This is a genomic window from Arthrobacter sp. 05T444 (genome assembly GCF_056395905.1).
The window spans coordinates 167438-217449 of record NZ_JBFTKK010000005.1; the positions used below are offsets into that span (position 1 = coordinate 167438).

The following is a 50012-nucleotide window of genomic DNA, read 5'->3' on the forward strand; positions in this document are numbered from 1 at the left end:
GGCGACGCTCTCGCAGTTCCTGTCGCTTTTTCCGGGACGCTCTCGCAGGTCCTGTCGGGACGGTTGGGGATCGGCCCGGCACCAACGTGGGCCGACGACATGTCCTGTTCACCGCGGCGACAACATCAGGTGGCCGGACGTTACCTGACGGGCGGCAGGGTGGTGGGGCACGCCGTCGGACCTTCCCTATCCGGAAGGCGGCCGGCGGACCCATCCCGCACTGAAGGAGAACCCTGTGCTGCTCAAAAGCACCCTCGCCGCTCTTGTTGCCCTTACGGCCGTGGCAGGCATCGCCGCCCCATCGTCGGCTGCGCCGCCGCCCGGCGTCGTTTTAGGGCAGCCGCACGCCGCAGCCCACGCGCACAACGACTACGAGCACAGCCGCCCGCTGTTCGACGCGCTCGAACACGGCTTCACCAGCGTGGAAGCCGACGTCTGGCTTGTGGACGGCGAACTGCGGGTTGCCCACGACCTTGCGGACGCCCGCGCCGGCGTGACGCTCGAGAGCCTGTACCTGGATCCGCTGGACGAAGTTGTTCGGCAGGAAGGCCACAGCGTCTACCCCGGCTGGGATGGCAGCCTGCAGTTGCTGATCGACATCAAGAGTGAGGGCGAAGCCACCTACGCGGCGGTGGAGAAGGAACTTTCTCAACATCCTGGGCTCATGACCCGTTATGCCAAGGGCAAGGTCATGACAGGTCCGGTCACCGCCGTCATCAGCGGGAACCGTCCCTTGGCCACTATGACGGCGGCGGACAAGCGCGTCGGATTCTACGACGGCCGCTCCACCGACCTCGCCTCTTGCATGCCGGCCGAGCTGATGCCGCTGGTCAGCGACAACTGGACCAAGCTGTTCAGCTGGCAGGGCGTAGGTCCGATGCCGGAGATCGAGCGGGCCAAGCTGCGTGCCTACGTGAACACCGCCCACTCCAAGGGCTACAAGGTGCGCTTTTGGGCCACACCGGACCAGCCGGGACAGGCCCGCGACGCCGTATGGACTGAGCTGCACAACGCCGGGGTGGACAACATCAACACTGACGACCTCGCCGCGTTGGACATATTCCTCGGGGCGCAGGGGCAGTAGGCACGCTCTCGGACGCCTCGCTCACTTCGCACGGGACGGCTCAACCCTCCGGAACATTTTTCTATGGCGCTGGCCGAGGGGTCCTGCACTTTTCCCGACTAACTGATCGAACCCTCCCGCGTTATATCTGCGGGAGGGTTCGCCGTTTGGTTGCAGGATGTGAGAGAGCGTTGGGGGATTGGCGGTAGGAAGTGAGAGAGGGTTGGGGGTTTGGCGACGGGAAGTGAGAGAGCGTCGGTGGGTCAGCGTGCGGCGGGGGAGGCCGTGACCACCACGTTTTTGCCCCAAGGATCCTCGGTGTAGCAGCTGATCAGGACGATCCTGTTGGGCACGATGTTCCAGATGTCGCTGTCCTTGAGGGTGTCCTTGCGATGTGTGGTGACGGAATCCACCACGTACTTCAGCGTTCCCTTTACGGTGGTCACCGTGATGTTCTTGCCCACCAGGGACTTGTCGCTGAGCCTGTTGAACGGCGCATCCCTGCCGTCCCAGCTGTGCCCGGCGATGTAGGTCGTATTTTTGGAGCCTGCGCCGGGCACGCCGTAGGAGGTCAGCCAGTAGGCGTCCAGCGTGAGGGGCGGGACCAGGGACTGCGAGGACAGCTCGTCCGCGCTCGGCGTCAGCGGCAGGATGCGCACGTCGATGTTCGCTGCCGCGATGGACAGCCGGGTAGGCGCCGCGGCCGCCGGTCCGGCAGTCTTGGCCGCGGGACGGGCAGCAACAGCGGGCCCGCTTGGGGTGGCCGCTGCGCTCGCCGATGAGGGAGCAACGGAAGGAACGACGGCGGAGCTGCCGCCGGCATTTGGCGGGAACAGGAACAGCGCAGCCGCCAGCCCGGCCGCGGCCACGGCGGGCACGGCAAGCCAGCGCCTGCCGACGCGCGGCCGGACGCTGGAGGCGTTCTGTGGCTCCAAGCCTTGCGGGTCCATACTCTGTGACTCCATGCCCGACTAGCTGCGGCCGCGCTCCAGCCGGCGCATCCTCAACGCCACGGCCACGGGAACCGCAGTGCCGGCCGCGAGCAGCCCGGCCAGCAGTGCCAGGTCCGGGTGGGCTCCGGGTTCAGCCTTGGCGGCGGTCTGCACGTTCAGGCCCTTGTTCGTGGCCACCACGGCCGTATTGGCCGTGAGGGCCCCGGCGGGAGCTGCGATGACCGGATTGGTGACTACCGGCGTCGTGCTTCCCGGTGTGGTGACCGGCGGGGCGACCACCGGGTCCACGCCGATGCCATCCGGACCGCAGGCAGCCAGGAAGGCCTCGAAGAGTCCCGTGAGGCCGGCGGCGGAGCCCTCGTCGAGCGAGACCGCGGCCAGCGCCGTTTCGAAGTCTCGCACTGCGGCCTCCAACGCACCCTGCGCTTCACGGATCTCCTGGGTGTCAATCGCGGCGTTGTACGCGTCCTGAAGATCCTGCAGGTCCTGCTCCGCAGCGTCCACCGCGGCTTCTGCTTCGTCGGCGGCGGCTGTTGTCGCTGCGATGGCGGCCGGGTCGCCGGAATCCTCGGCGTTTTCCGCAGCTTCCTCGGCGGCGTCTGCGGCTGCGTGGGCAGCTTCGAGGCGGTCGATGGCGGCACCGACGGCGGCGCTCTCGTCAGCACCGGCGGCTTCCACGAGTGCAGCGTAGGCTGCCTGCGCGGTTGCCGCGGCCTGTGAGGTGGCGTCGATCCGCGCCACAGATGCTTCGGTGATCCCCGCGGCACCGAGCGCGGCCTCGAACTGGGTTGATGCCTGCAGGCATGCGGCGTCCCCTGGCGCGGCGGCGGCCATCGGTGCACCGAGAAGGAGCCCCCCGGCAAGAACTACTGCTGACGAACCAGCGGCGACCCATTTCGATACAGCGGTCATAGGTTGTGCGTCTCCTGAAACACGAAGCGGCCGCCAGGACGGCCCCAGCGGTGTTCAGCGCGCGGTAGAACGGCCCTTGTGGTTTCCTCCGAAGGCACCGGACTATCCAAGCAGGTGAGACGCTCGTACTGCTGATCATCCGGTGTAAGACGGCGAGACCTCAGAGTTACCTGAAAGCCGTCCGAAAGATCGCTGTGAAAGCTAAAAATACAGAGCAAACGGGGATGTGGCAATCATGATGGCGGTCCTTTCTTCGCGCGCCGTCATCGGGCTGCCCTAGGCCCCGGGATCCGCGGACGCCGCCGGCAACCTGATCACCTCGAATGCCAGCGGATCCAGCAGCTTTCGGGTCCCGGTGCGAGACTCGAGGATCCAGAACATGCCCAGGACGGGCACCGTTTCGGTCACCTTGCCGTGGTAATACATGTGGCCGTTGTAGCGGGCCTCAATGAGGTCGCCGGGGGACAGTTCACGGCAGCTGATGACCCTGGGCATTGTTGATTCGTTCATGGCGGGCTCCATCCCCTTGGCGACGCTGGCGCCTCGACCCTTCAGCCCGGGGGTCTACGCCGAACCGGCCTACGCCTATCGGCGCACCTTCAGGATGGAGCCGCCACGTTGCGGCGGCGTTTCGGCCAGGTCATTTCTCCGTGACCTACTTTCACGTACGCCACGGGTACGAACAGGAGTGCCGCCTACACCGTCCCAGCAGCCGCCGCCCCGACCCCCGCCTGCAGAGCCGCCGGGGCCGTCACCGCCGCTGCCTCCGGGTTGTGGTTCTGCGACAGCACGGCCAGCGACGGCGCGATGGACAGGTTCGGCTCGGGCTGGCTCAGGGCGCGGGCGCGGAGCACGGTCATGGATTTCGCGCCCACCTTCAGCACCGAGCCGGCGTCAATGGGTCCGCGGTCCACCCCGGTTCCGGCGGTGTTGATCACCATGTCCCAGGATGTGGCGAACTCTCCTGCCGGGAGCGTGAACTTGATGTCGTCGTCGTGCGCGTTGAAGTAGAGCAGGAAGTTCACGTCAGTGATCCGCCGGCCGCGGTCGTCCTGGCCCTGGATTCCATCGCCGTTGAGGAACACGCCGATGGTGCGGCCGAACCCCCTGCCCCAGTCCTCGGGCACCATTTCCGTGCCGTCCTCGTTCAGCCACACGATGTCCGGCAGCTTCTCGTCCTCGCCGCGGAGCGCCGGCCGGCCGTCGAAGAAGGTGCTGCGCCGGAACGTGGGATGCTCGGCTCGCAGCCGGTTCACCGCCGCCGTGAAGTCCATGAGCGGCTGGTCCAGGGCGTCCCAGTCAATCCAGCTGACCTCCGAATCCTGGCAGTACACGTTGTTGTTGCCCTGCTGCGTGCGGCCCAGCTCGTCGCCGTGCAGGATCATCGGCACGCCCTGCGAGAGCAGCATGGTGGCCACGAAGTTCCGCTGCTGGCGGGCGCGCAGCTTCAGGATCTCCGGATCGTTCGTAGGGCCCTCCGCCCCGCAGTTCCAGGAACGGTTGTGCGATTCGCCGTCCCGGTTGCCCTCCCCGTTGGCCTCGTTGTGCTTCCCGTTGTAGGAAACAAGATCCCGCAGTGTGAAGCCGTCGTGCGCGGTGACGAAGTTGATGGACGCCACCGGCCGCCGCCCGGACCGCTCATACAGGTCCGCCGACCCCGTCAGGCGCGACGCGAACTCGCCCAGCGTGGCCGGTTCGCCCCGCCAGAAGTCCCGCACCGTGTCCCGGTACTTGCCGTTCCACTCCGTCCACTGCGGCGGGAAGTTCCCCACCTGGTACCCGCCGGGCCCCACATCCCACGGCTCGGCGATCAGCTTGACCTGCGACACGATGGGATCCTGCTGCACCAGTTCGAAGAACGTGGAGAGCCGGTCGACGTCGTAGAACTCCCGGGCCAGCGCCGAGGCGAGGTCGAAGCGGAACCCGTCCACGTGCATCTCCGTGACCCAGTACCGCAGCGAATCCATGAGCAGCTGCAGCGAATGCGGGTGCCGCACGTTCAGCGTGTTGCCGGTGCCGGTGTAGTCCATGTAGTGCTGCTGGTCGTTGTCCACCAGCCGGTAATACGCCGCGTTGTCGATGCCCTTAAAGCTCAGGGTGGGCCCCAGATGGTTCCCTTCCGCCGTGTGGTTATAGACGACGTCGAGAATCACCTCGATCCCCGCACGGTGCAGTGAGCGGACCATCGCCTTAAAGTCCTGGACCTGCTGGCCCATCTCACCGATTGAGCTGTACGTGTTCTGCGGCGCGAAGAACCCGATGGTGTTGTAGCCCCAGTAATTGCCCAGGCCCTTCTCCTGCAGCGTGCCGTCGTTGACGAACTGGTGGCACGGCATCAGCTCGATCGCCGTCACGCCCAGCCGCTGCAGGTGCGCAATGACGGCGGGATGCGCGACGGCGGCAAAGGTGCCGCGCTGCTCTTTGGGCACCTCCGGGTGGAGCTGCGTGAGCCCCTTGACGTGGGCCTCGTAGATCACCGAGCGGTGGTACGGGATCTTGGGCGCGCGGTCACCTGCCCAGTCGAAGAACGGGTTGATCACCACGCCCAGCATGGTGTGCCCGGCGGAGTCCTCATCGTTACGGGAGGAAGGGTCGCCGAAGTCGTAGGAGAACATCGACTGGTGCCAGTCCACCTGCCCGGCGATGGCCTTGGCGTACGGGTCCAGGAGCAGCTTGTTCGGGTTGCACCGCTTGCCCCTGGCCGGATCGTAGGGACCGTGCACGCGGTAGCCGTACTTCTGACCGGGCTGGATCTGCGGGAGGTAACAGTGCCAGACGAATCCGTCCACTTCGATGAGGTCCACGCGCGTCTCGGTGCCGTCCTTGGCGATGAGGCACAGCTGGACGGCCGTGGCCGCCTCGCTGAACACCGCGAAATTGGTTCCCGCCCCGTCGAAGGTTGCACCCAGCGGATACGCGTTGCCCGGCCAGACTTCCATGATCACTCCTGCGGCTGTTCAGTTGTTCAGGGGCCGCCATTGGCCACCGTCGTAGGCTAATGCTAAGCAGACTTAGTACGCTCGCCAAGGACTGTCCGATTATGACGAATCCGGAAAGGTGATGCCTGATTCGTCACACCGGGGCCCTGCAGCCCCTTCTCCGCCTCCCGGCTTGCCTAGGATGAAGGGGATGACTCCGCCTGACAGCCCGCCGCCCTTCAGCCTCCGCAGCATCGCTGTCCCGGCGTTCGGCCCGGCGCTCCTGTTCAGTGTTGGCCAGGGTGCGATCCTGCCGGTGGTGGCGCTGTCCGCCCGTGAACTGGGTGCCTCCGTGGCCGTGGCCGCGCTGATCGTGACGCTGATGGGGCTGGGCTCCTGGTTCTTCAACCTGCCCGCGTCCGTCATCACCCTGAAGTTCGGCGAACGCTGGTCCATCGTGGCCGCAGCAGCCGCCGGGGCGCTGGCCCTGCTCGCCGCGGGGCTGTCACTGGTGATTGACGACGGACTCTGGCTGCTCGCAGCGGCGATGGCCGTCGTCGGGATGTCCGCGAGCGTCTTCAGCCTGGCCCGGCAGAAGTACCTCACCGAGGCGGTGCCGCTGGAATTCCGGGCCCGGGCGCTGTCCACACTGGGCGGCGTGAGCCGGATCGGCGTTTTCATCGGGCCGTTCGTGGGAGCGGCCGTGATGCAGTTCGCCGGCATCAGCGGGGCGTACTGGGTGGGCGTGGCCGGCATGGCGGCGGCCGCCGTGCTCGCCGTAACCGTCCGCGACCTGGTGGCACACGCAGGGACGTCCGGTCCTGCCGGCCCGGCGCCAACGCTGCGCGGGGTGGCCGTCTCGCACGCCGGCGTTTTCCTGACAGCCGGCGCCGGCATCCTGCTGCTGTCAGCCCTGCGAGCCTCCCGGCAGGTGGTGATCCCGCTGTGGGCAGACCACCTGGGCCTCGACGCGTCGCAGGCTTCCCTCGTGTACGGGCTTTCCGGGGCGATCGACATGCTGGTGTTTTACCCGGCGGGCAAGGTCATGGACCGGCGCGGCCGCCTCTGGGTGGCGGTCCCGTCCACGCTGGTCATGGGCACGGCGCTGATGCTGATTCCGATGACCGCGGGCTTTCTCGGGCTGCTCCTCGTGGCGCTGCTGATCGGCTTCGGCAACGGGATCAGCTCAGGGCTGGTAATGACGCTGGGCGCCGACTTCTCGCCCGACCGTGGCCGCGGGCAGTTCCTGGGCCTGTGGCGGTTCATCGCCGACGCCGGATCCACCGGCGGCCCGGTGCTGCTGTCAGCCGTGACCGCCGTGGCTTCTCTCGGTGCCGGCGTGACGGCCACCGGGGTACTGGGGTTCGCAGCGGCAGGTGTGTTCGCCGTCGTACTCCCCAAGCTGAAGCACCGGCGGAACTACTAGTTAGTTCGTTGGGGGTACCGACGCACGCAGGTCATGTGTTCGGGTCGGCCGTGGACGTTGCGTAATCCGGGCGCCCGGCAGGCCGATAGGTCTGGATGGTGATCCCCCGGGAAGTGGTCCGCGAGGTGACCAGTTCGAGCGCCATGTCCGGACCGGTATCGGGGAACAGCCGTGTGCCCTGGCCGACGACGACGGGATAGGTGAGCAGGTCGAGCTGGTCCACCAGGTGGTTGGCGAGCAGCCACCGGACGAGGGCACCGCTGCCGGGCACCAGCAGTTCGCCGTCTTGCTGCGCCTTCAGATCAATGACGGCCGTGGCGACGTCGCCGGCCAGGACACTCGTGCCCGCCCACTGCGGATCCGTGAGGGTAGTCGATACCACGTACTTGGGCCGGCTGTTCAGCGCGGCGGCAATCGGGTTCGTGCTCGGATCGACCATCGCGCCCCAGTAGCCGGCGAAGATCTCGTAGGTCCGCCGGCCGAAGAGGAACGCGGCCGCGCCGCCGTAGACCTCGTTGAGATAGTTCCCGGCTTCGGGATCGAGAAGCGGAATGGCCCATCCGCCGCGGTCGAAGCCGCCGCTGCGGTCCTCGTCAGGTCCCGCCCAGCCCCTGCATCACGCCGTCCACCGAGACGTTGGTCGTCGTCGTCAACCTCATGTGGGGGTCACACCCCTTCTCGCTCGATGGCGGCCGCGAAGACCGGGAGGCTGTGCTCCACCATGTCCTCGCTGGCGGTGAGGGACACCCGGAAGAACCCGGGCGTCTCGAACAGGACGCCGGGGAGCACGAAGACGTCGTGCCGGCTCAGCGACTCGGTGAAGGCCTCATCATCCGCGATGGGCGAGTGGACGAACAGGTAGAACGTGCCCTCGGCCGGGCGCAGCCGGTAGCCCATGCTGCCGAGCGCCTCAACCAGCCTGTCCCGCTTCCGCTGCAGCTGCCCGACGTCGATGGAGAACTGTTCCAGCCGGGGGAGTGCGTACTGGAGGACGGCGTTGGGGTAGATCCAGCCCATGGCCAGCTGCAGGGCGCTGATCTCTTCCCGGAGCTCCTTGCGCTCGGGCATGGTGGGCGGCAGGGCCAGGTAGCCGATCCGTTCGCCCGGAGCCAGATGCGTCTTGCCGTACGAATAGGCCAGCAGTGTATGCGGATAGAACTCCGTGGGGCTGTGGAACCGCGTGCCGTCGAAGACGATCCGGTTGTACGGCTCGTCCGAGACCAGATAGATCCGCCGGCCGTTGCGGGCCGAGGCGTCCTCGAGCAAGCGGGCCAGGCGCTGCAGTAGCTCCGGCGCGTAGATCCGGCCGGTGGGGTTGTTCGGCGAATTGATGATGACCACCCGGGTGCGGGCCGTGACGGCAGCCGCGATGGCTTCCAGATCAAGGTCGAACGTCTCCAGGTTGATCCGGACCTTCACGGGAACCAGCCCGGCTTCAACCACGAGCGGCTCGTAGAGAAACCACGGCGGCAGGCTGTAGATCACCTCGTCGCCGGGGTCCGCAAAGGCCTTCAGCGCCAGGGCGATAGCGGTGAACCCGCCGGTGGTGAGATACAGGTCCCGCGGATCAAAGGGCACGTCCAGCAAACGGTGAAGCGATTCCGCGGCGGCGGCCCGTGCTTCCTCCCCGTTGGCTTTGTAGGCAAACCACTGGTCGTTGCGCGGCGTCAGTGCATCCCGCAAGGCGTCCACGTAGGCGTCCTGGGGCATCTGGTGCGGGTTGCCCAGCGTGAAGTCGCAGATGCCGGGGACGTGCTGTCGCCGGGAGTAGGTGGAGTTGCCCATGAAGGACTGGATCCGTTGAAGCGACGGGATGGACGCCAAGGCCTTCGCCCGGCGGGAAGCTGGCAGACCGGTCATTGCCCGGCCTCCCTCGCCGTCTTCTTCCTGGCGGTGAACAGCAGGTACTCCCAGTCCATCTGGTAGGCCGCATCGGCGTGGGCGTCGCTGAAGTCCTCGGCGAGCTGCGTGAGTGCCTCGTCCAGGGCCTTCACCTTGCCTTCGTCACCGGCAAGGGATTTGTACACCGAGATGGTGGGGCCGTAGTGGGACTTGAAGTAGTGCAGGAAGTCCTCGGGCTCGTGGAAGCTGGCGATGGTGACGTGCTGCCGACGGGCCTGGACGTCGATGACGCTGTCACCGAGCAGCTCCCGCACATGCTCCTCGCTGCCCCACAGCGGGGGCGGCTGGGCGCCGCGCGGAGGCGGCGGAGCGAACGGCTTCATGGCGGCAATCATCTGCCCGATGAACCCCTCGGGCGTCCAGCTCAGCAGCCCAATCGTGCCGCCCGGCCGGCACACCCGCACCAGCTCGTCGGCGCCCGCCTGGTGGTGCGGGGCGAACATGACGCCTAGGCAGGACATCACGACGTCGAACCCGCCGTCCGGAAACGGGAGGGACTCGGCGTCCCCTTCCACCCAGTCCAGCTCCACGCCGCGATCGGCAGCCTGGCGCCGGCCGGCGTCGAGCATCTCCGGCGTGAGGTCGATGGCCACCACCACGGCACCCATCACGGCAGCGGGAATGGCCGCATTGCCGGCGCCGGCCCCGACGTCCAGGACCCGCTGGCGGGGCTTGACCCCGCACGCCTCCACCAGGATGGCGCCGAGGTCCGGGATGAGCTCGGTGGCAAGGGCGGGATAGTCGCCCTGCGCCCACATGGCCCGGCGCTTCTCCTTCAGGGCGCGGTCAGCCCCGGCCGAAACGTGGTGCTTCTTCATGTCGGCGCCCCTCTGCTGGTGCAGGATCGGTGGCAGCGCGCTGGAGAGCCAGTGGAGGCTGTGGTGGGCTATATTGTGGGCTTCGACCAAGGGGTTGTAAAGGAGAATTCGCAACCGGGCTGCCAAGTTGGGTGGGGCGGGCCGCCCAGCCGAGGCCGCTTAACCCGCGTAGTCCGCTTTCAGCAGGGCTGACTGGTTCGCAAAGATGGGGTCGCCGGTCTGGCGGCCAAGGATGGCCAGCTGGCTGATCACACCCTTGTGATAGGACGCCGGGGTCCGCCACACGTACTGGCCGAAGGCACTGGCCGCGTACCACGAGATGCTGCCGGGGCGCCGGTAGACATTGAAGTGGTCCCGGATGGCTGTTGCTGCGGTGTTGAACATGAACTGGGCGGTGGGATTCTTCGTGAGGCGGTAATAGTCGTAGGCTCCCCAGGCCGCGTAAATGTGCCCATTGACCACGTGTGCGGAGGGAATGTCCTTGCCTACATATTCCTCGAACCACATGTATATTTTGCTGCCCTCAAGGACCTGGTCCTGGAACCACGGCTGGCCGTTCCGTTTCGGCACCTGATAGGACTTGAAAACGCGGTCGGCATTGGTTTTCCAATAGGTGTTTCCGGTGGTCTCATAAAGATTTACGAGCGTTGAGAGCATCATTCCCTGGGCCATTCCCGAGTACCACGGACGGCCCATGTCGATCTTGTTTCCCGGGGTGTGCCGGAAGTTGTAGGGAAACCACGTGGCCCCGCTTGCATCCGAGAACGAACCCGACAGGATGTACCGGGTGGTGGCCTCGGCACGCCGCAGATACTCCCGGTTCTTGGTCACGCGGTACGAAGAGAGCATCTGGTTGATGAACCAGGCGCTGTTGACCGGGTGATACACCACCACGTTGTTGATCTTGACCTGCACCACGCCCTGGCTATTCACCGTGCCCCACGTTGTGGCGGTTAAAGGGACCACGGAGCTGCCGATGTACGGCGATCCGAGTGCCGTGTTTATGGTGTAGCCGGCATTTGCATGAGTGAGCTTGACCGGCGCGGCCTGGGATGACACCCCGGCTGCCAAGAGAATTGCTGCCACCGCAATAAGAGCCGTTAAGGAACGTGAAACACCACGGAAGCGCAATGAATTTCCCCCATTATTCAAGTCAAGATGCGCCAATGCTACAAGGTTAATTCCGCAATTCGGAAACGGCTTCCCGGGACGCGTACGGGGTTCCCTTCCGACGGCGGTGCGTCCCGCCGTCGGGCTTTCCCGGAAGCCTCCGGTTCCCCGTTGCCCGCACGGCGGGGGGCCTCACATGCCGGCTGACCGCCCAAGTTTTCCCCAAGCGGGCGCCCGCACACTTCAAACACACTTCGCTGGGGACTGCCGGGCACCGCGTCCGGCTGAGTGAGGAAGGAGCTCCGATGTTTTATGAAAGCAGCACCAGACGCCGCTCGGCAATGCAGCCCGGCGGCATGGCGGCACCACGCGGCCCGGGACTCGCGGCCAAGGCACAAAAGTGGGAGACGGCGGCTTGCCAGGCACTCAGACCGGTGGCGCTGCGCCTCCTGCGGGTAGTGCTCGGCGTGGTCTTCATTTGGTTCGGCGCACTAAAGATCACCGGCAACTCACCGGTGGCCGGACTGGTCGCCAAAACTTTGCCGTTCGGCAACGACCAGTTGGTTGTGACCGTGCTGGGAACAGGGGAGGCGCTGCTCGGAGCCATGCTCATGGCCGGGGTCTTTGTTCGCCTGACACTGCTGGTCATGGCCCTGCACCTGGCCGGAACGTTCGCGACATTTGTCATGGTCCCCGACGCCATGTTCAGCCAGGGCGACCCCCTGATGCTGACCGCCAGCGGCGAGTTTGTGATGAAGAATGCCGTTCTCATCTCGGCGGCCCTGGTTCTTCTCGCCCATACCGGCCGGGCTGGCTCTTCCCCTGAGACCGTCCCCGCGCCTAACTGACAGTGGCAGCACGCGCCGTTTTCAGCGGCGAGAACGGCGCGAGCTGCCACTTACGCGGGACTGCCCCTTAACCGGACTGCCACTTACCGGGCACGGCGGGACGTGCGGCTACCGCCCTGCCGGTTCCCGCCGTCGTGCCGCATAGGCGAACAGCGACGTCGTAGCCACGGTGGCCAGGTACCCGGCGATCACGATCAGTGAAATCCCGGCCCAGAAGTAGTTGGTGGTGCTGCCCTCCTGGCCCGGCAGCGGCGCGATCTTGACCAGCGAATACATAGCCACCGCGGCCGACACCAGCCCCAGCACCACGGGAAGCCCGATCCACAACCGCGCGGACGCCCAGTGCCCGTTGAAGCCGTCCCAGACATTCCATTCGTGGCTGCCCGTGCGGATGATCAGCCAGCCCGCCGGAATCATGAAACAGCCCACCAGCAGGAACGCGGCCACCACATCGGCGGGCCGGTGCCATTGGTTCACCAGCGTGGACATCCCCGACGCAATCGCGAAACTGCCGCCCACGAACCCCGCCAGCGGCCGCCAGCGCGGTGACGCCATCAGGAACACTGCCGCCGCCGCCGACGCCGCCAGTGTGGTGTGTCCGGAAGGCAGCGAGTTCAGCTCGAGCGTCTCCACGCCCCGATACGGCCGCGCCGGCAGCAAGTCCTTGAGCACCTGCGTGGCGATGTTCGCGCCAACGCACGCCACCACCGCAATGCTCGCGGCCCGCCAGCGTCGGTGTATCACCGTGACCAGAAGAACGACGACGGCGGCCATCACCAGAGAGATGGTGGGCAGCCAGTCCAGGAACTGGGTGGTGACCTTGCCCGCGGGCCCGTGGATGGCCACCGCCTCCACCAGGGCGGACTCGTCGATGAACTGCCCGGTGGTGGTGCGGACAAAGTAGTAATACGTGGCCGCGAGCCCGGTCATGCAGGCCAGGGTGGCCACTGCAAAGAGGAAGCCGGTGCCCCTGGCAAGGCGCATCCGGCCCGCGGGCTGCTGGCGTCTGGGGTTCCTGAGCTGGAAAGTCATCGTAACAAGGGTGTCACAGTTTGCTGGGAGTCGCCTGTCTGCCGCCGCCGCAAAAGTACGACTTGCAGCGCTGGGGAGCCCGGCCGACGGATAGAGTTTGGGCATGGCCGGATTCGTGGATGCACTGGGCCCCATCCTGGAAATGATGACGTGGGTGGGGTTCGTTCCTGGGGTGCCGCTGCTCGTGTGGGGCCTGGTCATCAGCAGGCGGCGATGTGTCTGGACCAGCACGACGGCGGAGGTATACACGGCCGGAGGATTCACCGGATTCCGCTGGACCGACCATGACAACGTTTCACGGCAGACGCTCGTGGATGCCGACGTGGCGGAAGGAAGGGTGGCAGGAAACGCAGTGAAACTCCACTACGACGTCTGCCACCCATCCCGCTGGGGCCTCGGACCGCCCAAGCACGACAACACCGTCCTGATCCTGGGCTGGATCCTCACCGGCGTCGGCATCCTGAGCACAGTCGGAGGATTCCTGCTGCTGCTCTTCTAGAATCTGGTGTTGTCCAGTTCCTGCCGGGCCGGCCGAATGGCGGTGCAGCCCGGCGGAGGTCGCGTAACTCCCGGGCCGCGCCGAGGGCCTGCCAGTGGACGGCGCCGGCCTGCAGGGGCCGCGCCGTGCGGCCGGGCCGCACCGGCCGCACGTCGTTATTAAGTGTGCGAATCGAGCCGCGCGCCGTGCCCGGCCGGGCCCGGCGAGTTCCCACCACGCCGGTTCCTGTCCCGGAGATGGTCCAGCAGCGCCTGCTCGGGATGCCCCGGATTCTCTGCCAGATGCCGCAGCAGACGGCGCCGGACTTCGGAACGGGGATCGGCGGTTGCCAGCACGCCTTGAATAATGTCCAGGACCTGCTGGTGGAGTTCCGAATCGTCGATCGTGATGGTGGAAGGCTGACTGTTCGGAACTCCCACGGTGTATCCCCAACGCTCCTGCGGGATTGGCTCGTGCAGATCCCGAACTTCCCTGTGTATCCCGGGCTCCTTCAGCTGAGGGGAAGCTGATCCGGGGTGCCGCCGCTGGCTAGTAGTCATGGCCTGTCCCGCTGTCGTCGAAGGGGACATGGGAAGTGGGGTCGTCGGTAGGGGCCACGGCTGGGGACGTGATCTGGGTCGGGTCAACGCGCTGAACCATGCCGGAATCCGGATCGGTGGCAGGGCTGCTTTCCTGCGGCTGCGCCGGCTCGGCCAGCCTGGTCGCCGTGGGGATCGGCGTCGAGGATGCGGGATTGAGCGGCGCGGACTTGAGGTTCGGCGAATTGGGCCGGGCGGACGCGGACGGTTTGCCGAGCGGAGCCACGCCGGGATGCCTGGTGAGGCCGTCACCATGGACAGCAGAGCGCGGATCGGGTTCGCGCACCACAACTCCGGAATACTTTTCGTCAGGTGCCCCGACGACTGCCTGACTCCACACCGAAATGCCGGCAAGCGCAACCAGCGGAATGCTCAGCAACGACCATTTCTTCATCGCTCCGCCTTCCCTCACCGGTCCGCCTTCCTTGCTGTTGATTCCACTCTGCGGTGCGAAGGTGAAGCGCGGATGAGACCTGCATGAGAGTCCTCTCATGCAATGGCTAGACCGGCGCAGGCTCCTGTCCATTTGGCTCACCGTTGCGCCGCGTTCCCGAGGTGCCGCCATCGGCGTTTTCCCCGCCGTGACCCTCCTGGGCGCTCCCGTCGACCTCGGCCTCCGTGGGGCTGGAGCCGTCGGCCGGGAGGGACTCCTGCTCGCCGGGCAGACGCATGAGCCGGTAGCCCACACCCCTGACCGTCTGGATGCGCTCCTGACCGAGCTTGTGCCGCAGATACCGCACGTAGACGTCAACCACGTTGGACGACCCCTCGAAGTGATAGCCCCACACACGGCTCAGGAGCTGTTCGCGGCTCAGCACGCGGCCGGCGTTCTCCATGAAGGTCCGCGCCATGACGAACTCCCGGGCGGACAGGTCGATCACGCGTCCGCCAATTCCCGCCGTGCGGAGGTTGATATCCAGCGTCAGATCCCCGTAAACAAGCGCCGGAGTGGGGGCAGCGGTCGCCGTGCCCCGGAGCCGCAGCTTCACGCGGGACAGCAGCTCCTCGAACCGGAAGGGCTTGGTCATGTAGTCGTCCGCCCCGCCCTCAAGCGCGGCAACGGTGTATTCCAGGCTGTCTGCAGCCGTCAGCACGATCACCGGAACCGTGGAGTGCATGGCGCGGAGATTCCTTAGAACGGCGAGGCCGTCCATCCTTGGCATACCGATGTCCAGGATCAGGAGGTCGAACTCGCCGGACGTGGCATAGTCCAGGGCCTTCACGCCGTCAGCTACCTGGGTGGTGGTGTAACCCGCCGCGGTGAGCCCCTTTGCGAGGAACGCGGCGATGCGGGGCTCGTCATCGGCGATCAGAATCCGGGTCACGGAGTGCCTACCGTGCTGGCCACCACCGCAGGGCCCGACGCCGGTCCAGCCAGCCGCGGTTTGGCGGCGGGGGCCGCTGTGATTGTCTCAGCATCGCTGATTTTTTCTTCGGTGCCGTCGCCGCCCCCGGACGGAATACTCAGCACGAAGCGGCTTCCCTCGCCCACGGCCGATTCCAGCCGAACCGTTCCGCCGTGCGCCTCAACAATGGCTTTGACGATCGAGAGGCCCAGCCCCGAGCCCTCGGTGCCGGCAGAATTGTGGCCCTTCCCGAAGCGTTCAAAGATGTGCTCGTGCTCGTCCGCCGGAATGCCGGTGCCGGTGTCCGCCACCCAGATTTCGAAGTCCTTAGCCGCGCCGGCCCGCGCGCCGTAAGCCATGCCGCCGCCGTTCTCTTCCCAGGCCGCCCCTACCGAAATCCGGTCCGCCTCCGATGTGTGTTTCACTGCGTTCGCCGCGAGCTGTTCCAGCGCCTGGGTGAGCCGGCGGCGGTCCGCATGGATGAGGCCGCCGGGCTTGGCGTCCAGCTGCCAGTGCCGCGGGCCCAGAACCTTGATCCGGTTCAGGATGTCATCCAAGAAATCGTCGGCTTCGATCCAGTCCGGGGAGACAAAATCCGGACGGCCGCTGCGGGCGAGGATCAGCAGCTCGTCCACGAGCGACTGCATCCGGTCCAGCTCATCCAGGAGCAGGTCGCGGGTCTGGCCGACGTCCTCGGGATCGCCGGCGTTGAGGAGTTCCAGGTAGCCGCGGATGATCGTCATGGGCGTCCGGAGCTCGTGGCTGGCATCGTGCACGAAGCGGCTCTGGTTCTCGAAGCCGGACTCCAGCCGCTCCAGCATATGGTTGAAGTTCTTGGCCAGCTGGGCGACGTCATCCGTGCTGGCGGGGACCTCGACCCGTTTGGTCAGGTCTTCGAACGTTGTGGCCTGCGTGGCCTCCCGCAGGCGCCGGACGGGACTGAGCAGGCGCCCGATGACCATCCACCCGACAACTCCGGCAAACAACAGCGTCGCAGCCGAGGCCAGCGCATAATTCCACATCGACACGAACACCAGGTGGCGCTGCTTGCCGATCTCGTTGGCTGCAACCAGCAGCCCTTCGTCCTGTGTGCCTTCCAAAGACACCGACGTGATTGCCAGCCGGACCGTCCTGCCGTCGATGGTCGTGTCCCGAAGAACGGTCCGGCCGGGAGCGCGCATGTTCCAGATCCTTTGGATCAGGGGCCCGGAGCTCAGGTTGGTACCCTGCGGCACGGACGGAAGGATGGTGTTCCCGCCCCGGATCGTGGTCATGACCGATTCGTACCCGCCCGGTGTGCCGCTCCGCAGGAACGTGGTGAAAAGGTCATCCAGGCTGCCATAGGAAGCACCCCCGGAACCCGGCACGCCTTTCTTTGCCAGGTCCTCAAGTTGTGCGGCCGGCAGGCGCAGCTCCGCGTTGACCCTGTTGTTGAGGGCACTGAGCTGGGCGGCGTGCGTGAAAGCCCCCGAGCCGAAAAGTCCCACTCCCATGAAGACCAGAAGCGTGGCCAGCACCCGGAAGCGGACGGAATGGAATTCGGCGTGCAGCTCGGCCCGGACGTCTGACCGCCTTTCCGGTCGCTTTTCTAGTCGCTTTTCCGGCCGCGGGCCGTGGCGCTGAGCCGGCCGCAGGCCTGGCCGCCGGGCAAACCGCAGCCTTGACCGATGCTCGCCGTCGGCCTTCACCGTTGTGCCTCTTCTATCTGCGGATGCGGCGACGGCCGGTGGAAGCGCGGCCCGTACAGCTCTTTACGCGCGTGCCTACAGACTTGACCGCGTAACGGTGCACGCAATTTCCCTCGGGCCGAAGATTTTTTTTGAGTCCAGGGGCCACCGAAAACACCACGCATTGCCGGGTACTCGGAGTACTTGCTTGTACTGGGTACGGCCACGGTCAGCGTCATGAGGTCACCCATTTCATGCATATCTGGCGGTCCTCCGGGGTGAGGATCGCATGAACGCCGCTGGGAACTGCGGTAATACCAAACTACGCCTGAGTTCTTGGGAAAAACTTGCACTTTTGTAGCCCCAGACGCCCCATCCCCAAGGTTTAAGGGGGATGCCTGAAGGGGCCAAGCCAAGTGGTCACCCCTTGGCTGGGGAAGCAACCAAGTAGTCCTTTCCCGAAAATTCGAGTACCCGCTACTCGTGCCCGTGCTTGCCTGATTGACAAGTATGAGTCCAAGCCATTCATGGGGAATGCAGTCATGGGGATAGTAGGTGCAAGATGGTTCAGACAGTTGCAGAGGACACTCGCTGGTCAAGGAGAGTCCACGAAGACGAACACTTTCCGACAGCCTCAGAGGGTGAGGGTGGAGCGCCGGCGCGGCTCTCGATCAGCATCCTGGGTCCGCTCAAGGTCCGCCGCGGAAACGTGGTCATCGGATCCCACGAGCTGGGCGGCCCGAAACCGCGGCAGGTCCTTGAGATCTTGTTGCTCAAGCTCGGAACACCGGTTTCCAAGAACCACCTGATCGACGTCCTGTGGAACGGCCAGCCTCCCGCCGAGGCCCTGTCCACCCTCGAAAGCTATGTCAGCGTCCTGCGGCGCCACCTGCAGCCGGGCTCAGGCAAGGGCGGAGCGCTTCGGACCGTCACCGGCGGATACTTGATTGACCGCGCCGCGGTGGACCTGGACCTTGACCGGTTCGACGATCTCCTGAAGCAGGCCGGACACGCCGCCCCCGCGGAGTCCTACAAGATGCTTGAGAAGGCACTGGAGATCGCCTCGGTGCCGCTGCTCGGCGATGAGCTCCTAGCCGGCTGGGCCGAAGAGGAACGGGCGCTGCACGCAGCCCGCGTGGCCAGCATCAAGGCCCGGGCCGCCGAAGCCGCCGTCACCGTGGGCCAGCCGGAGCGCGCCGTGGCCCTCGCCAGCGAACTGCTCCTGGATGACCCCATCAACGAAAGGGCCTGGACCGCACTGGTGCTGGGCCTCGAGGAATCCGGACAGTACATGGAGGCGCTTCGGGCGTACGGACGCTGCCGCCGTGTCATGGACCAGGAGATCGGCTGCCTGCCCGGGCGGGCTCTGCGCGATGCGCACGCCCGGCTGCTCCAGGCAACCGCCGTGAGCGATGATGAAGCTGCTGACCTGTCCGACGGGGATTCACCGCTTCCCCCGCTTTCTTCTCAGCGTATGCGGGAGATCAGCATCCTGACCATCGACGACCACAGCACCTTCACTGAGCTGCTCACCGCTGCCCTGGACCGCGAGCCGGACCTGCGCAGCGTGGCCTCGGCCACCACCGCCAAGAGCGGCGTCGAGCAGAGCATGGCGCTCAAGCCCGACGTGGTAATCATGGACTACCACCTGCCCGACGGCGACGGCCTCACCGCCGCTGCCCGCATCCTGGCGGATGCTCCACAGACGCGGATCGTGATGCTGACCGGCGACCCGACTCCGGAGGCGCTGCGCACAGCCGCCTCGATGGGCATCTGCGCCTTCCTTCCCAAGGGCGGCTCGCTGTCCACGCTCCTGGATACGCTCCGGTACGCACGGGCCGGCAACATGGTTGTTCACCCGTCGCTGGTCGCACAGCTGGGCATGAGCACTCCGAAGCCCGCCGCGGCTGTCCGCGAAGTGGAGCCGGGCGGTCCGGTGCTGACGCCGCGCGAGCTGGACGTGCTCAGGCTGATGGCCGGCGGTCACGGTTCAAAGGAAGTGGCAAGCAAGCTGGACATCTCGCTCAACACCTGCCGGGGCTACGTGAAGGCAATCTTCGCCAAGCTGGGAACCCATTCTCAGCTCGAATCGGTTATGGAAGCTTCACGGCGCGGCATGCTCGAGCAGCCGTCCAATGGCTAGGCCATCCCTCCGGAGGCCTGTACTGTTCCGTCCGCTGGAATCGCCGGCATCCGAGCGTTCCGAAGTCTTCAAGGCCGTCCGTCGTTTCCTGCTCATGGGTCTGGTGGCCCTGGTTGTGGTTATCACGCCAGTGGCCTTTTGGATCTGGTCCGAGGCCGAAAGACATGCGCTGCAGAATTCGGAGCACTCCACGGAGCAATTGGCGCAGAACGTGGTGGGGCCGCTCCTGGACAAATCAGTGCTGTCCGGAAACCCGGCCGCGGTGGCGCGCCTCGATGCGCGGCTTCGTCCCTGGATGGATGACCGGTCTGTCTTTGAAATCAGGCTCTGGAACAAGAACGGGCGCATCGTCTACTCGGAGGACCCCAAGCTGATCGGGCAGACGTTCGAGCTGCCCGGGGAGGCCGCCGAGGTGCTGAACGGCCAGGATGTGCCGGCCAACCTGGATATGCAGAAGGACGAGGTCAGTTCGCCGGGAGCCTCCACCGAGGAATTGGTTGAGGTCTACGTTCCCGTCACTGCACCCAACGGTGAGCTGCTCGTGTTCGAGGCCTACTACGACGTCGGTGCTGTCCGCCTGGAGCAGACTGCGGTGCTGTTCGGCATGGCGCCGCCCTTCCTCCTTGCATTGGGCGTGCTGCAATTGGCACAACTTTTCCCGGCCGTTAGGCTCGCAAAGCGTATCCAGGCCTATGAGGCCGCCCGCAGCCGCCTCCTGCACCGAGCCATTGAAGCCTCGGAACTGGAACGCCAGCGGATTGCGCGTGACCTGCACGATGAAGTGATCCAGGACCTCTCGGGTTTGTCCTACGTGCTGGAATCCGAGGAGCTGCACGGTCCGGTAGGCCAGCGCCAGCTTTTCGCTGATGCCCGGCGGATCCTGCAGGATAACGTCCGGAGCCTGCGCGCGATGACCAGCGAGCTCTACCCGCCGGACCTCAACCGGCTGGGCCTGTCAGGCGCCCTTGCCAGACTGGGTGATCCACTTGAGGAACGCGGAATCAGCCTCGCGCTCGAGCTTCCGGCCAAGTGCGAGCTGGACCGGGACCGTGCCGCCCTGTTCTACCGAGTGGCGCGGGAGGCCCTGGCCAACACGGCCAAGCATTCCAAAGCGGCCAACGCCGAGCTCCAGCTCAGGCAGGACGGGAAACGCTCCGAAATCCGGATCCACGACGACGGCTGCGGTTTTGACCAGAGCTTGGGATCACCCGAGGGCCACTTCGGCCTGCGGATCATGCGGGACACCATCTGCGAGGCCGGCGGGACCCTGCAGGTGATGTCGGCTCCCGGACGGGGGACCACAGTGATTGCCCGGTTCGGCGTCGGCGTCGAGGCGGATCTGGCCGCCGACGTCTACGATGACATCGACGACGACGTCCCGGGGGACGTCCCTGGGGTGCCGCAGCCGGTTCCCTAGGAACCTTCGGCGCTTGGGGTTCCTAGGAGCCTTGGGATCCTTGGATCTCTGTGGGTCCTTTGGGTCTTGGGTGCAGCGGCGGTGCCGCCGTTTTTGAAGGTTTAGGCTTGCTGCATTGGGGTGCAGCGGCTCGTCCTGCTGTCGTGGCACTTGCCCGTCGGCTGGATTGCGGTCTTGGGGGTCGCGATCTGGCCCGGACTTCCCAGGCCATAACGGCAACGCGCCCAATTGCAGGCCCAAAAGGCCGTTTCTCGGTTTCCCTCCTAATTTCTGCACAACATTTCTGCACAACATTCCTGCACAACATTCCTGCACCACACAATTTGCTAGGTCTCAATCGCGGCTCCCTCGTCAACAGGGCGCCGCCCCAAAAGCCGCCGGTCCCCCCACGACGTTGGGGGGCCGGCGTCGTTCAAAGAAAGCTCAGTCAAATGACATCGCAGAGCCCGGAAGGTCCCGCTGGACTGCAGCACCCCCGCTTTGCCCGCGCATACGCACGGGCCGTCGTCGGGATGAACCGCCGAGGAGGCGCCGACCACCGCCGGCGCCTGTTGTCCGGTTTGCAAGGAAGCGTAATCGAAATCGGGGCCGGCGAGGGGTCATCGTTTGCGCTGTACCCGGAGACCGTGACGGACGTCCTGGCCATTGAACCGGACGACTATCTGCGCGGACTGGCCGACCGGCGGGCGGCTTCGGCCCCGGTACCCGTTGTCCTGGTTGCGGGATCGGCCGAACACATCCCGGCGCCGGATGCCGGCGCGAATGCGGTGGTCTGCAGCCTGGTTCTGTGCAGCGTTGCGGACCAAGCAGGCGTCCTGGCGGAAGTCTTTCGCGTGCTGCGCCCGGGTGGAACGCTGGCCTTTTACGAGCATGTCCGCTCCAGCCGCCGGATCATTGCCGCGGCGGAGGACGTGCTGGCGCCCGGCTGGCAGCGGGTGGCGGGCGGCTGCCACCCCAACAGGGACACGCTGGAGGCCATCAGTGCTGCAGGATTTCAGGTGAAGGACAACGAGCGTTTCGGTTTCTCCGGTCATCCGCTCGCCCCGCCGGTGGCTCACATTCTGGGGCATGCCACCCGACCGGAGTGAGGGACGCGGCTCGTTCGGGAGGCTTGTCCACATAGCGTGATTCCTGCTGAGGCGGCGGCTTGGGGCACCGGTACAGTGAAGCCATGCCTGCCGAACGGCCTCCCGGGCCTTCCCATTTTCCGTCGCTTTCCGCGCCGGCGTTGCGTTCTCCGGGCGACATGCCCCCTGTTGAGGAGCTGATCGGCGCCGCCCACGTGGTGGTGCTGCCCATGCGGGTGAAGTTCCGCGGCATCCTCGAACGCGAAACGCTCCTGTTAAAGGGACCCGTAGGCTGGGGCGAGTTCGGCGCCTTCCCGGAATACGGCGACGCCGAAGCCTCCCGGTGGCTCGCCGCCGCCATTGAGGCCGGCTGGCGTGGTTTCCCGGAGCCACTCCGGACCAGCATCCCCGTCAATGCCACGGTGCCGGCGGTCCCCGCCGCGCAGGTGCCGGAAATCCTGGCCCGGTTCGGCCGCGTGGACGCCGTCAAGATCAAGGTCGCCGAGCGCGGGCAGACCCTCGACGACGACGCCGCCCGGGTGGACGCGGTCCGCGCCGCACTGCCGGACGCCGCCATCCGTGTGGATGCCAACGGAGGCTGGGACGTTCCGGAGGCCGTGGAAGCACTCACCAGGCTGGCCGGCGTCGGGCTGGAATACGCGGAGCAGCCGGCGCCGGACATCGAGGGCCTTGCCGAGGTCCGCCGCAGTCTGCGCTCGGCGGGTATTCCGGTGCTGATCGCGGCCGACGAAAGCGTGCGCAAGGAAGACGATCCGCTCAAAGTGGCCCGCGCCGGCGCCGCCGATCTGATCGTGGTCAAGGTGGCGCCACTGGGGGGAGTGCGGCGTGCGCTCAGCATCGTCGCGCAGGCCGGGATGCCCGCCGTGGTGAGTTCCGCGCTGGACACGTCCGTGGGAATCCGTGCGGGCCTTGCGCTTGCTGCCGCCCTGCCGGAGCTGCCCTACGCGTGCGGCCTGGGGACGGTGTCACTCCTGGCCGGGGACGTCACCGTTGATCCGCTGGTGGCCGACGACGGCGCCATCCGGCTCCGTGAGGCCTTCGCCGACCAGGGGCTGCTGGAGCAGTACGCCGCCTCTTCGGAGAGGAGGGAATGGTGGCTAGCCCGGCTGCGCCGCGCCTACGCGGAGATCGAGTGACCGGCGGTCCTTGACGAACATACCCCCCGGGGGTATGTTAATCGTGTTGTCAGTGAAGTGGTTTGTCCAGGCCTCCCGTCCCGGGCCGTTACAGCCGTTCAACCCCAGCATCCTCATCACCTCTTTCCGTGAAGGAACGAACTGAAATGCCTGGATCAGACGCAACAACTCACGCGCATTTAGGGCGCGGAACCAACGGCCTCACCGAAAGCCACTCGGACCACGCGATGAATGCCACGCGGCCGGACGGCGATCATGAGGTGCACACGCACGGCCAGCATGCCGGGCACAGCACTGCCATGTTCAAGAACAGGTTCTGGCTCAGCCTTGCCCTGTCCTTTCCCGTCGTCTACTTCAGCCCCATGTTTGGGGACTTGCTCGGCTACATGCCGACCGAGTTCCCCGGATCCACATGGATTCCGCCAGTGCTGGGTACAGTGATCTTCTTCTACGGTGGCCAGCCCTTCCTCAACGGTGGCCTGTCCGAACTCAAGGCCCGGCGCCCCGGCATGATGCTGCTGATCGGCATGGCCATCAGCGTCGCCTTCGCTGCCTCCTGGGCCACGAGCCTGGGCATCGGCGGATTTGACCTCGATTTCTGGTGGGAGCTGGCACTGCTCGTGGCCATCATGCTGCTGGGCCACTGGATCGAAATGCGCGCCCTCGGTTCCGCCCAGGGGGCGCTCGACGCGCTAGCGGCACTGCTGCCGGACGAGGCCGAGCGAATCACCGGCCACGGCACCGAAACCGTCAGCGTCCTGGAGCTCCGGAGCGGCGACACCGTGCTGGTCCGTTCCGGAGCCAGGATGCCCGCGGACGGCACGATTATCGGTGGCCAGGCTGAATTCGACGAATCCATGATCACCGGCGAGTCCAGGACTGTTCCCCGTGGCGTGGGCGACCCCGTGGTCGCCGGGACTGTAGCTACGGACAGTTCCGTCCGCGTCCGCATCACTGCCGTCGGCGACGACACGGCGCTGGCCGGCATCCAGCGGCTGGTCGCGGAAGCGCAGGCGTCGTCGTCGAAAGCGCAGGCCCTGGCCGACAGGGCTGCGGCCTTCCTCTTCTACTTCGCAGCAGGCGCAGGCGTCATCACGTTCATTGTCTGGACCCTGCTCGGCAGCGTTCCGGACGCCGTTACCCGCACGGTCACCGTGCTGGTCATCGCCTGCCCGCATGCCCTGGGCCTGGCCATCCCGTTGGTCATCGCCATCTCCACCGAGCAGGCCGCCCGCGTCGGCGTGCTGATCAAGGACCGGATGGCCCTGGAAAGCATGCGGACCATCGACGTCGTGCTGTTCGACAAAACCGGGACGCTGACCAGGGGCGAACCGGAACTCAAGGATGCGGCCGGCGCGGACGGCGTGGGCAGGGAAGAGCTGCTGGGTCTCGCCGCCGCGGTTGAGGCGGACAGCGAGCACCCCGTGGCCCGGGCGATTGTGCGGGCAGCACGGGAGCAGGGACTGCGTATTCCCCTGGCCACTGACTTCACGTCGCTGACGGGCAGGGGCGTGCGGGCCGCCGTGGACGGCCGCCTCGTTCAGGTGGGCGGCCCTGCGCTGCTCCGGGAGCTAGGCATTGCGGAAACCGGAGAATTGGCTGAAGCCACCAGCCGCTGGAAGGGCCGCGGGGCGGCGGTGTTGCACGTGGTGGAGGGCGACAGGATTCTCGGAGCGGTGAGCCTTGAGGACGCCGTCCGCGACGAATCGAGGCGGGCTGTCTCCGCACTTCAGCACCGGGGTATCCGGGTGGCCATGATCACCGGCGACGCCCGGCAGGTGGCACAGGCCGTGGCCGCCGAGCTGGACATCGACGAGGTATTCGCCGAGGTGCTCCCTGCGGACAAGGACAAGAAGGTGGCCGAGCTGCAGGGCCGCGGCCTGAAGGTGGCCATGGTGGGCGACGGCGTCAACGATTCGCCGGCGCTGGCCAGGGCGGAAGTGGGCATCGCGATCGGCGCCGGCACGGACGTGGCCGTGGAATCAGCAGGCGTCATCCTGGCCGGCAACGATCCCAGGTCTGTGCTGTCCATGGTGGATCTGTCCACGGCGAGCTACCGAAAGATGTGGCAGAACCTGGTGTGGGCCACCGGCTACAACATCATTTCCGTACCGCTGGCCGGCGGTGTGCTGGCCTTCGCGGGAGTGGTGCTCTCACCGGCCGCCGGCGCGGTGCTGATGTCCCTGTCCACGATCGTCGTTGCCCTCAACGCCCAGCTGCTGCGCCGGCTGAAGCTCAACCCTGCCCGGATCAGCTGACCCGCCGGCGCCCGGTAGTTGCTTCTTCTTGCGCCGCGAACATGAACTTACAGGTCTGTAAGTTCACCGGATCTTAACCAGAGCGTCCTCTCACATTTAGTTCTCGCTGGAAGGGTGGCCGGGACCGCATCTCATACCTTGGAAGGTCTCTCCATGTCTGAAATCCCCGGGCGCAAGTTTGCCCTGCTGCCTATGCTCGGCCACACCAAAGGCAAGCGCAGCCCCGTCACCTGTGCGCTGAAGTGCGACAACGCCTGCGCTGGCGACGTCTGCAACACCAGCTCCAACAGCTACTTCCGTGACATCGCGTCCACCACCCTGTCCCGCCGCGCCGCCCTGGGCTTCGGCGCCGCCGGTGCTCTCGCCGTCGTACTCGGCGGCTCCCTGACTTCTTCCGAAACTGCCGTTGCCGACGGCGGGACCGGCCTGTCGGCCGCCGCGACGAACGGTTACGGCCGCGCGGGCACGTCCAAGCTTCAGTTCACCGCCATTCCCTCCATCGGCACCGACGTCGACGCCGTGACGGTTCCGGCAGGCTTCACCTGGCAGCCAGTCATCCGCTGGGGTGACCCGATCTTCAACGACGCCCCCGCGTTCGATCTCACGAACCAGACCGCCGCTGCACAGTCGCGGCAGTTCGGCTACAACAACGACTACTCGGACATCCTGGAGATCCCGGGCAGCAAGGGCCGCCGCGCCCTGCTCTTCGCCAACCATGAGTACACCAACGAGAACATCATGTTCCCGGCCACGATGCCGGCCGCCGAGATGCGGGCCGTCGGTGCCGCCGCCCACGGGCTGACCGTGGTGGAGCTGGAGCGTAAGAACAAGAACCAGCCGTGGAGCTACGTGAAGGGCGCCGGCCTGAACCGGCGGTACCTTAACAGCACCCGCTACGAGCTGACGGGGCCCGTCGCCGGCTCCCTCCTCGTCAAAACGACTGCCGATCCGGCCGGACGCTGGATCAACGGCACGCTGGGCAACTGCTCCGGCGGCACCACGCCGTGGGGCACCGTCCTGTCCGGCGAGGAGAACTTCAACGGCTACTTCGTCGCCCCGGGCACGTCCGCCGCCGATAAGCGCTACGGCCTCACCAACAAGCCCACGGCCCGCCAGTGGGAACTTGATGACCCGCGCTTCGACGCCAACAACTCCGGCTACGAGAACGAAACCAACCGCTTCGGCTGGATCGTGGAAGTCGACCCGTTCGACCCCACCTCCACCCCGAAGAAGCACTCTTCCCTGGGCCGCTTCAAGCACGAAGGCGCCAACGTGATCGTGGCCAGGTCCGGGCACGTTGTGGCCTACATGGGCGACGACGAGCGCTTCGACTACCTGTACAAGTTCGTCTCAAAGAACAAGTTCATCGACGGGAACCGCCGTCACAACATGACGCTGCTCTCCGAGGGCGACCTGTACGTGGCCAAGTTCACCGGCGACGCACCGGCGTCCCAGATCGACGGCTCCGGTTCGGTTCCGGCCGACGGTTCCTTCGACGGCACCGGCGAATGGCTGCCCCTCGTGGTGAGCGGGAAGTCCAAGGTCGCCGGGATGTCCGTGGAGGAAGTGCTCGTCTACACGCGACTGGCCGCGGACAAGGTGGGCCCCACCAAGATGGACCGCTGCGAGGACGTCCAGCCGAGTCTGCACACCGGCAAGGTCTACGTGGCCTGCACCAACAACTCCGACCGCGGCAAGGTGGGCAAGGAAGGCGCCACGGAGGTCAACCCGCGCAACGAAAACCGGGACGGCCACATCGTCGAGATCACCGAGAACGGCGACCAGACCTCGACGAAGTTCACGTGGAACCTGCTGATGGTCTGCGGTGATCCCGCTACCGGCGACGTCACCTACTTCTCCGGTTTCCCGGCAGACCAGGTCTCGGCGATCTCCTGCCCGGACAACCTGGCCTTCGACTCCGTGGGCAACCTCTGGATCTCCACCGACGGCGCCCCCTCCGGGATCGGCAAGGCGGACGGGCTTTTCAAAGTCACCCTGGAAGGCACCGAGCGCGGCCGCGTGGAGCAGTTCCTCGCCGTCCCGCGCGACGCCGAAACGTGCGGCCCCATCGTCCACGACGACGAACGCACTGTTTTCGTTTCCGTGCAGCACCCGGGCGAGGAAGGCACCTTCGAGGCGCCGCACTCGTACTTCCCGGACTACGTGCCTGCCGGTGCCACACCGAAGCGCGGCCAGGTCCGGGCACCGCGGCCGTCCGTGATCCAGGTCTTCCGCAAGAGCGCGTAGGGGCTCCGCTCCCGACCCTCTCGCAGGTCCTGTGGCTTTCTGGTCGACCCTCTCGCAGGTCCTGTGGGTTTCTGGTCGACCCTCTCGCAGGTCCTGTGGCTTTCTGGCCGACCCTCTCGCAGGTTCTGTGGGTTTCTGGCCGACCCTCTCGCAGGTCCTGTGGCGGGGGAGGGCGGGATCTGCGGGAGGGTTGGGATGGTGGCAGACTGGTTCGGTGACTTCCGAGGACCAAACCGAGCCTTCCGCGCCCGCTATCTCCAGGCCCACAGGGCCCGTCGCCGGCAGCGCGGCACCTACGAGGCAGGCCCGTGCGGGCAGCGTCAGCATTCCAGCGCACTCCACCCCGCCCGCCGGCCAGGGCAGCGAGACGCACTCCACCCCGCTGGCCGGCCCCCAAAGCCGTCTGACATCGATGGCCGCGGCCAGAATCACGGTCGCCGCGCTGCTCGACGGCGGTGTCAGGTACGTGGTGGTCGCACCGGGTTCGCGGTCGGCCCCCATGGCGTACGCGCTGGCGGAAGCGTCGGCGGCGGGCAGGGTGGACCTGCTGGTCCGGATCGATGAGCGTTCCGCCGGCTTCACCGCCCTGGGCCTTGCCCTGGCCACCGGCGCTCCGGTGGCTGTCCTGACCACTTCAGGGACCGCCGTCGGGAATCTCCTGCCTGCGGTCATGGAAGCCAACCACGCCGCTGTGCCGCTCGTCGTGCTCTCGGCCGACAGGCCGGAGGAGCTGCGCGGCACCGGCGCAAACCAGACCACCGTCCAACTGGACCTTTTCGGCGAGCACGTGCGCTTCGCCGTCGACGTCCCAGCCGGCGACAGCCCCCAGCGCGCCGTGGACACAGCCCTCGCCGCCGCCACGGGGGCCTTCGAGGACTCGCCGCCCGGGCCCGTGCAGCTCAACCTTGCGTTCCGCGATCCGCTGGTCCCGGAGGCGGGGGAGCGGCTGCCCGAACAGCGCGGACACGGCACGTTCCGGATCGGCACCGAGCCGCTCACCATGACCCTGACGCACACAACGTCAGATCTGCCCGAGTGCCGCACAGTAGTGCTCGCAGGGCACGACGCCGGGCCGGTCGCCGAGGCGTTCGCCCGCGCGCACGGCCTTCCCCTGCTGGCCGAGCCGTCGTCCAACTCGCGGTTCGGACCGAACGCTGTGGGCCCGTACCGGCTGCTGCTGGAGCACTTCGGCCCCGAGGCAGCGCAGCCGATCGAACGCGCGGTGGTGTTCGGACGTCCCACACTTTCCAGGCCCGTCTCGGCACTGCTGGCCCGGGCAGACATCCCCGCCGCCCTGTACGAGCCCGTCCCGGTGGCCTGGCACGAGCCGGGCCGCCGCCGCGAAACCCCGATCACAAGCCTGACCGAACTGGCGGAGTTCGCGGGCCGCGGTTCCTCGGCGTGGCTCGACGCCTGGCTGCTTGCGGGGGCCGCCGCCCAGCATGCCATAGACGGCATACTCGCCGACGCCGAAGCGGCGACCGGCCCGGCCGTCGGCGCCCTCGTCTGGCAGCACTCGCGCGGCCAACTGGTCCTCGGCTCGTCCAACGGCATCCGCGACGCCGACCTCGCCGGCCAGCCCGCCCCCGGACCGTCGGCCACAGTCTTCGCCAACCGCGGCCTCGCCGGAATCGACGGCACCATCTCCGCCGCCACCGGCATCGCGCTCGGCGGCCACCAGGAAACCACCCTGCTGCTGGGCGACGTCACCTTCCTGCACGACGCCGGCAGCCTCCTCCTCGGCGCCGACGAAGCTCAGCCCGACCTGCGCATCGTGGTGCTCAACGACTCCGGCGGCGCCATCTTCAGCCTCCTGGAGCACGGCGCGGTGGCGGAGGCAGGCGGCTACGGAGACGCCGTCGAACGCCTCTTCGGCACCCCGCACTCAGTGGACATTGCGGCACTCGCCGCAGCGTACGGCGTCGGGCACTGCGCGGTGAGTACGACGGCGGGACTCGCCGAAGCGCTTGCCGCACCCTTCGCCGGGCGCACCATCATCGAGGTGCGCACCGACCGGCACGACCTCCGTGCCCTGCACGCACGGATCAAGGCGGCAGTGAGCGCGGCCGTGGCGGGCGTGCTTGCGGACTAGCTTTCCGCCCTTCGACGCGGAAAATACCTGACGCTACGGGAATTCCATGGGCGCGGGGCAATGTGCGCGTCGCGGAGCAAGGTGCGCGTCGTCAAAGGGCGTCGGCCGGATTTTCCACATAGCCCCGATCGCCGCTGTTCGGCGCTGCCCAAAGCTGCGATTGTTCCATCCATGACCGAACTGCCGCGACTGATTCTCGCCCGCGATCACATACAGCAGGGGCTGACACCCAAGGACCTCGCGCGGCGCTCCAATGCCGGTGCGCTGGTCAGGATCCGGCACGGCGTGTACGTGGATGGGGTCGCCTGGCATGCCCTCAAACCCTGGGAGCAATAGCGGCTACGGGTGAGTGCCGCAGCGGAAACCTGCGGTTCACCCACGGTGTTTGCCCGCCATTCCGCAGCCAGCGTCTGGGGCATCCCCACGGTTGGCCGCCAGGAAGTGGTGCATGCCCTGACTCTCCAGAACGACGGCGGCCGGTCCCGTGCCGGTGTCCGCCGGCACTACGCGGATCCGGCTGGCCTGACGGCGGTCCGGCGCGAGGGACTGTTGGTCACCGGACGGGTACGCACCGTGCTGGATCTCGCGGCGTTCACGTCCTTTGCCGAGGCCATCGTTCCGCCGGACCACGTGCTCAGGCCGGACAAGGGGAAGGGGTTACCGGCTCTGTCCAAGGAAGCGCTTTTGGCTGGTGTCGAGGGAAACTACACGTCCGCGGCCGCCCGCAGGATCGCGGCGGCCGTTGATTTTGCGGATCCGCTTTCTGGTTCAGCGGGAGAGTCGTACGGCCGTGCCCTCATGAGCATTAAGGGCTTTGAGCCGCCGGTCCTGCAGTACGAGGTCCGTGATGCGGATGGGCTCGTTAGTTACGCAGATTACTACTGGCGCGGCGTCCGGGTTGCCGGCGAGTTCGACGGCGTCGACAAGTACCTGAAGCCGGAGTACCTCCAAGGCCGGAGCCCGTCCCAAGCCGTGGTCAATGAAAAGTACAGGGAGGACCGGATCCGGGCGACCGGTCGTGCCGTTGTCCGGTGGATCTGGTCGGACCTAATGACCCCCGGGCGACTGGAACGGAAGCTGGCGACGGCCGGCGTGCCCCGCCGTCGTGCCCGTTCAGCGGATGCGCAAATTCCCCCGTGACACGCAAATGCCCCGGCGCTACCGGAATTCCAGTAGCGTCAGGGCATTTGCGCAGCGTCAAGCGAGAAGCGCAGCGAAGAAGCCTACTCTGCGATCTCGATGTGCGTCGGGTCCAGCACGCGCTTGAGGAATTCCTTGGTGCGGCCCTGCGTGGGCGAGCTGATGACGTGCTCGGCCACGCCTTCCTCCACCACCACGCCGCCGTCCATGAAGACCACGCGGTCGGCGACTTCCCGGGCGAATCCCATCTCATGCGTGACCACGAGCATGGTCATGCCTTCCTTGGCCAGGTTCCGCATGACAGAGAGGACATCGCCCACGGTCTCGGGGTCCAGAGCGGACGTGGGCTCATCGAAAAGCATCAGCTCGGGGTCCATGCTCAGCGCCCGGGCGATGGCCACGCGCTGCTGCTGGCCGCCGGACAGCTGGTCCGGGAAGCGGTCGGCGAGGTGCCCCAACCCCACGCGGTCAAGGTTGGCCTGGGCCACGTTGTCAGCCTCGGCCTGGGAGCGCTTGAGCACCTTGGTCTGCGCCACGGTGCAGTTGCGCAGCGCATTCAGGTGCGGGAACAGGTTGAACTGCTGGAACACCATGCCCACTTTGCGGCGCATCTTGTCGATGTCCACGTCCAGGTCGGTGGCCTCGAAGCCGCCCACGTGGATGGTGCCCTCGTTGGGCTGCTCCAGAAGGTTGACACAGCGCAGCAGCGTGGACTTGCCCGAGCCGGACGGGCCGATCAGGCAGACAACCTCGCCCGGGGCAACGTCCAGGCTGATGCCCTTGAGGACCTCGTTGGAGCCGTAGGACTTGCGCAGGTCCTTGATGGAGACCCCGGCGGCATGGACAGACCCGGTGTGGTTGCGGGAGGGAATTACGACGTCGTTCATGACTTCTCTGCCTATCGCTTGGTCCGCGCGGAGCGGCTTTCGAACTTCCGGGCCAGGAGGCTCAGCGGGATGGTGATCACCAGGTAGAACGCACCGGCCACCAGTAGCGGCGTGAGGCCCGCGCCGAGGCTGGAGATGCCGTCACGGCCGAACTTGGTGAGCTCGTACTGCGAGGCGGTCAGGCCCAGCACGTAGATCAGCGAGGAGTCCTTGGTCAGCAGGATGACCTCGTTGGTCAGCGGCGGCAGCACAATCCGGAAGGCCTGCGGGATCACGATGGTGACCATGGCCCGCCACATCGGCATGCCGAGCGACCGCGCGGCTTCCATCTGTCCCTTCGGAACGGCCTGCAGGCCGGCGCGCAGGGTCTCGGCGATGTAGGCGGAGGCCACCATGCCGAGGGAAACCATCACCACGATGTTGACGTCCCATGAAACGCCGAAGGCCAGTGGCACGCCGTAGCCGAACGCAATGAACACCAGCAGCGCCGGCACGCCGCGGAAGAATTCGATGTAGCCGGTGGCAATCCAGCGGTACAGGGGGAAGGTGGACAGCTTCATGAGTGCCAGCAGGAGGCCGCCGGACAGGCCGACGACAAACGCCAGCGCGGTGTAGATCAGGGTGTTCTTCAGGCCGACGAGGATGATTCCGGGGAACATCGGGCCGATCTTGCCGAAGTTGAAGACGCTGTTGCCGACGGTCTTCCAGTCCGTTGCCAGAATCAGTGCGGACACGGCCACGACGAAGATTCCGGCTTGGATGTACAGACTGACTTTGGCTCGTTGACGTGCGGTCATTGCCATGGTGTGCTCACATTCGTTTTGCGCAGTTGAGGCCCCGCACGGACTGCTGAGCAGATCCTGAACGGGGCCCCGGCTGCGTAGGTCTCAGGCCGAAGCGCTGGCTTACTTGGCTGCTTCGCCGAACCAGGTGGTCTCGTACTTCTTCAAGGAGCCGCCGTCGGCCAGGCGCTTGAGGGTCGAGTTGACCTGATCAGCCATGGCGGTGTTGCCCTTCTTGATGGCGATGCCGAGCTTCTCACCGGTGGCGTAGTTTTCGACGCGCTTGATCTTGGCATCGTCCTTGATGGCATAGCCGAGAACCGACTGGTTGCCGAGCGCGGCGTCGATGGTGCCTGCCTTGAGGGCCTGGACCAGGAGTCCGGTGTCCTCGAACTGCTGCGCGTCGAGGCCCTTGTCCTTGGCGTACTGCGCACCGGTGGTGGCCTGCTGGACGCCCACCTTCTTGCCCTTGGCGCTGTCGATGTTGGTGATGCCGGACGCCTCGGTGGCAACCAGGGTCAGGTCATCGTTCAGGTACGGGTTGGAGAAGTCCATGACGGACTTGCGGGTGTCCGTGATGGAGATGGAGGAGATCGAGACGTCGCACTGGGTCAGGGCCGTCCCGGTTTCGATAGCCTCGAAGGAGCTGTCCACCACGTTGAGCTCGGCCTTCATATCCGTGGCGAGCTCGGCCGCGATGTCCATGTCGAAGCCGACGTTTTTGCCGTCCTTCTGGAATTCGAACGGCTCGTAGGGAATGTCCGAGCAGACAGTGAGCTTGCCGGCGTTGATGAGCTGAACGCTGCCAGTGCTGCTGCTTGCCGCGGGAGCCGAGCCGCCCCCGCCGCATGCGGTGAGGCTCAGGGCCCCGACAGCGAGGATTGCGGCGGCCTTGGCGCTGAGCTTGGCCGTGGCAAGGGACTTGAGCTGCATGTTTCTTACCTTTTGTTGCAGGAGTATGCGGGTCTAAAGCGGTTCATAGTGTATCTCTGAATAAGAGATGTGCATCACAGAAAACTTAGTTTCACCATTGGACAACTAAATCACACCGGATTTCAAGACCTTGGCACCGTCACGTGTCTGGAATCCCGGACTCTGCCAATCTACGCCACCCCGCCCGCATAGCCCAGTCCCAACCTGGCGTTGACGGTAGCCCTAGCTGCTGATGCCCAGCGATTCCAGCATCGGACGGAACTTGGCCCACGTCTCCGCCAGCTCGGCCTCGGGATGCGATCCCTCGACTATTCCGCAGCCGGCATATAACCGGACGGTGTTCGGCGATTCGATGACGGCTCCGCGCAGGGCGATGCCCCATTCGCCATTCCCCGCGGCATCGAGCCACCCCACAGGCCCGGCGTACGGCCCGCGGTCCAGGTGTTCGAGTTTGCGGATAAGGGCACCGGCCACCTGCGTTGGCGTGCCGCACACCGCCGCCGTGGGGTGAAGCGCGTTGATCAGGGCAAGGCACGTGGGGACGTGCCCCTCCACCTCGGTGAGCTCCGCCTTGACGTCCGACGCCAGATGCCACACGTTCGGGAGCTCCAGGATGAACGGTTCGCTGTGCGCGTTCATCGCCTCCGAGAATGGCGCCAGCTGCGTGGTCAGTGACTGGATCGCGATCTCGTGCTCGTGCCGCTGCTTTTCGGAGCCAGCCAGCACGCGCTCGGCATAGTCCAGCGGGAGCCCGGCCTCGCCGACAGCGTCGCGGCGGTCCAGGGTTCCCGCCAGGACGCGGGCCTGCGCTGTGCGGCCTTCCACCTGGATCAGCATTTCGGGCGTGGCACCCACCAGTCCGTCCACTCCGTAGGTCCAGCATTCGCGGTACCGCACGGCGAGCTCGCGGAGCACTTCCGCCGCGTTAACGCCGTCCGGGACTGTGGCGACGACGTCCCGGGCAAGAACCAGCTTCTCCAGCCGGCCGGTGCGGATTTCGGCCACCCCGGCGGCGACCGCGGTCATCCAGTCCTCTTCGCTCAGAGAACCGGTCTGCAGGGTGGCAGTCTCTGAACGCCCGACGGCGGTCCCCGCCTCAGCGGGCACGTCGCCACGGGAGGCAGCGGGGGTACCCCGGGAGGCGGTCGGAGCGGACGAACCAGGAGCGGAGGAACCAGGGGCGGCGGGCTCGGACGCCTCCAGCCACCCGTTCAGTGCGGCGAGGGCGCCCTCTTCGGTGAGTTCGCCGTCGTCGGCCCTTATCTGGGTGAGCCAGGTGCGGCCGTCACGGAGGCCCACCACGATCTCCGGCACGATCAGCCGCGACTCGTGGGCCGAAACCTTGGAGAACGCGAACGAGCCGAAGGCCACCGGGCCGGTGCCCGGGCATTCGACGTGGTCGGTGATGTCCGCCTCGATGACGAGGTGACGCCACCAGATGTCGGCCTCCAGGAAGCGCTCCGGGCCGGTGGCCGTGAACCGTGCCACCTCGCCGAAGCCCACAAGGCCGGCTTCGCGGCGGGTCCAGCAGAGGACATCGTCCCGCACCAGATACGACGGCAGCCCCCCGGGAGTCGATTCTCCATCCAAAGGGACTGTCAAGGTGCGGAGCGTTCTGGTCATGATGGATCAACAGTACTCTCCGGTACTTGAAGCTGCCTGTTCCTACCCGTGGCGGCAAATACAAAACGGTAGATTCAGGTAGATTGTCAGGGTGAACCGAGCATCCTTGGATAAGCGTCCGGACGAAGTAGCCACGATGTTTGACGACGTCGCAGCTAAATACGACGTCGTTAACGATGTCCTCTCTATGGGGCAGACCCGCCGCTGGCGCAAGGTTGTGGTGGAAGCCATGGATGTGAGGGCAGGCCAGCGCGTGCTGGACCTGGCCGCCGGAACAGGCACGTCCAGCGAGCCATATGCCGATGCAGGCATAGATGTGGTGGCCTGCGATTTCTCCCTCGGGATGCTCAAGGTGGGCAAGCGCCGCCGCCCGGACATCGACTTCATCGCCGGTGACGCCACCAACCTGCCGTTCGCGGACAACACCTTCGACGCCAGCACCATCTCCTTCGGCCTGCGCAACGTCAACGAGCCCAAGAAGGCCCTGGCCGAGATGCTCCGGGTGACCAAGCCTGGCGGCAAGGTGGTCATCGCCGAGTTCTCCCAGCCGGTGGTGCCGCTGTGGCGCACGATGTACACCGAATACCTCATGCGTGCGCTGCCTGCCATCGCTGTCAAGGTGTCCTCCAACCCGGACGCCTACGTGTACCTCGCTGAATCCATCCGCGCCTGGCCGGACCAGGACCACCTCGCCGCGTGGCTGCAGGAATCCGGTTGGGAAGACGTGACCTACCGCAACCTCAGCGGCGGAATCGTGGCGGTGCACCGCGCGCACAAGCCGCTGGCCGACGGCGGGGCTGCCGCAATCGCCGCCCACACCGGGCCGGTGGCCAAGCTGCGCCGCAACATCCCGCGCGGCGCCCGTTGACACCGTGAACGTACTGATTGTCGGCGCAGGCCCGGCCGGATCCACCGCTGCGTATTACCTCGCCAAGGCCGGCGTGGATGTCACGGTCCTCGAAAAAACCAGCTTCCCGCGGGAAAAGGTGTGTGGCGATGGCCTCACTCCGCGGGCCGTCCGGGAGATCCAGAAGCTCGGCCTGCCGCACCCTGAAGAGGACGGCTGGCGCCGCAACAAGGGCCTGCGCCTCCTCGCCGGCGGCCGCTCCATCGAACTTCCCTGGCCCGAGGTGTCCGACTTTCCGCAGTATGGCCTGATCCGTACCCGCCTCGGTTTCGACGAGGAGCTGGCCCGGCACGCGCAGGCCGCGGGCGCCGTGGTGCTCGAACGCCACAGCGTCACCGAAGCGCTCCGCAGCGAGGACGGCCGCGTCAGCGGCGTCCGCGCAGCGCTCTTGGACGAGTCCGGGCGCAAGACGGGGGAGACGCGCGACTTTACCGCCGACGTCGTGCTCGCCGCGGACGGCAACTCCACCCGCACCGCCGTGTCGCTCGGCATCCAAAAGCGCGATGACCGCCCGCTCGGAGTCGCGGTGCGCACCTACTTCACGTCGCCGCGCCACGACGACGACTGGATGGAGGGGTGGCTGGAGCTTCCCGGCCGCGACGGCAAGCTCCTGCCCGGCTATGGCTGGGTGTTCGGCGTGGGCGACGGCACCTCCAACGTGGGCCTCGGCATCCTCAACTCGTCCAAGGAATTCGGCAAGCTCGACTATAAGCAGGTGCTCCGTGAGTGGACTGCCGGCATGCCTGCCGAGTGGGGCTTCACGCCCGAAAACCAGGTGGGCGAGATCCGCGGCGCCGCGCTGCCGATGGGCTTTAACCGCACGCCGCACTACTCGCCCGGCCTGCTGCTGCTCGGCGACGCCGGCGGCATGGTGTCCCCGTTCAACGGCGAGGGCATCTCCTACGCCATGGAGTCCGCCCGCTTCGCGGCCGAGTTCATCATCGACGCGTCTCGGTTGGCTTCCAGCCGGCCCGCTTCCGGCGGCTGGAACGCGTCCGACGCCGATGCCCGCCTCGCGGGGTATGCGGACTATGTGCGGGAACAGTGGGGATCGCACTTCACGCTGGGGCGCGCATTTGCCGCGCTGATCGGCAAGCCCGCGGTGATGAAGCTCGCCCTGCGGACCGGGATGCCCTTCCCCGTGCTGATGCGCTTCGTGGTCCGGCTGCTGGCCAACCTGACCGACCCGTCCGCCAAGGGCTTCGAGGACCGGGTGATCCGGGTGCTGGAGCTGCTGGTGCCGGCCACGTCCAATTCGTCTGTCCAGCCGCCGTCCGGCCTCAAATCAGCGGTTTCCGCAACAAAAAGTTAGGGTTAACCCGTGACCAACTCCGCGAACCACAGCTGGACGCACGCCGGGCATGGCCTGCCGACGTCCGAACCCAGCCTCAACACCACCGCCATCGCCACCGGACTGCAGCTGCCGGCAGGCTTCGCGGCCATTGCGGGGGACCCCGAACTCGGGCCTGCGATCACCAACAACCTGGCGCGCGTGGAGAAGAAACTCCGCGAAGCCATCGCCAACTCGGATCCGCTGGCTGACGCAACGTCGCGCCACCTCGTGGAAGCCGGCGGCAAGCGCATCCGCCCCCTGCTGACCCTGCTCTGCGCCCACCTTGGTGACGCCTCGCTGCCCGCCGTGGTGCAGGCCGCGGTGGTGGTGGAACTGACCCACCTGGCCACGCTGTACCACGACGACGTCATGGACTCGGCACCCTTCCGCCGCGGCGCCCCCACGGCACACGAGGTCTGGGGCAACTCGGTGGCCGTCCTGACCGGCGACCTCATCTTCGCCCGTGCGTCGATCCTGGTGTCCGAGTTGGGCTCGCGCGCACTGGGAATCCAGGCCCGCACCTTTGAACGGCTGTGCCTGGGCCAGCTGCACGAAACCGTTGGCCCGCGCCCCGACGAGGACCCGGTGGAGCACTACCTCTCGGTCATCGCGGACAAGACCGGCTCGCTCGTGGCTGCCTCCGGCCAGCTCGGCGCGATCTTCGCAGGTGCCGACGAAGCCTACGAGGAGCTCCTGGTTGAGTATGGCGAAAAGGTGGGCGTGGCCTTCCAGCTGGCCGACGACGTCATCGACGTCACGGGCATCAAGGTGAAGTCCGGCAAGTCCCCGGGAACGGACCTGCGCGAAGGCGTTCCCACCCTCCCGGTGCTGCTGCTGCGCAGCGCTGCGACGAATGGCGACCAGTCCGCCGTCGAACTTCTCAAACTGATCGACGGCGACCTCACCTCGGACGAGGCACTCGCCGAAGCTGTTGCCGGCCTCCGCGAGCACCCCGTGACCGCCGAGTCGTGGGTTGTTGCCCGGGCCTGGGCGGACGAAGCGATTGCTGCCCTGGCCCCTCTGCCGGAGGGCGTGGTGAAGGACTCGCTGACCAGCTTCGCCCGGGCCGTGGTGGACCGCGCGAGCTAGCTCCGTCCCCGGCTACAGGCTTGGCTACAAGGGCTTGGCCACACGGGCTTAAACGGAACGGCCCCGGTTCCCTGCAGCGCCACACTGCCAGGAACCGGGGCCGTTTCTCCGTTCGCATCAGATCCACCGGAGGCGTTTAGTGGATCCGTGAATGAGTCTATGACAGCTTTGTCATAAACATCAAATCCGCTGTTAACCAGCCTGTCACGGTCTTGCTGCTCCCGTCGTGACCCTGTTCGGACGGTGGGGGCCCGGGACACGCCGGCGAGGTGGCGCGCCGCGACCGATCGGGCGTGAAAGCAGGTCGGGAGCGGCAGCCAGGGATTGTCCACATAGTTCCACCGGTCGGTAGCCGGCGCCGCGGACCTTGGCCACGATGGCTCCATGGAGCTTCTCGGATTTGTCCGGCACAGGGGTGGGGCGGTCAAGCGCAGTGATCTCCTGCAGGCCGGCTTCCGGCGTCTCCAGCTCGACAGTGCGGTCCGCGCCGGCCAGCTGTATCGTCCATTTCGCGGCGTCTACGCGACGCGCAACGCGGACGACGGCGTCCTGGCCGCCTTTCGCGCCAACGCCCGGCTGACGTGCATCTCGGCAGCGCGCTTCTACAACCTGTGGACGTTGCGTCCGGAGGCAGCATTCCACCTGAGCTGCGGGAACGGCGTTCCCAAGGCGGGTGTCGTTGACCACGCGCCCTGCACTCATGCCCCGCATCCGGCCTATCCTGTGGCCGGCCTGGCAGACGTGCTTCTCCACGCGCTGAGGTGCCTGCCGGAGCTGGATGCACTGGTGCTGGTGCAGTCCGCCACTGGCAGCGGCCAGATCTCGGCAGCGTTCCTCAGGAAAAAGCTTGCCGGTAACAGGAACGGGAGGGCCCGCGCCGTGTTGGACCTGCTCATTCCGAGGGCAGATTCGGTGCTGGAAATCCTGGCCCACACCCACTTCGTCGGGGCGGGCCTCCGCGTCCGGATGCATGTCATCCTGCCAGGCGTGGGCGAGGTGGACTGCCTGGTGGAGGAATGTGTCGTGGTGGAGCTGGACGGCTCCTCGCATTTTGAGCCGCGGCAGGTCAAGAAGGACCATCGCAGGAACAATGTTGGAATGCTTGGCGGCCACCTCACCCTGCGCTACTACTACGACGATGTGGTGCACCACCCCACGGCCGTGGTGGAGCAGGTCCAGGCGGTGCTCCGGCTCCGAGCCCTGGGCCGGTTCGCGCCTGGCTGGTTCGCCCCCGGCTGGTGACCCGCCCGGCTGGTGACCCGCCCGGCTGGTGACCCGCCGCGCCCGAGGGGGTGCCGCCGTCGTGACCTTCTTTGCCGGTCCGTCCTCGGAGACACGCAGGTGCCACGGCGTGTTGTTGCCACCAGACCGTCATTCGAGGTCAGGAGGGCGGCGGAGTAGGAAGCGCCGGCGGAGGCGGAGCCTCAGTCCTCGTCGTTGAACGCCCAGTCGAACATGTCGAAGACGAACTCCGAGAAGGTGCCTTCCTCGCTCTTCCACTGGCCGCGGGCGTTGTTGCGGCGGTACACGATGGGATCCGGGACGCTGAGGTCGCCGATGCGGAAGCCCCAGGTGAAGTTTTCCTCCTCGTCCTCGAGGAACATGAGGAAGCCTTCGTCGTCAACCTCGAGTTCCTCGGGGTCCCAGAAGTAGTGGTAGGCCTCCATGAGGTCCTCGCACCCGCCGAGGGCCAGGTAAAACTCGCGCAGCACCAGGGGGATGGTGAACTGATGTTCGGCGAGCTCCGCGTCGAGCTCCGCGTCGGGAAGCCCGTCTTCTTCCTGCCATTCGTCTTCGAGATACTTCGGAACAAGCGCGCGGAACTTCTCGAGGAACATGTCAGTCATGGCTCTTATCCTAGCTAATCCCGGCCCCTAGAATTTCCCGAGTCCAGCCCCAGCCGGTGCCACCCCCGGACGGCCAGCGGAGCGTGCCACGAACGGCGCCAGGCAGCCACGCGGAAGGCGAACACCACGGCCGCCACGGCACACGCGGTCACCGCATTGAAGGCCCCCGAAACCCAGAGCACGGTGGTCAGCGCGGCACCGGTGAAGGCCGGGAGAGCATAGATGTCCTTGGGGTCGAACAGCTGGGGCACCTCATTGGCGGTGATGTCGCGCAGCAGGCCCCCGCCCACCGCCGTCGTAACGCCGAGTAGGACGGCCGCAACCGGATTCATCCCGGAGGACAGTGCCTTGAGCGTGCCGGTGATGCAGAACAGGGCCAGGCCGCCGGCGTCGAACAGGATCAGGAGGGAGGTGAAGCGCTGGACGCTGGAGAACAGGAAGTACACCAGCACGGTGGCCAGCACAGGAGGCGCCAGGTAGGCCGGGTTGGTGAAGGCAGCCGGCGGACCGGTGTTGAGGATGATGTCGCGAATCACGCCGCCACCGAGCGAAACAATGGACGCGAGGAGGAGGGAACCGATGATGTCGAACTGTTTCCGCGCCGCAAGCAGCGATCCAGAGACGGCGAAGAAGAAGATACCGGCCAAGTCCAGCCATACCAGGGCGATGTCAAAAGGGAATGTCATGGAGCGTCCCGGCTTATTTCAAGGGGCGGACAGTGCGGCTCCAACGTTACGCTAGCCCCTATGAATAGCCCGATCATGATCGCCTGTGCCCACGGGACGTCCAACGCGCAGGGAGCTGCCGAGGTCAACGCCCTCCGCGGCGGCATCGCGGCGCTCCGCCCGGGACTCGACGTCCGTGAGGCCTATGTGGACGTCCAGCAGCCCGATCTTGTGGACGTGGTGGCCGGACTTCCTGAGGACCCCGACGGCGGATCGGCCGGCCCCTCCGCCGTGGTGGTCCCGCTCCTGCTCAGCGTGGGCTATCACGTGAAGGTGGACATCGCGCGGGCCGTCAAGAGCCGGCCCGGCAGCATCGCGGCAGCGCCCCTGGGCCCGGACCCGCGACTGGCAGCGCTGCTGGACCAGCGCCTCCGCGAGGCCGGCGTCACCGACAACGACGCGATCGTCCTCGCCGCCGCAGGCTCCTCGAACCCCAACGCCGCGCTCAGCGTTGAGGAGCTCGCCGGCCAGCTCCGCGCGCTGCGCTCCAACCGGATCCTGCCCGCTTACGGCGCCTCCGCCAAGCCGTCAGTCCCCGATGCCGTCGCCATGCTCCGCGAGGAGGCCTCGGGCGGTGCCGGGGCGGGGGAGTCCGCCGGGGCAGTGGATCTGGGTGGCCGCGTGGTCATTGCGTCGTACCTCCTGGCGCCGGGCTTCTTCCATGACCAGCTCGCCAAGGCCGGGGCGGACCTGGTGACGGAACCGCTGCTGCCGTCGCCTGTGCTCGCCGAGATCGCGCTGGAGCGTTACGACGCGGCGCTTGCGGCGCAGCACGCTCCGGCCTGACGCCCCGGCACTGACGTTCCGGCCTGACGCCCCGCAGGGCTGGTTTCGCAGGGGTGATTCCGCCGCGAGCCCGAAGCACAGGCGGGACGGCTGTTCAAGGCCCTTCGGCGATTCATGACGAAATGTTTCCCTAGGTGACTTAGCGTTTCCGGGGCCTTTGTGACGGGTTTCCGGGCGGCCCTACAGTCGATGCATGACTGATACAGCTCTAGCCGGAGCGGCCACGGACAAGCCCGCGCGCCCAGCCCGTGCCTCCCGCCCCGCCGCAAAGCCTCACGGCCAGTGGAAGGTGGACGGAACCACGCCGCTGAACGCCAACGAAACCTGGAAGCAGGAAGACGACGGCCTCAACGTCCGCGAGCGTATCGAGTCGATCTATTCCAAGGACGGCTTCGACTCCATCCCGGGCCAGGACCTGCACGGCCGCTTCCGCTGGTGGGGCCTGTACACCCAGCGCAAGCCCGGGATCGACGGCGGCAAGACCGCCACGCTTGAGCCGCACGAGCTCGAAGACAAGTACTTCATGCTCCGCGTGAGGATCGACGGCGGCGCGCTCACCACCGAGCAGCTGCGCGTGATCGGCAACATCTCGGTAGAGTTCGCCCGCGATTCCGCGGACCTCACCGACCGCCAGAACATCCAGCTGCACTGGATCCGGGTCGAGGACATCCCTGAGATCTGGAACCGGCTCGAAGGCGTCGGCCTGTCCACTACGGAAGCCTGCGGCGACGTCCCCCGCGTCATCCTGGGTTCGCCGGTGGCCGGCATCGCCAAGGACGAGATCATCGACCCCACCCCGCTCATCGCCGAGCTGAGCGAGCGGTTCATCGGCAACCCGATCCTGTCCAACCTGCCGCGCAAGTACAAGACCGCCATCACGGGCCACCCCAGCCAGGACGTGGTGCACGAGATCAATGACTTCGCCCTGGTGGGCGTCAAGCACCCCGAACTCGGCATCGGCTACGACCTCTGGGCCGGCGGCGCACTGTCCACCAACCCCATGCTGGGCAAGCGCCTCGGCGCGTTCGTCACGCCCGAGCAGGCTGCCGACGTATGGCTCGGCGTCACCAGCATCTTCCGCGACTACGGCTACCGCCGCATGCGCACCAAGGCCCGCCTGAAGTTCCTCATGGCCGACTGGGGACCCGAGAAGTTCCGCCAGATCCTCGAGGACGAATACCTAGGCTACAAGCTCGCCGACGGCCCCGCCGCACCCAAGCCGGCCACGCCGGGCGACCACGTGGGCGTGCACGAGCAGAAGGACGGCAAGTTCTTCATCGGCGCCACCCCTATTGCAGGCCGCCTCTCCGGCGCGCAGCTGGTGAAGCTCGCGGACACCCTCGAGGCCCGCGGCTCCTACCGCCTGCGCACCACGCCGCACCAGAAGCTCGTTGTGCTGGACGTGCCCAAGGACGAGGTGGAACCGCTGGTCGCCGAGCTCGACACCCTGGGCCTCTCCGCCCGGCCGTCCGTTTTCCGCCGCGGCACCATTGCCTGCACCGGCATCGAGTACTGCAAGCTGGCCATCGTGGAAACGAAGGTCACCGCAGCCACTGCGATCGCCGAGCTGGAACGCCGCCTCGCGGACCTTGCAGACAGCGGACAGCTGCCGAATGCCTTGTCCCTGCACATCAACGGCTGCCCCAACTCCTGCGCCCGCATCCAGACCGCGGACATCGGGCTCAAGGGCATGATGCTTCCCACGCCCGACGGCGACCCCTCCCCGGGTTTCCAGGTCCACCTGGGCGGCGGGCTGGCTTCGTCGGACCGCGAAGAGGCCGGCCTCGGACGTACCGTCCGCGGCCTGAAGGTCTACGTCGCGGACCTGCCGGACTACGTGGAGCGGGTTGTCCGCAAGTTCGTGGCCGAGCGCGCCGAAGGCCAGACGTTCGCCGAATGGGCCCACGCGGCAGACGAAGAGGCACTTCAGTGAATCCCCAGCCACTCCCCAACCTCGCAAGCTCGGCCGGGGACCCCGGCGGCCGTGGCCCCTCTTTTGGGATTGACCCCGTGGTTGAGCCGGTTGAAACCCCGGCCAAGCGCTCCGTCGAGGAGCTCAAGGCACTGGCCGAGGCCGGCGCCGCCGAGCTGGGCTGGGACGCCCCGGCCCGCGACGTGATCGCCTGGGTTGAGCGCAACTTCGACTTGCCCGCCGTGGCCGTGGCCTGCTCGATGGCCGACGCCGTTCTGCCGGCGCTTGTGGCGGACCAGCTTCCCGGCGTCGACGTTCTTTTCCTCGAGACCGGTTACCACTTCCCGGAAACCTATGCCACGCGTGACGAGGTGGCCGCCAACCTCCGCGTCAACGTGGTGGACGTGCTCCCGGAGAACACGGTGGAGCAGCAGGACCGGCTCCTGGGCAAGGACCTCTTTGCCCGCGACGCCGCCCAGTGCTGCGCCCTCCGCAAGGTGGCTCCGCTGCGCCGCACCCTCGCCGGCTACGAGCTCTGGTTCACCGGCGTCCGCCGCGACGAGGCCCCCACGCGCACCAACACCCCCCTGGTGACGTGGGACGAAGCCAACGGCCTGGTCAAGGTCAACCCGGTTGCGGCCTGGACGTTCGACCAGCTGGTCCAGTACTCCGATGACAACCTCCTTCCCGTCAACCCGCTCCTCTCCCAGGGCTACCCGTCGATCGGCTGCCAGCCCTGCACCCGCAAGGTGGCACCCGGCGATGACCCCCGCGCCGGCCGCTGGGCAGGAACCAACAAGACAGAATGCGGACTACACGTATGAGCACTTTCTTAACTGAGGAGCCCACCCAGGTGACTGACGTCGCAGCCTCCACGCGCCTCTCCAGCCTGGACACCCTCGAGTCCGAGGCAATCCATATCATCCGCGAAGTCGTCGCCGAGTTCGAGAAGCCTGCGCTGCTGTTCTCCGGCGGCAAGGACTCCGTGGTGATGCTGCACCTCGCCACCAAGGCCTTCTGGCCTGGCAAGGTTCCCTTCCCGGTCCTGCACGTCGACACAGGCCATAACTTCCCCGAGGTCATCGACTTCCGCGACCGCACCGTTGAGCGCCTCGGCCTGAAGCTGGTTGTCGGCTCTGTCCAGGAGTTCATCGACCGCGGCGAACTGGCCGAGCGTGCCGACGGCACCCGCAACCCGCTGCAGACCGTCCCGCTGCTGGACGCCATCCAGTCCAACAAGTTCGACGCCGTCTTCGGTGGCGGCCGCCGCGACGAGGACAAGGCCCGCGCCAAGGAGCGCATCCTGAGCCTCCGCGACGAATTCGGACAGTGGGATCCGCGCAACCAGCGCCCCGAGCTGTGGAACCTCTACAACGGCCGGCACACCGTTGGCCAGCACGTCCGCGCGTTCCCCATCAGCAACTGGACCGAGCTGGACGTGTGGCGCTACATCGAGCGCGAAAACATCGAGCTGCCCGGCCTGTACTACGCCCACGACCGCGAGGTCTTTGCCCGCGACGGCATGTGGCGCGCAGTGGGCGAAGTGTCCCAGCCCCGCCCCGATGAGGAAGTCATCACCAAGACCGTCCGCTACCGCACTGTGGGCGACATGTCCTGCACCGGCGCTGTTGAGTCAGCTGCCGCCACCGTGCGCGACGTCGTCATCGAAGTTGCCGCCTCCACCATCACCGAACGTGGCGCCACCCGTGCAGATGACCGCATCTCCGAGGCCGCCATGGAAGACCGCAAGAAGGATGGCTATTTCTAATGAGCACCGAAATCGATACAGCCCGCGCGGCGGCCCTTCTTGACGAGGCACCCCTCGCCCACGCCTCGCTGTTCCGCTTCGCCACCGCCGGATCGGTCGACGACGGCAAGTCCACCCTGGTGGGCCGCCTCCTCCACGACTCCAAGGCGATCCTCGCCGACCAGCTCGACGCCGTTGCCCGGACCTCTGCGGACCGTGGCTTTGGCGGCTCGGCCGGCGGCATTGACCTGGCACTCCTGACCGACGGCCTGCGCGCCGAACGCGAGCAGGGCATCACCATCGACGTCGCCTACCGCTACTTCGCCACGGACCGCCGCAGCTTCATCCTCGCGGACTGCCCCGGGCACGTGCAGTACACCAAGAACACGGTGACCGGCGCGTCCACTGCGGATGCCGTCGTCGTACTCATTGACGCCCGCAAGGGTGTCCTGGAGCAGACCCGCCGGCACCTGTCCGTGCTGCAGCTGCTGCGCGTAGCCCACGTGATCGTGGCCGTGAACAAGATCGACCTGGTGGACTTCAGCGAAAGCGTGTTCCGCGAGATCGAAGCCGACGTGCAGAAGGTGGGCCGGGAGCTCGGCCTCGGCGCTGACGGCATCACCGACCTGCTGGTGGTTCCGGTTTCCGCGCTCGACGGCGACAACGTGGTGGAGCGCTCGGAGCGCACCCCCTGGTACACCGGCCCGGCACTGCTCGAGGTGCTTGAGACCCTGCCCGCCGCCGACGAGCTGGAAAGCCACCTGGAAAGTTTCCGCTTCCCGGTGCAGCTGGTGGTCCGGCCGCAGGGTGCGCTGGCACCCGACGCGGTTGCCGGCGGACTCGACGTGGAGATGTACCGCGACTACCGCGCTTACGCCGGGCAGATCACCGAGGGCTCGGTCAAGGTGGGGGACAAGGTCAGCGTGCTGACCCCCGGCCAGGACCCCCGCACCACCACGGTGACGGGCATCGACTTCGCCGGTGCCGAACTGGACGAAGCCGTCGCGCCGCAGTCCGTGGCGATCCGCCTGGCCGACGAGTTCGACGTCGCCCGCGGTGACACGATCGCCGCCGCAGGCACTGTCCGCGAAAGCTCGGCTGACCTGTACGCCGCGCTCTGCTGGCTGTCCCCGAAGCCGCTCCGCGAGGGTGCCAAGGTGCTGGTCAAGCACGGCACGCGCACCGTGCAGGCCCTGGTCCGCAGCGTCAGCGGCAAGCTGGATCTCGCCACCTTCAAGCTTGAGGGCGCGTCCAGCCTGGAGCTCAACGACATCGGCCACGCGCAGCTCCGGCTCGCCGCCCCGCTGCCGCTGGAGAACTACCTGCACCACCGCCGCACGGGTGCGTTCCTGGTGATCGACCCGCTGGACGGCAATACGCTGGCTGCCGGACTGGTCAACGACCACCCGGGAGACCACGAGGACGAGCGCTACAGCATCTGATTCGCATTGACTGAGGCCCCGGCCCGGGAATTATCCGGACCGGGGCCTTCTCTGTGCCCGCCCCCCAGGACCGGCCCCGCCCCGCGTGCCTGCCCGCAGGACCTGCCCCGCAGGACCGGCCCTGCCCGTGGGCCGCGTGCGGGAATCCCTTGACTCAGCCCCGTCCGTGGGCAATAGTTTCTCCGAATCCTGCCGGATCCTGGCCGCAGCCGGCCTGTTTCATCCAGCGGAGGGGAAGCCGTGGAAACCATCAATAGCAGGCTCATCAACTGGGCCTCGATCCTGGATGACAAGACGCGTGAGCAGGCCCTCGCCACGTCCCGGCTGCCGTTCATCTACCCGCACCTGGCTCTGATGCCGGACGCGCACCTCGGCAAGGGCGCCACGGTGGGGTCCGTCATTCCCACACTGGGCGCGATCATGCCGGCTGCCGTGGGAGTGGACATCGGCTGCGGCATGATCGCGGTCAGGACGCAGTACTCGCTGAAGGAACTGCCCCGGGACCGGAGGCGGCTGCGCGAGGACATTGAGCGTGTCATTCCACTGTCCGCAGGCCACAACAACCGGAAAGTCCTGGCCACTGCCGAACCCCGCGTCGCTGAGCTGGGGAGGCTGGCGGCCAAGGCGGGTTTTGATCCCGGCCAGTACGTGGCCAAGTGGGAGTTGCAGCTCGGCTCGCTGGGTTCGGGCAACCACTTCATCGAGGTGTGCGTGGATGAGACAGACGCCGTCTGGCTGTTCCTGCATTCGGGCTCGCGCGGCGTTGGCAACAAGATCGCGCAGCACCATATTGGGGTGGCGCAGCGGTTCAGCAGAGAGAAGCGGATCACGCTGCCGGACCCGGACCTGGCTTCCCTGGAGGAGGGCACCCCCGAGTTCACCCGGTACATCAAGGAACTGCGGTGGGCCCAGCACTTCGCCCTGCTGAACCGTGAGGAAATGATGGACCGGGTGATCACGCAGTTCGGCACCTGGGTGGGCGGCAGGGTGCATGAAAGCGAACGGATCAACTGCCACCACAACTTCACTGCGCAGGAAACCCATTACGGCAAGTCCGTCTGGGTGTCGCGCAAAGGGGCCATCAAGGCCGAGGCGGGGGACCCGGGCCTGATCCCGGGCTCCATGGGCACTGCCTCCTATGTCGTGGAAGGCCTGGGCAACCCCGTGTCGCTGAATTCCTCACCGCACGGCGCCGGCCGCGAATACTCCCGGAACGCGGCCCGCAAGACCTTCACCCTGGCGGAACTGAAGGAGGCCATGCACGGGATTGAATTCCGGGCCACCGAGGCGTTTATCGACGAGATCCCGGCGGCCTACAAGCCGATAGACCAGGTCATGCGCGACTCCGCTGATCTCGTCAAGGTAAGGCACAAGCTGCGGCAACTGGTCAACGTCAAGGGCGACTGAACCTGCACCGTCGGGGTGCTCTGGACGCTGCTGCAAGGCGGTGCCAAGGTGAAGCAGTAGGGGTGAACATTCCGGCACTGAAGCAACGGAGGATGTCATGAATCTCGACGAACTGGTCTTCCACCCCTGGGCGGTGCAGGGGCCGCGCGATGTGCCTACGTTTGTCGGTGGCTCCGGCAGCTATGTCGTCGACGCCAATGGACGGCGCTACCTGGATTTCAGCTCGCAACTGGTGTTCACCAACCTCGGTCACCAACATCCGCGCATCGTCGCTGCGATCAAGGAGCAAGCCGACCGTCTGTGCACGCTTGCGCCCAGCCACGCGTCCGACGTCCGGAGCGAGGCGGCGCGGCTGATTGTGGAGGTCGCGCCGGAGGGCCTCGGGCACGTGCTGTTCACCACCGGCGGAACAGAGGCCATCGAGCATGCGGTTCGAATGGCGCGCCTTTACACGGGACGACCGAAGGTGCTCGCCGCCTACCGCTCCTACCATGGCTCAACGGCGGCATCGATCCACCTCACCGGCGACCCGCGCCGCTGGGCCTCGGACACCGGGGCGGCGGGTGCCGTCCACTTCTTCGGTCCTTTCCTGTACCGGTCGGCGTTCGGGTCGAGGACCCCGGAGGAAGAGTCCGAGCGGGCGCTCGCCCACCTCGAGCAGGTGATCCTCCTGGAGGGCCCCTCGACGATCGCCGGGTTGGTCCTGGAATCTGTGATCGGCAGCTCGGGCGTCATCGTGCCGCCAACCGGTTACCTGCGTGGGGTCCGCAACCTGTGTGACCGCCACGGCATCGTTTACATCGCGGACGAGGTGATGGTCGGCTTCGGCCGCACGGGAGCCTGGTTCGGCGTCGACCACGATGGCGTGGCACCCGACCTGATGGCGTTCGCGAAGGGAGTGAACTCCGGGTACGTGCCGCTGGGCGGCGTGCTGGTCGGCGACGCGATCTACGAGATGTTCACCAAACGCCCCTACCCCGCGGGCATGACGTACAGCGGCCACCCACTCGCCTGCGCAGCAGCCGTCGGCGCCATCAACGCGATGCACGAGGAGGGCACCGTCGCTGCAGCAGCACGCCTCGGCGCGGACGTCCTTGGGCCAGGACTCCGTGAGCTTGCGGCGAAGCATGAGTGTGTCGGGGATGTTCGCGGCATCGGCGGCCTCTGGACCGTCGAACTCGTCCGCGACCGGCTGACCAGAGACCCGCTCGTGCCGACAGGAGCCACTGGCGCGGCGAACGCGCCGATGGTCTCCTTCGTCAAGGCGTGCCTGGATCGGGGTCTGTTGCCGCTGACTATGGGCAACCGCGTCAATGTCGCTCCTCCCCTAAACGTGAACGACGCCGACGCCGCCGCGGGCCTCGCCATCCTGGACGACGCCCTGGCTGCGGCCGACGGCTATCTGTCTTAGGCCTGGGTCCACCGAAAGGACGGGCAGCGGAGGATGGTCAGGTGCGAAGGCTGGCCCCCGTCCGAATGTGACGCTAGATGAACGCGCGTGACCCCCCGTTTCCGGCCCATTGAACCCTGTTTATGACACTCCCTATGGTGAATTCATGACTAGTTCCAGGCCGGGCATGACCCGCATTGAGGCCGGCGAGAGCCAGGGGCCCCAGCGCAGGCGTGCCCTGGAGATCGCCCTGGCCCTTGGTTTGGTCCTGCTGATCAGTGTGGGCGCCATTGTTGCCTCTGCCGTATCGCGGGATTCCAACGCGTCGGCTGCGCCAGCGGCCCCCAGTGGACCCGCCCATGAGCTCAAGCTGGGTTACTTCGGCAACATCACGCACGCCGCTGCCCTGGTGGGCGTCAATCAGGGCTTTATCAAGGACAACCTGGGCAGCACCAAACTCTCCACGCAGGTGTTCAACGCCGGCCCGGCGGCCATCGAGGCGCTCAACGCCGGGGCCATCGACGCGACCTACATCGGCCCGAACCCGGCCATCAACTCGTTCGTCAAGAGCAAGGGCGAATCCATCAGCATCATCGCCGGGGCAGCCTC

General features: G+C 66.7%; 43 protein-coding genes and 1 pseudogene. 25 read left to right on the plus strand and 19 right to left on the minus strand.

The features are described 5' to 3' along the window. The first annotated feature begins 235 nt into the window (after nt 1-235). Nucleotides 236-1084, plus strand: a complete 849-nt coding sequence (locus AC1DD3_RS07220) for a phosphatidylinositol-specific phospholipase C/glycerophosphodiester phosphodiesterase family protein (RefSeq protein WP_230118954.1) — start codon at nt 236-238, stop codon at nt 1082-1084. A gap of 242 nt (nt 1085-1326) precedes the next feature. On the opposite strand, the gene AC1DD3_RS07225 is transcribed toward AC1DD3_RS07220, so the two are convergent. The 4 genes from AC1DD3_RS07225 to glgX all read right to left on the minus strand — a co-directional run bounded on the left by AC1DD3_RS07225 (nt 1327) and on the right by glgX (nt 5867). After that, a complete protein-coding gene (locus AC1DD3_RS07225; protein WP_476881332.1) occupies nt 1327-2013 on the minus strand; it encodes a class F sortase in 687 nt (228 codons plus the stop codon). 21 nt (nt 2014-2034) lie between these two features. Next, nucleotides 2035-2928 (minus strand): hypothetical protein, encoded by an 894-nt coding sequence (locus tag AC1DD3_RS07230; protein WP_476881333.1) that lies wholly within the window; start codon nt 2926-2928, stop codon nt 2035-2037. 276 nt (nt 2929-3204) lie between these two features. Further along, a complete protein-coding gene (locus tag AC1DD3_RS07235) occupies nt 3205-3438 on the minus strand; it encodes a hypothetical protein (protein WP_230118957.1) in 234 nt (77 codons plus the stop codon). Nucleotides 3439-3623: 185 nt separating this feature from the next. Then, nucleotides 3624-5867, minus strand: coding sequence for a glycogen debranching protein GlgX (gene glgX, locus AC1DD3_RS07240; protein ID WP_476881334.1), 2244 nt, complete (start codon nt 5865-5867; stop codon nt 3624-3626). Nucleotides 5868-6057: 190 nt separating this feature from the next. Here glgX and AC1DD3_RS07245 point away from each other — a divergent pair, with 190 nt between their 5' ends. Beyond that, the gene (locus tag AC1DD3_RS07245) at nt 6058-7272 is read left to right on the plus strand and encodes an MFS transporter (RefSeq protein WP_476881335.1); all 1215 of its coding nucleotides are present in this window, start codon (nt 6058-6060) and stop codon (nt 7270-7272) included. 31 nt (nt 7273-7303) lie between these two features. Here AC1DD3_RS07245 and AC1DD3_RS07250 read toward each other — a convergent pair whose 3' ends face one another. The 4 genes from AC1DD3_RS07250 to AC1DD3_RS07265 all read right to left on the minus strand — a co-directional run bounded on the left by AC1DD3_RS07250 (nt 7304) and on the right by AC1DD3_RS07265 (nt 11078). Beyond that, a complete protein-coding gene (locus AC1DD3_RS07250; protein WP_476881355.1) occupies nt 7304-7825 on the minus strand; it encodes a dihydrofolate reductase family protein in 522 nt (173 codons plus the stop codon). A gap of 113 nt (nt 7826-7938) precedes the next feature. Then, nucleotides 7939-9132, minus strand: coding sequence for an aminotransferase class I/II-fold pyridoxal phosphate-dependent enzyme (locus tag AC1DD3_RS07255; protein ID WP_476881336.1), 1194 nt, complete (start codon nt 9130-9132; stop codon nt 7939-7941). Beyond that, entirely contained in the window at nt 9129-9992 is an 864-nt protein-coding gene (locus AC1DD3_RS07260; RefSeq protein ID WP_476881337.1) for a class I SAM-dependent methyltransferase, read from the minus strand. Before AC1DD3_RS07260 ends, AC1DD3_RS07255 begins: the two co-directional genes overlap by 4 nt. Before the next feature lie 159 nt (nt 9993-10151). Next, complete coding sequence (locus AC1DD3_RS07265) at nt 10152-11078, minus strand: D-glucuronyl C5-epimerase family protein (RefSeq protein ID WP_230118963.1); 927 nt, start codon at nt 11076-11078, stop codon at nt 10152-10154. 329 nt (nt 11079-11407) lie between these two features. On the opposite strand from AC1DD3_RS07265, the gene AC1DD3_RS07270 reads away from it, so the two are divergent. Next, nucleotides 11408-11950 carry a DoxX family membrane protein gene (locus AC1DD3_RS07270; protein WP_476881338.1) on the plus strand — a complete coding sequence of 181 codons (543 nt, stop codon included), beginning with the start codon at nt 11408-11410 and terminating at the stop codon, nt 11948-11950. A 108-nt stretch (nt 11951-12058) separates the two neighbouring features. Here the strand turns inward: AC1DD3_RS07270 and AC1DD3_RS07275 are convergent, their stop codons facing one another. Beyond that, nucleotides 12059-12982 carry a phosphatase PAP2 family protein gene (locus tag AC1DD3_RS07275; protein ID WP_476876872.1) on the minus strand — a complete coding sequence of 308 codons (924 nt, stop codon included), beginning with the start codon at nt 12980-12982 and terminating at the stop codon, nt 12059-12061. A 103-nt stretch (nt 12983-13085) separates the two neighbouring features. Here AC1DD3_RS07275 and AC1DD3_RS07280 point away from each other — a divergent pair, with 103 nt between their 5' ends. Further along, nucleotides 13086-13481 carry a hypothetical protein gene (locus AC1DD3_RS07280; protein ID WP_230118965.1) on the plus strand — a complete coding sequence of 132 codons (396 nt, stop codon included), beginning with the start codon at nt 13086-13088 and terminating at the stop codon, nt 13479-13481. Between the two features lie 158 nt (nt 13482-13639). Here AC1DD3_RS07280 and AC1DD3_RS07285 read toward each other — a convergent pair whose 3' ends face one another. The 4 genes from AC1DD3_RS07285 to AC1DD3_RS07300 all read right to left on the minus strand — a co-directional run bounded on the left by AC1DD3_RS07285 (nt 13640) and on the right by AC1DD3_RS07300 (nt 16898). Further along, nucleotides 13640-13900, minus strand: coding sequence for a hypothetical protein (locus AC1DD3_RS07285; RefSeq protein WP_230118966.1), 261 nt, complete (start codon nt 13898-13900; stop codon nt 13640-13642). A 109-nt stretch (nt 13901-14009) separates the two neighbouring features. Beyond that, nucleotides 14010-14453: a hypothetical protein gene (locus tag AC1DD3_RS07290; protein ID WP_230118967.1), complete on the minus strand. Its 444-nt coding sequence runs from the start codon at nt 14451-14453 to the stop codon at nt 14010-14012. A gap of 106 nt (nt 14454-14559) precedes the next feature. Then, nucleotides 14560-15384, minus strand: a complete 825-nt coding sequence (locus AC1DD3_RS07295) for a response regulator transcription factor (protein WP_354962146.1) — start codon at nt 15382-15384, stop codon at nt 14560-14562. Next, nucleotides 15381-16898 carry a sensor histidine kinase gene (locus tag AC1DD3_RS07300; RefSeq protein WP_476881339.1) on the minus strand — a complete coding sequence of 506 codons (1518 nt, stop codon included), beginning with the start codon at nt 16896-16898 and terminating at the stop codon, nt 15381-15383. The genes AC1DD3_RS07295 and AC1DD3_RS07300 overlap by 4 nt, the downstream gene beginning before the upstream one ends. Nucleotides 16899-17634: 736 nt before the next feature. On the opposite strand from AC1DD3_RS07300, the gene AC1DD3_RS07305 reads away from it, so the two are divergent. The 9 genes from AC1DD3_RS07305 (at nt 17635) to AC1DD3_RS07345 (ending at nt 30593) form a co-directional block, all read left to right on the plus strand. Next, nucleotides 17635-19215: a BTAD domain-containing putative transcriptional regulator gene (locus AC1DD3_RS07305; RefSeq protein WP_230118969.1), complete on the plus strand. Its 1581-nt coding sequence runs from the start codon at nt 17635-17637 to the stop codon at nt 19213-19215. Continuing rightward, complete coding sequence (locus AC1DD3_RS07310; protein ID WP_230118970.1) at nt 19208-20632, plus strand: sensor histidine kinase; 1425 nt, start codon at nt 19208-19210, stop codon at nt 20630-20632. The genes AC1DD3_RS07305 and AC1DD3_RS07310 overlap by 8 nt, the downstream gene beginning before the upstream one ends. 431 nt (nt 20633-21063) lie before the next feature. Further along, nucleotides 21064-21720: a class I SAM-dependent methyltransferase gene (locus tag AC1DD3_RS07315; protein ID WP_230118971.1), complete on the plus strand. Its 657-nt coding sequence runs from the start codon at nt 21064-21066 to the stop codon at nt 21718-21720. Between the two features lie 158 nt (nt 21721-21878). Further along, nucleotides 21879-22856 carry an o-succinylbenzoate synthase gene (locus AC1DD3_RS07320; RefSeq protein ID WP_476881356.1) on the plus strand — a complete coding sequence of 326 codons (978 nt, stop codon included), beginning with the start codon at nt 21879-21881 and terminating at the stop codon, nt 22854-22856. 146 nt (nt 22857-23002) lie between these two features. Next, nucleotides 23003-25114, plus strand: a complete 2112-nt coding sequence (locus AC1DD3_RS07325; protein ID WP_476881340.1) for a copper-translocating P-type ATPase — start codon at nt 23003-23005, stop codon at nt 25112-25114. A gap of 153 nt (nt 25115-25267) precedes the next feature. After that, nucleotides 25268-27361: a PhoX family protein gene (locus tag AC1DD3_RS07330; protein WP_476881341.1), complete on the plus strand. Its 2094-nt coding sequence runs from the start codon at nt 25268-25270 to the stop codon at nt 27359-27361. A gap of 412 nt (nt 27362-27773) precedes the next feature. Then, nucleotides 27774-29453: a 2-succinyl-5-enolpyruvyl-6-hydroxy-3-cyclohexene-1-carboxylic-acid synthase gene (gene menD, locus AC1DD3_RS07335; protein ID WP_476881357.1), complete on the plus strand. Its 1680-nt coding sequence runs from the start codon at nt 27774-27776 to the stop codon at nt 29451-29453. Between the two features lie 171 nt (nt 29454-29624). Then, on the plus strand, nt 29625-29789 hold the full coding sequence (locus AC1DD3_RS07340) for a type IV toxin-antitoxin system AbiEi family antitoxin domain-containing protein (protein WP_230121210.1): 165 nt from the start codon (nt 29625-29627) through the stop codon (nt 29787-29789). A gap of 9 nt (nt 29790-29798) precedes the next feature. Continuing rightward, nucleotides 29799-30593, plus strand: a complete 795-nt coding sequence (locus AC1DD3_RS07345; RefSeq protein ID WP_230121211.1) for a hypothetical protein — start codon at nt 29799-29801, stop codon at nt 30591-30593. An 83-nt stretch (nt 30594-30676) separates the two neighbouring features. Here AC1DD3_RS07345 and AC1DD3_RS07350 read toward each other — a convergent pair whose 3' ends face one another. The 4 genes from AC1DD3_RS07350 to AC1DD3_RS07365 all read right to left on the minus strand — a co-directional run bounded on the left by AC1DD3_RS07350 (nt 30677) and on the right by AC1DD3_RS07365 (nt 34818). Further along, nucleotides 30677-31480 (minus strand): amino acid ABC transporter ATP-binding protein, encoded by an 804-nt coding sequence (locus AC1DD3_RS07350; RefSeq protein WP_230121212.1) that lies wholly within the window; start codon nt 31478-31480, stop codon nt 30677-30679. Nucleotides 31481-31491: 11 nt separating this feature from the next. Next, on the minus strand, nt 31492-32283 hold the full coding sequence (locus AC1DD3_RS07355; protein WP_476881342.1) for an amino acid ABC transporter permease: 792 nt from the start codon (nt 32281-32283) through the stop codon (nt 31492-31494). 102 nt (nt 32284-32385) lie between these two features. After that, a complete protein-coding gene (locus AC1DD3_RS07360; protein ID WP_230121214.1) occupies nt 32386-33195 on the minus strand; it encodes an ABC transporter substrate-binding protein in 810 nt (269 codons plus the stop codon). Nucleotides 33196-33417: 222 nt separating this feature from the next. Then, nucleotides 33418-34818 carry an isochorismate synthase gene (locus tag AC1DD3_RS07365; RefSeq protein ID WP_476881343.1) on the minus strand — a complete coding sequence of 467 codons (1401 nt, stop codon included), beginning with the start codon at nt 34816-34818 and terminating at the stop codon, nt 33418-33420. Between the two features lie 91 nt (nt 34819-34909). Here AC1DD3_RS07365 and AC1DD3_RS07370 point away from each other — a divergent pair, with 91 nt between their 5' ends. The 4 genes from AC1DD3_RS07370 (at nt 34910) to AC1DD3_RS07385 (ending at nt 39389) form a co-directional block, all read left to right on the plus strand. After that, entirely contained in the window at nt 34910-35686 is a 777-nt protein-coding gene (locus AC1DD3_RS07370; RefSeq protein WP_230121216.1) for a demethylmenaquinone methyltransferase, read from the plus strand. 4 nt (nt 35687-35690) lie between these two features. Beyond that, entirely contained in the window at nt 35691-37037 is a 1347-nt protein-coding gene (locus AC1DD3_RS07375; protein ID WP_476881344.1) for a geranylgeranyl reductase family protein, read from the plus strand. 9 nt (nt 37038-37046) lie between these two features. After that, nucleotides 37047-38147, plus strand: a complete 1101-nt coding sequence (locus AC1DD3_RS07380) for a polyprenyl synthetase family protein (RefSeq protein WP_230121218.1) — start codon at nt 37047-37049, stop codon at nt 38145-38147. Nucleotides 38148-38531: 384 nt separating this feature from the next. Continuing rightward, the gene (locus tag AC1DD3_RS07385; RefSeq protein ID WP_476881345.1) at nt 38532-39389 is read left to right on the plus strand and encodes a DUF559 domain-containing protein; all 858 of its coding nucleotides are present in this window, start codon (nt 38532-38534) and stop codon (nt 39387-39389) included. Nucleotides 39390-39571: 182 nt separating this feature from the next. Here AC1DD3_RS07385 and AC1DD3_RS07390 read toward each other — a convergent pair whose 3' ends face one another. Both AC1DD3_RS07390 and AC1DD3_RS07395 read right to left on the minus strand, forming a co-directional pair. Then, nucleotides 39572-39994: a hypothetical protein gene (locus AC1DD3_RS07390; protein WP_230121220.1), complete on the minus strand. Its 423-nt coding sequence runs from the start codon at nt 39992-39994 to the stop codon at nt 39572-39574. A gap of 14 nt (nt 39995-40008) precedes the next feature. After that, complete coding sequence (locus tag AC1DD3_RS07395) at nt 40009-40680, minus strand: trimeric intracellular cation channel family protein (RefSeq protein ID WP_230121221.1); 672 nt, start codon at nt 40678-40680, stop codon at nt 40009-40011. 60 nt (nt 40681-40740) lie between these two features. On the opposite strand from AC1DD3_RS07395, the gene AC1DD3_RS07400 reads away from it, so the two are divergent. The 8 genes and pseudogenes from AC1DD3_RS07400 to AC1DD3_RS07435 form a co-directional block, all read left to right on the plus strand. Further along, complete coding sequence (locus tag AC1DD3_RS07400) at nt 40741-41505, plus strand: sirohydrochlorin chelatase (RefSeq protein ID WP_230121222.1); 765 nt, start codon at nt 40741-40743, stop codon at nt 41503-41505. 193 nt (nt 41506-41698) lie between these two features. Then, nucleotides 41699-43438: a nitrite/sulfite reductase gene (locus tag AC1DD3_RS07405; protein ID WP_230121223.1), complete on the plus strand. Its 1740-nt coding sequence runs from the start codon at nt 41699-41701 to the stop codon at nt 43436-43438. 77 nt (nt 43439-43515) lie between these two features. Continuing rightward, nucleotides 43516-44241, plus strand: coding sequence for a phosphoadenylyl-sulfate reductase (locus AC1DD3_RS07410; RefSeq protein ID WP_230121227.1), 726 nt, complete (start codon nt 43516-43518; stop codon nt 44239-44241). Then, nucleotides 44238-45185 (plus strand): sulfate adenylyltransferase subunit CysD, encoded by a 948-nt coding sequence (gene cysD, locus AC1DD3_RS07415; RefSeq protein WP_230121224.1) that lies wholly within the window; start codon nt 44238-44240, stop codon nt 45183-45185. Before AC1DD3_RS07410 ends, cysD begins: the two co-directional genes overlap by 4 nt. Further along, complete coding sequence (locus AC1DD3_RS07420) at nt 45185-46606, plus strand: sulfate adenylyltransferase subunit 1 (protein WP_230121225.1); 1422 nt, start codon at nt 45185-45187, stop codon at nt 46604-46606. Before cysD ends, AC1DD3_RS07420 begins: the two co-directional genes overlap by 1 nt. A gap of 240 nt (nt 46607-46846) precedes the next feature. Continuing rightward, nucleotides 46847-48013, plus strand: a complete 1167-nt coding sequence (locus AC1DD3_RS07425) for an RtcB family protein (RefSeq protein ID WP_230121510.1) — start codon at nt 46847-46849, stop codon at nt 48011-48013. Nucleotides 48014-48101: 88 nt separating this feature from the next. Continuing rightward, a pseudogene (locus tag AC1DD3_RS07430) lies at nt 48102-49424 on the plus strand (aminotransferase class III-fold pyridoxal phosphate-dependent enzyme); the annotation flags it as partial. 145 nt (nt 49425-49569) lie between these two features. After that, nucleotides 49570-50012 (plus strand): ABC transporter substrate-binding protein (locus AC1DD3_RS07435; protein WP_476881346.1); only part of this gene is annotated, 443 nt, incomplete at its 3' end.

Bases quoted from the DNA above. Each gene is read 5' to 3' on its own strand.
- AC1DD3_RS07225 (WP_476881332.1), bottom strand. From the start codon at position 2,013: ATGGACCCGCAAGGCTTGGAGCCACAGAACGCCTCCAGCGTCCGGCCG.
- AC1DD3_RS07230 (WP_476881333.1), bottom strand. From the start codon at position 2,928: ATGACCGCTGTATCGAAATGGGTCGCCGCTGGTTCGTCAGCAGTAGTT.
- AC1DD3_RS07235 (WP_230118957.1), bottom strand. From the start codon at position 3,438: ATGAACGAATCAACAATGCCCAGGGTCATCAGCTGCCGTGAACTGTCC.
- glgX (WP_476881334.1), bottom strand. From the start codon at position 5,867: ATGGAAGTCTGGCCGGGCAACGCGTATCCGCTGGGTGCAACCTTCGAC.
- AC1DD3_RS07245 (WP_476881335.1), top strand. From the start codon at position 6,058: ATGACTCCGCCTGACAGCCCGCCGCCCTTCAGCCTCCGCAGCATCGCT.
- AC1DD3_RS07255 (WP_476881336.1), bottom strand. From the start codon at position 9,132: ATGACCGGTCTGCCAGCTTCCCGCCGGGCGAAGGCCTTGGCGTCCATC.
- AC1DD3_RS07260 (WP_476881337.1), bottom strand. From the start codon at position 9,992: ATGAAGAAGCACCACGTTTCGGCCGGGGCTGACCGCGCCCTGAAGGAG.
- AC1DD3_RS07270 (WP_476881338.1), top strand. From the start codon at position 11,408: ATGTTTTATGAAAGCAGCACCAGACGCCGCTCGGCAATGCAGCCCGGC.
- AC1DD3_RS07275 (WP_476876872.1), bottom strand. From the start codon at position 12,982: ATGACTTTCCAGCTCAGGAACCCCAGACGCCAGCAGCCCGCGGGCCGG.
- AC1DD3_RS07280 (WP_230118965.1), top strand. From the start codon at position 13,086: ATGGCCGGATTCGTGGATGCACTGGGCCCCATCCTGGAAATGATGACG.
- AC1DD3_RS07290 (WP_230118967.1), bottom strand. From the start codon at position 14,453: ATGAAGAAATGGTCGTTGCTGAGCATTCCGCTGGTTGCGCTTGCCGGC.
- AC1DD3_RS07300 (WP_476881339.1), bottom strand. From the start codon at position 16,898: ATGGGAGTGGGACTTTTCGGCTCGGGGGCTTTCACGCACGCCGCCCAG.
- AC1DD3_RS07305 (WP_230118969.1), top strand. From the start codon at position 17,635: ATGGTTCAGACAGTTGCAGAGGACACTCGCTGGTCAAGGAGAGTCCAC.
- AC1DD3_RS07310 (WP_230118970.1), top strand. From the start codon at position 19,208: ATGGCTAGGCCATCCCTCCGGAGGCCTGTACTGTTCCGTCCGCTGGAA.
- AC1DD3_RS07315 (WP_230118971.1), top strand. From the start codon at position 21,064: ATGACATCGCAGAGCCCGGAAGGTCCCGCTGGACTGCAGCACCCCCGC.
- AC1DD3_RS07320 (WP_476881356.1), top strand. From the start codon at position 21,879: ATGCCCCCTGTTGAGGAGCTGATCGGCGCCGCCCACGTGGTGGTGCTG.
- AC1DD3_RS07325 (WP_476881340.1), top strand. From the start codon at position 23,003: ATGCCTGGATCAGACGCAACAACTCACGCGCATTTAGGGCGCGGAACC.
- AC1DD3_RS07330 (WP_476881341.1), top strand. From the start codon at position 25,268: ATGTCTGAAATCCCCGGGCGCAAGTTTGCCCTGCTGCCTATGCTCGGC.
- menD (WP_476881357.1), top strand. From the start codon at position 27,774: ATGGCCGCGGCCAGAATCACGGTCGCCGCGCTGCTCGACGGCGGTGTC.
- AC1DD3_RS07340 (WP_230121210.1), top strand. From the start codon at position 29,625: ATGACCGAACTGCCGCGACTGATTCTCGCCCGCGATCACATACAGCAG.
- AC1DD3_RS07350 (WP_230121212.1), bottom strand. From the start codon at position 31,480: ATGAACGACGTCGTAATTCCCTCCCGCAACCACACCGGGTCTGTCCAT.
- AC1DD3_RS07355 (WP_476881342.1), bottom strand. From the start codon at position 32,283: ATGGCAATGACCGCACGTCAACGAGCCAAAGTCAGTCTGTACATCCAA.
- AC1DD3_RS07360 (WP_230121214.1), bottom strand. From the start codon at position 33,195: ATGCAGCTCAAGTCCCTTGCCACGGCCAAGCTCAGCGCCAAGGCCGCC.
- AC1DD3_RS07365 (WP_476881343.1), bottom strand. From the start codon at position 34,818: ATGACCAGAACGCTCCGCACCTTGACAGTCCCTTTGGATGGAGAATCG.
- AC1DD3_RS07385 (WP_476881345.1), top strand. From the start codon at position 38,532: ATGGAGCTTCTCGGATTTGTCCGGCACAGGGGTGGGGCGGTCAAGCGC.
- AC1DD3_RS07390 (WP_230121220.1), bottom strand. From the start codon at position 39,994: ATGACTGACATGTTCCTCGAGAAGTTCCGCGCGCTTGTTCCGAAGTAT.
- AC1DD3_RS07395 (WP_230121221.1), bottom strand. From the start codon at position 40,680: ATGACATTCCCTTTTGACATCGCCCTGGTATGGCTGGACTTGGCCGGT.
- AC1DD3_RS07400 (WP_230121222.1), top strand. From the start codon at position 40,741: ATGAATAGCCCGATCATGATCGCCTGTGCCCACGGGACGTCCAACGCG.
- AC1DD3_RS07405 (WP_230121223.1), top strand. From the start codon at position 41,699: ATGACTGATACAGCTCTAGCCGGAGCGGCCACGGACAAGCCCGCGCGC.
- cysD (WP_230121224.1), top strand. From the start codon at position 44,238: ATGAGCACTTTCTTAACTGAGGAGCCCACCCAGGTGACTGACGTCGCA.
- AC1DD3_RS07420 (WP_230121225.1), top strand. From the start codon at position 45,185: ATGAGCACCGAAATCGATACAGCCCGCGCGGCGGCCCTTCTTGACGAG.